The sequence below is a fragment of the Salicola sp. AFF1 genome (assembly GCF_056783195.1).
In genome coordinates this window covers 1-57,671 of sequence record NZ_JBXAYL010000006.1, presented here as the reverse complement: position 1 = coordinate 57,671, position 57,671 = coordinate 1, and the positions used below count along the sequence as shown (strand labels likewise).

Sequence of the window (57,671 nt, the reverse complement as noted above, 5' to 3'; positions counted from 1 at the left end):
GATCCGGCAGCGCCCGTTGCCCGGCATGTGCTTTTCAGTGGCGATCTTCAGGGGCATGGCTTCCGCGAGTGGCTCCGGCATGAACTGCACACGCATAACCTGAAGGGATGGCTGCGGAACCTGTCCGACGGCCGGGTAGAAGCGGTCCTGGCTGGCAGTGACAAGGCGTTGGCGCATTTTCTGTCCGATCCCAAGGGGCCGGAAGAAGCCTCCATCGACCAGGTGGCGGTCGCGGACTGGACCGGAACAATGCCGCGACGAATCCGGGTCCTGGAAGCCGCCGGTGAACCGGCCGGAACAACCGCCGTGATGGCGGAAGCCTGAGCAAGCGCTGGTGCGGGGCCGTCATGGCGAATCTTGATCCGGACGATTTCGGAGCTCTGGCACGCTTTTTCCACGAGGCGCTGGAGGCGGGGCTGGACCATTACAAGGGGCTTGAGCAGGCGCCGGTCTGGCAACCCGCTCCGGAAACGGCGTGGCGTGCGTTTGCTGGTCCCGCGCCCCGTGGTGGGCAGCCCGTTGATCAACTTCTGGACCATTTCAGGGATTACCTGGTTCCGTATACCAACGGCAACCTCCACCCGGGCTTTTTTGGCTGGGTCCACGGTGGCGGTAATCTCTATGGCGCGCTGGGTGAACTCTGCGCGGCGCTTCTGAACAACAACCTGGGTGGCAGGAACCACATTGCACATGCGGTGGAAGGGCAGGTGGTGCAGTGGAGTCGTGACCTTTTTGATTTTCCTTCCGGGAGCTCCGGCCTGCTGGTCAGTGGTACCTCCATGGCCTCGGTTATTGCCCTGGCCGTTGCCCGGCAATGGGCGCTGGGCGAGGATGTGAAGCGCCAGGGCGTTCAGGGGAAAGGGCCGGTCCTGGTTGGTTACTGTTCAACCCAGACGCATGGCGCCCTGGTCAAGGCGTTTCAGCTCCTGGGCCTGGGCAGTGATGCCTTACGGCGCATCCCGGTCCGTGCTGACCACTCGCTGGACACCGAAGCCCTTCAGGCGTGCATCGAGCAGGATCGTCGGGCTGGCCTGAAACCCTTCGCCGTTGTGGGGACGGTCTGTACCGTGAATACGGGCGCCATCGACGACCTGTGGGCGATCGCTGACCTCTGCGAGCGGGAACAGCTCTGGTTCCATGTGGACGCCGCGTTTGGGGCCGCCCTGGCGTTGCTGGAGGAATATGCGGGGGAGCTGGCGGGGGCCAGTCGCGCGGACTCAGTGGGTTTTGATTTCCACAAGTGGTTTCAGGTCCCCTACGCCGTTGGCGGGGTGCTGGTGCGTGATGCGGAGACGCACCGGCGAACCTTTTCCGAACCGGTCGAGTACCTTGAAACCCAGCCATTGGGTCTCGAAGCCGGGGCCCCCTGGCCCTGCGACCTGGGCCCGGAACTGTCACGCGGGTTCCTGGCGCTGAAGGTCTGGTTCACGTTCCAGGGGGCCGGACTGGACACCATAGCGGCCAGCGTCAGGAAGCATTGCCATTTGGCGCGCCAGCTGGCGGCCGCTGTCCAGGCCGCGGCGGATATGGAGTGCCTGGCGCCGGTCGGCAGCAATATTGTCTGCCTGCGTTACCGGCCGGTGCGCAGCGGCAACCGCGCCGAGGATTCGGAGCACTACCTGAATGCCCTGAACAGGGCCGTGGTGACGCAACTCCAGCTCCAGGGGGTATCCGCACCCTCCACAACCACGCTGGAGGGCACTCTGGCCATACGCGTGGCCATTGTGAACCACCGGACCGAGTGGGAGCACCTTGAGCAACTGCTCCATCATACCCGCCGTATTGGCGAATGCCTGGATACGCATTACCCGTCGCTGCTGAACCCGACGCACTGGCATTTCATGCAGGGGGGCGACGGACGGCTCGTTGTTGATCCCGTCACTGGGCTCAATCGCTACGGCTGTTCGCCCGCACCCCGCGAGCACGCCTTCACGTTTGCCTCCTCGACGGCTTCTTCCGTTTCGCCCCAGGCCTATGAAGCGGCGGACCATTACCGCCAGCAGTTGTTGCATGATCTGGTGGCGGGCGAGGCAGGCGGTGTAGTCCCGGATTATTTCCGCAGTCTTGAACAGGATCTGGTCCGGATCCTGGGTCTGGCCGATCTTGATCCAGGGGTTGTTCTCCTGCCCTCCGGGACCGATGCCCAGCTGCTGTCGGTGGGGGTAACGGCTACTGAATCGGTCGGCTCCTGGGTGAGCGTTGTCTGCGGCGCCGATGAAACGGGGTCCGGAACGCCGGAGTCGGTGACCGGGCGGCATTTTGACGACACCACCTGCCTCGGGGTGCGTGTGAGCCGTGGTGAGCGACTGGCGGGCATGCCCCCCATCGGTTACAGAGCGGTGGAGGTCCATGATGACAGCGGTCGCCCGCGTTCGCCTGCTGAGATGGATGCAGCAACCGAGGCGTGTGTCGAGGCGCTGGTGAGTGAGGGCCACTCTGTCATTCTGCATGCCATGGAGCAGTCCAAGCTGGGCAGGTGGTGTCCGTCACGGGAAGTGATGGAGCGCCTCCGGCAGAGCTGTGGTGATCGGCTTCAGATTGTGATTGATGCCTGCCAGCTGCGGACGGATCGGGACGATCTGCGGCGTCACCTCGAAAAAGGGGATAGTCTGCTGTTGACCGGCTCCAAGTTCTTTACCGGGCCGCCATTCAGCGGTGCCGTGGTTTTCCCCGCCCAGCTCTGTGCCCGGCTGCCACGGGCGCCCCGCTTGCCCGAGGGATTTGCCGACTATCTGCCCTCGGATGCGCTTGGCAGCTGGCAGAGCCTGGTTCCCGGTGCCAAGCCGGTTGTGCAGACGGGCGTTCTGCTGCGGTGGCGCGCGGCGCTGGCGGAGATGGAACGCTACTACGCGGTTCCGGAATCGCTCCGGATCGACGGGCTCAACCGGTTCAGCAACCAGGTTGTGAGGCTCCTGCGTGACCATCCGTTGGTGGAGCCGCTCTTCGAGCCGGACAGCCCTTGGTGGGCCCGCAGCGACTTCAATGGGGAAGAGCTCTCCAACCGGCGTACCATCTTTCCCTTCCTGGTTCGGGGCTCAGCCGACGGTGACTGGCTTGACCCGGGGCAGGCCCGCAAACTGTATGAGCTGCTGAATCAGGAGCTGGATACGGATACGCTGGAACCGCTGAGCCGGGAGAGGCAGCAGGTTGCCGGCCAATGCTGCCACATTGGGCAACCAGTCCCCCTTAAAGGCTCGGAAACGGCGGCTCTGCGAATCAGTATTGGGGCACGGGTCCTGTCCGCTGGGTATCACTCGGGCCAGGGGCTGGCAGCCCATCTGGAGGAGGAGCTGGAACAGGTGGACATCATCCTGCGTAAGATCCGCCTCTGCATTGAGCACTGTTTAACCTGAGAACGCGCTGGCGTGAACAGTGGTCAACCACCCCCTTAGTCAAGCCTCTGTGAGTCAGTCCTCATTTCTGAAACACAATGACAGCGGGTTAATGTTGCGGGGTTTTTATAAAAGCTTGAATATCAATTACCTAGGTATGATTTTGACGTAAATGGCCATTGTTCCCGTCAGGGGAGCCATTCGTTCATTTTGCTAAACAGTCCATTTTTTAACCTCACGTGGTCAGTATCATGATGACCATGGTGCCAGCCACAACAAGAACAATTGGTGCCTGATCCGAGCGCAGCTCTGTACTGCCCAATAACAAAGAAATATGAGGAGCAACCTTATGAAAGGCCTGAATAAAATCACACTCGCTGCGGCCATTGCCGCTGCCCCCTTCGCCTCCCAGGCGATGGAGCCCATGTCCGATAAGGCCATGGGCAACACCACCGGCCAGGCGGGCGTCACCATGGAACTGGAGACCAAGATTGGTATTGACCAGGTCGCCTATAGCCAGGGTGAGAACACCGGTTCGGTGCTGGTCAATGATATCAATATTGGTGGTGGTGCCTTCGGGGATTCGCTGGATATCGCGATCAACGTGGATCTGGTCAAGGATGGTCAAACACCGGATGATGTGAAATCCGGTGTTAGCCCTCGCGCCATTCAGCGTGGTCCACTTAATGACGGCGATGCCCTGATTTCTCTGAAAAACATTGAGAATGATGGCTCCGTACCGGTTGATGCGGGCATCACCATCGGGTCCATGGGACTGCAGAGTTCGGACGGTTCCGATTCGGCAACGCTGGTTTCTGACCTGAACGCATCGCTGTTCCTTTCCCAGCTGGACATCATCGCCAGGACTCAGGATCTCGATGGCAATACCGGAACCACTGGCTCGCTGGGCGTGGATGTGGCGTTCGGTATCGATAACCTGGATGTCAAGTTTGATGTCGCGGCTGTCAGCCTGCGGGGTATGCGCATGGCAGGTGAAGGGTCTCTTGGTGACCTCAAGAAGGACGGCAACAGGGGCACTGGCTCCATTGCTGCCAATCCGGCGCTTGTGAGCATGAATATTGGGCCAGGCGGCGCCGTCAATTCTGAGGTGGACGAAGCGCTGCGGGTCGAACTGGACACCTTCCAGGCCGATATCTGGATGCCTGAAATCGGCATCGGCAATGCGGACAGCAATGGTGACTTTGCCAGCATCGGTTCGGTCGGTATCCGTAATCTCAAGGTGACGGATACGACCATGGCAATCTACGGGCGCGAATAACGCCAACAGGCGTCCTGGAAGTCGCAGCAAGGCCGCCCGAGGGCGGCCTTGCTGTTTCAGGATAAACCGGGTTGTAAACCCTGTTTCGCCGCAATCAGGAGTGAGTGATGAAGATGCGTCGAATCTCGATACTGTCGATTCTGGCCGCTGCCCTGCTGGTGAGCGTCAGTGCCCATGGTTCGGATGTTACCGCAGACACCAAGGTGGCTTTTGATCCCAGGAATCAGGTGATTCCGTTCCCCTATGACATTCTGTTTGAGGCAGGCGTGGAGTCTGCCGACGATCTGGATGGCACCCTTAATGTGCCGGTGGCGGACCCTGACAGCAGCAGTGCCAGCGTACCCCTGGCGCTGAACCAGCTGGATGGCTTCTCGACTGTGGCCTCCTGGCGGGTGGGTTTTGATGGCGACATCAAGCCCGAAACCCTGGTTGGGGGGTGAGACCGTCCGCGTATTTGAAATGGCCGGCGGGGGTGAGGGATACCCGGAGCGTGCCCGACCCACCGATGTGGAAAGAGAGCTGGTTGAGGGCGAGGATTACACCCTTCACTACGATGACCAGCAGAATGCCCTCCAGATCCGGCCGGTGAAGCCGCTTGACTACAATACCACCTATACGGTGGCCCTGATGGCGGGCATCGAGGATACGGATGGTGAAAAAGTGGGCTACCCCGTGTCATGGTTGGGTGCGTTGAACACGGACCGGCTGGATCAGTTTGACGAGCCGGTCAAGGAAGGCCAGACCCTTCTGCAGTGTGTGACCAATCGCGCTATAGCGCCAATCGAGGACGATCCGGATTATCAGGTCAGCCGCTTTGACATGCTGCTGGCTTGGGGCGTCACCACGCAGCGTGTGGATGCCACCTTCGCGTCCGCGGCAACGTTCATCGAAAACGACGGCCTCAAAACCCTTTTCAATGAAACCGAAGCTGAGTGCACCTCGGTGATCTGCCTGGTGAATCTTGACGAGGCAACAGGCGAAGAAGCGCCGTCCACACCAGGCGGAAAAGCACACATCCTGCCTGGCAGCATCCGGCTTCCCTACGGCATTGGTGAGGCGTCCGACCTCTCGCCCGGTTCGCCAGCCAATGATTTCGAACCGTCGCCTGCCGAGGATGATGCGGCGCTCAGCGAGAGCTGGGAATGCGGGGACGGACCCTGTAATGCCGATGCGGTCCGCGGTAGCGCCTCAGGTGAGTCGATTATCCGTACGGTCCAGACCGCTCCATTGGTGATGGCCGTTCCGGATCCCAGTGCCGGTGGCGTCCCGGAGCCTTCAGGGGACGGTTATCCGGTCGTGATTTTCCAGCACGCAATCCAGCAGAATCGCTCCAATGCACTGGCCGTTGCGGATCGTCTGGCCCAGGAAGGGTTTGCTGTGGTCGGCATTGATATGCCCCTGCATGGCCTTGTTGAGCGCAATATTGATAATCCCGACCTGACAGACCTTTACGCGCCCAACTTCAACGCCCGCCTGTACAATTCCGCAGTTACAAGCGCCTGCTGGATTTTTTGCGACGGCGAGATCGAGTGGGCCCAGGGGATGCGGGGCGCGTTGCCCGTGGTTTATGAGCGGACCCAGTATCTGGATCTCGTGGGCAATGGCAGCGACCAGAGCGATGGTGCGATCGACGGTTCCGGGTCGCATTTCCTGAACCCGTCCCAGCCGCTGACTCAAAGGGATAACCTGCGCCAGGGCGCTCTGGATCTGGTGGCACTGGCCCATCATCTGCGCAACGCGGATATGTCGGAATGTGGTACCAAGCTGTTCAGTGATGGCTTCGCCGGTCCGGATTGTGACAAGAACGCAGCGTTGGCGAAGATCAACACCAATGAGCTGCACTTTGTCGGGCATTCGGTGGGCAATGTTGTGGCCGCGCCCTTCCTTTCCTGGAATGCGGGTATCGAATCGGTATCCATGCTGACCCCTGTTGGTGGGCTGATGCGGGCCCTTGAGGGCAGTGCCACCATAGGCCCCAAGCTTCGAGCTGGCCTCGCCGACAGTGGTGTTGAACCGGGCACGGAGGATTACTATCGGTTCTTTGCATCCGTTCAGGCCGTGATCGACAGCGCCGAGCCATTGAACCATGCGGCAGCCATCGGTAAGGGCGTTGACGGCGGGATGCGCCCGGTTTACCTGTCCCAGATTCTGGGTAACGATGGGTCAACCGGTGCTGGCGAAACGCCGTCAGACCTGGTGCTCCCGCCGTCCGTTGAAGGGCGTCCACTGGCTGGTAGCACGCCGCTGCTGGAGGCGGTTGGCCTGAACAAGGCGCCCACCGTGGCTGATGACCCTGGTTCCGGCTCGCTGACGCTGGCTGGTGACTACCATAATGGTGGTGTTCTCCAGGCGGCGCTTGGCTTCCGTTTCGGGACGCACGCATCGCCGCTGAAGCCGGTGACCGAGGACAGCGACCCGCGCAAGGGAGACGGGGCAACATTCCCGGTTTACCGTGGCGAAGCCGTGCATAACGAAATGCAGAACCAGCTCGCTGAATTTCTGGGCCGTGACGGACAGAACGTTACTATCGGGGATGTCACCCTGGTGGAGGCGCGTGACTGACGCTGACTGCCTATTCAGCCGGCAGTCATGCAACAAAAAGGGGGCCACAATCGTGGCCCCCTTCTTTTGAAAACTCCTGAGGATGGCGCTCTGGGACGAGCCTGGCTCAGACGCTATTGCTGTGGCACATCAATAGCCAGGTCGAACCCACCTCCGGCCTTGGGTGTCAGCTTAACCGGCCCCTCATCAATTCCTTTGGGCAGGTCGATGGTGTCTACACCGGGCAGATTGTTGCCCATGGAGAAGTTCACTGTTTCACCGTCGAAGGCGAGACCAAGCTGGCCATTCTGGTAGCTGCGCGTGAATGGCCCCTCTGGAATTTCCGGTACGCCATAACCGGGAATGGAAGGTTGGGGGAGCCCGGTATCGAACTGGGGTTGCAGCGTATCAAGGCGGTTGGCGGGCGAAGCCAGTGCCTGGCGAATGAACGCCTGTTCGGCGAAACGCTGGGCTTCGTCAAGACTTTCCCACCGGTGCTGCTGGAACGACATGACCTTCTGCGTCTCATCCGCTTCCGTCCGGATGGGTTCGCCGGGGCGTATCAGTGCCCGGACGGCTTTCGTCCGATTCGGTTCACTGTTCCGGGTCTGGCTATTGCTGCTGGGAGAGACCACAATGGCGGAGTCCTGAATATAGGTGTCCACCATCTCATCCTGTGAAAGGCTCTGGACGCCTTCGCCAAGTGCGTTGCCAGCAATGAGGCTGGCGCCCAATGCGGTCAGGGTCAGAATCGGTCTGGTAGCCATGGTCGTATGTCCAAGTCGTATGCTGATCATTCACCAAACAGTATTTGATGTTTGACAGCGTATTGCAATAGTGATTAGTGCCTAAGCGTGAGCCTTCGTAAACAGGCGTGACAGGGGTCAAATGGCCGGCTCGATTGTAACAATACCCTGGCGCCGGTGGGTGAACCGGCGCATCCCACGCGCGGATGACTATCGGCCCGGGCGGCGTAACATTTTTGTCCTCCCAACAAGGGAGGGCCTGATGTTCGTTGGGGTTCTGGGGATCGCCCTGCTGACGGGCATCAATTACCAGAACAGTCTGATCTATCTGTTCACTTTTATCCTGGGAGCGCTGCTCTACGGCACGATCTTCCAGACCTATCGCAATCTGGAAGGGCTGCACCTGAGCCTGGTGCGTGCTGGCGAATGCGTGGCCGGGGACAGCCTGCCCATGGCGGTGCGCATTACGGATCAAGAGCATCGCCCAAGGGCAGCACTGCAGCTCCGGGTTGATGGCGGGGAGCCGGTCACGGTCAGCCTGGAAACCGGGGAAGGGCGTGTGGTGGTGCTCCCCGTTGGCACGCACCAGCGGGGCCCCCAGAAGCTGCCTTCCGTCCGGGTGGAGACGGATTTTCCCTTCGGGCTGATCCGGGCCTGGACCTGGTTCCGCCCGGCAACCCCGGGGCTGGCAAGCCCCCGACCGGTGACTCCGCCACCGTTCGAGGCCTCTGGCGATGCCGAGGCGGCGGAAGGTGAGACCACCTTGAATGCCGCCAAGGGCGATACGGATATCTGGCTCAGACCCTATCGCCAGGGGGACTCACTCAGGCGCATCAGCTGGAAGCGCTTCGCCCGCAGCGGCCAACTGGTGGTAATGGACTGGGATACACCCCCTGCGGATCCGCGCTGGCTGGACTGGGAGCAGTTCCCCGGGGCGGACAGGGAACTGCGGCTGAGCTATCTGGCCTGGTACGTTGGGCGATTGAGTGAGCAAGGGCAACCTTATGGTCTGAGGTTACCCGGGAGCACAATCGAACCGGATACCGGGGAGCGTCATGATCAGGCGTGCCGGAACCGTCTGGCTGGCTTCGGCTATCAGGAGGTTCAGGCATGACACGCCATCACCTGGATCCATGGATGGCCGCTTTTGGCCTGATTCTGTTGGCGCAGGTGCAACGACTGCCCTTGTGGTTGTCACTGGGCGCCTTGGCGGCGGCTGTTACGGGCTGGCTCCTGCAGCGCCGCGGTAACCGTGGGGCGCGCCCATTCTGGCTGGGCGTTCTGGCGGTGGCCAGTGTCTCCGCATTCTGGTTGTATTACCAGGGACAGTACACGGTGGATACCGCCGCCTCCTTTCTTGTGCTCACAGCGGCCCTGAAATGGCTGGAACTGGGGCGCCGCCGGGACCTGTTCATTCTGTTCTTCACCCAGTGCTATCTGGCCGTGGTCACGCTGCTCTTCCATCAGTCCATGCTTTGGGCCGGGGCCCTGCTGGCCAGCCTGTTCCTGCTGTTTACCGGACTGCAGATGGCGCTGGGCGGTCGTGTCCAGGGCTTGGGCCGGGAGGCCATGAAGCGTTCGGCTCTGGTCTTCGTGAAGATGCTTCCGGTCGTGGTCGTGCTCTTTATCTTCTTTCCCCGCATTGGTCCCCTGTGGAGCGTGCCATTGGTCTCGGAGCAGGGGATGACCGGCTTGAGCGACAGCCTCGAGCCCGGTGGCATGAGCCGTCTGGTGCAGAACGATGACCCGGCGTTCCGGGTGACCTTCGGGGGAGAAACGCCGGCGCCGGGTGAGCGCTACTGGCAGGCGCTGGTGCTTGACCGGTTTGATGGTCAGCGCTGGGACAGGCGCGAGAAGAAACAGCAGCGTGGCATTTCGAAGGTGCCGGCGGACGCCTCGGCCGGTGAGCTGGGGGCGGATGCGTATGAGGTGATGCTGGAACCCCATGGCCGGCGTTGGGGATTTGCGCTGGCGGATTCGGTGCCGGCGTCCGCCAACGTCACGCTGAACGGGAACGGCATGGTCCGGTTCCAGCGCAGCGTGGATACCCGCAGGCGTTACCGCATGAGGCTCGATGGGGAAGAGCCGACGCCACCCCTCTCCAAATCCGAGCGCCAGTTCTACACCCGGCTTCCCGGGAGTACTAATGAACGTACCCGGCAATGGGTCCTGCAACAGCGCCGCAGGGCTGATGACCGGGAGCAGCTGGTTCGACGGTTGATGCAGCACTTCAACCAGCAACCATTCCATTATACGTTACAGCCGGAGGACCTGGGTGACTCGGACACCGTGGATGCGCTGATGTTCGAGACCCGGGAAGGCTTCTGTGAGCATTACGCCAGCGCTCTGGCCTTTATGCTCAGGACAGCGGACATTCCGGCACGGATTGTTACCGGCTATCTCGGCGGCGAATCGGGCGTTGACAATGAATACCTGATCGTTCGCCAGTATGATGCCCATGCCTGGGTACAGGCCTGGCTGCCAGGGCGTGGCTGGGTGCGCCTTGATCCCACGGCCATGATTGCGCCCGAGCGGATCGAAAACGGGCTGCGTGAGGCCATGGGCGGCGAGGATGACTTTCTGGCGGAAAATCCTTTTTCCATGAACCGCTATGCGGATGTGGACTGGATCAACTGGGTGCGCCTGCGCCTGGATGCGGCCAGCTATTATTGGCAGCGCTGGGTGGTTGGCTATGAAGGGCAGACGCAGCTCTCGCTTCTGGGAAAGCTGCCGGGTGATATCGACCGGCGAATGCTGGGCGTGATAACCGCCGTACTGGTCGCCGTTCTGATTATGGCGGGTGTCGGGTTCTCGCTGCTGCGCGCCCGCCGCCGTCACTTCCGCGACCCCTGGTACCAGCTGTATGATCGGTGGTGTCGCTGGCTTGAATCCCGCAATGCGGGAGCGGGCCGGAACCAGACCCTGGCCGCGCAGGTGACAGCGGCGGAACGGGCTTGCCCGGGGCGGGAAGCGGATATCCGGGCCCTGGGCGCATTACTGCAACGCGCTTTCTACGCACCTGAACAGCTCGCGAACCGGGATCTCATCCGGGCGCGCCGTCTTATGAACGCAATCCGAAAACGGAAACCCCATGGCCGAACCGGAAACACTGCCGCTGCAGAGTGATGCCTTTGCTCCCTGGCCCTGGCAATCGGATGCCTATGCCCAGCTGGCCCAGCGCTTCCAGGAGGGGCGATTCCCCCATGCGCTCATGCTGTTGGGACCTGCCGGCGTGGGCAAGCGCCAGCTGACGGTGTCACTGGCTTCCCTGCTTTTGTGTGAAGCGCCGGTGGCGCACAGCGGATACGCCAGGGCCTGTGGTGAGTGCAAGCAATGCCTTCTCATGGCGGGCGAGGGCCATCTTGATGCGCGTCGGCTGCTGCCCACGGATCAGTCGCGCTACATCCGCATTCATCAGGTTCGGGCACTTGGTCGTTTCGTCATGGAGAGCCCTCAGGTGGCGCGCCGTAAGGTCGCGGTGATTGAGCGTGCGGACCAGTTGAACCTGAATGCCGCGAACGCGCTGCTCAAAACGCTCGAGGAGCCACCTGCCGATACCTTTGTCCTGGTACTGCAGCGCGAAGGGCAGCCGGTGCTGCCCACTATCCGTTCCCGCTGCCAGGTGCTTCGGGTGGAGGCGCCAACGACCGCCGAAGCAAGGCAGTGGTTGGCACAGCATCGCTCAGACGATACCCCGGCTCTGGACCAGGCACTGCGCTGGGCTGGTGGTGCCCCCTTGGAGGCAGTGCGCCTTCTTGAGGCAAACCGGCCCGAGCAGCGGGCCCAGTGTCTGAAGGCCCTGCAACAAGCCCTCAAGGCCGAGATTACGCGGTCAGAGGCGGTGAAACCCTTCCTGGCCATGCCGCTGATGGAAGCGCTTGATCTGCTTCAGGGGTGGGCGCTTGACCTGGCGCGGGCCGGGGCGGATCCAGAGGCCGTTGCCGATGGGGAGGCGGCGCCGATGCTCCGGTTCCTGGCTGGGCGGCGGCACCCGTCGGAGCTGACCGCCATCCATGAGGCCATCATGGACGTCCGCCGTGGCCTGGACTACAACGTGAATCCCGAGCTGGAACTGATTGGCGTCCTGGAACTCTGGTGCCAGCTGATGCGTCGCTCGGGGGATGCCAAATCCGCTATGAGCCGCTAGACTGGCGAAACAACGCAACCGGCAAGTTAACGGGAGAAACATGGGTCCTGGAATCGGCGCACGCAGCGGTATCATGACGCTGACCATCAAGGATAAGGCGGTGCTGTATGCCGCCTACATGCCCTTTGTTCGCAATGGTGGCCTGTTCATTCCGACCCAGAAGAACTATCGCATGGGCGATGAGGTATTCCTGCTGCTTAACCTCATGGATGAACCCGAGAAGATTCCCGTTGCCGGCAAGGTCGTCTGGGTCACTCCCAAGGGGGCGCAGGGCAACCGCGCCGCTGGTGTGGGCGTCCAGTTCAACGGTGACGACGAGACCGCGCGCACCAAGATTGAAACCTACCTGGCTGGTTCCCTGGATTCAGACCGCCCGACCCATACCATGTAATCAATGGCCACACAGGCAGCCGAGACACTGACACTGGACGTTCCTGCCGGCTCCCTGGGAGCACTGGGCTGGGGGGAGCCGTCCTCGCCATTGATCATCGCTTTTCACGGCTGGCTGGACAATGCTGCCAGCTTCAGTCGGCTGGGCCCGGCCCTTGCGGCCGATTACCGCGTATTGGCCGTGGATCTGCCTGGTCATGGCCACTCCTTCCACAGACCGCCCGGCGCCAGTTATGAGTTGCTCGACTATGTGCGCGATCTGGCACCGCTGTTCGATGGTGTGGGGGCTGAAGAAGACGTGATCCTCCTGGGTCACTCGCTGGGCGGCATTGTTGCCAGCCTTCTCGCGGTAGCCGTGCCGGACCGGGTCGGATCCCTGATCCTTGTGGACAGTATGGGGCCGGTCACGGGTGATGCGGCGTCTTTCCCGGCTCAGCTCAACAAGGCCGTGGAACGCGTACGCCAGGGCAGCCGTGGCGAGCCCCCCCGGTATGCAAGCCTTGATGAGGCGATTCAGGCCCGCATGAAAGGCCGCCTCCCGCTTTCGCGCGCAGCAGCTGAATGCATCGTTCCCAGAGGTTTGGAACCGGATCAGGAGGGCTGGCGGTGGAATACGGATGCACGCTTGCGCTATCCCTCCATGCACCGTCTGGATGAGGACGAGGTTCAGGCCTATCTGGCAGCGATTGCGGCTCCCACGCTGTTGATAAGGGCCAGTCACGGTATGGCGACCTTCAAGCCGGAATGGTCAGAGCAGCGTCTTTCAAAGATCAGCGCTCTGGATGTGATGGATGTGGAAGGAAGCCATCACTGCCATCTGGATGCCGATGTGGAAGCGCTTGCCAGCCGGTGCCTTGGGTGGCTGCAAGGTCGCTTCCCTTGTAATGAACGCTGACCGTATCCATTGTCCCTTTATGGATGAATGGCTGAGGGGAACCGGCAATGAATGAATCACAGACTGTGGCCCTGGTGCTCGGAAGTGGGGGTGCCAGGGGGTACGCGCACATCGGTGTGATCGAAGTACTGAGGGAGCAGGGCTACAATATTGTTGCCATCTCGGGCGCCAGCATGGGCGCGCTCATTGGCGGTATGTACGCCGCTGGCAAGCTGCATGCGTACAAGGACTGGGTGACGGGGCTGGATCAGCTTCAACTGTTGCGCCTTCTGGACTTTTCACTGGGCTCGCCCGGCGCGATCCGCGGGGAGAAGGTCTTTGGTGTGGTCCAGGAGATGCTTGGCGACACCCGCATCGAGGATCTGCCCATTCCGTACACCGCGGTCACCACGGACCTGTTGGCGCACCAGGAGGTCTGGTTCCAGGAGGGCCCTTTGCATCAGGCCGTGCGCGCATCCACAGCGATCCCGAGTGTGATTACGCCGGTAATGCTGCAGGGACGTGTGCTGGTGGATGGCGGTTTGCTCAACCCCTTGCCGATTATCCCCACCGTGGCGGTTAATGCGGATCTCGTCATGGCAGTGAACCTCAGCGGCAATGATAAACGCTACGCCAATCTGCCGCCCGTCGATGAATGGGGAGCCCGTGAGCGTGAGCAGGAGCAGGCGGCGGCCGAGGCCGCGGCAGAGGTGGCGGCTGAAGCAGGCGTGGATCCCGCGGAAGAGGCCGAGGCCTCACCGGATGAGTGGCTTGATAAACTCAAGCAACGGGCTGCTCGCTGGTTTGACTGGGACAATCAGGAGGGCGGGCCACGGCGGCGTGGTCGCGCCAGCAGTGAGGAGCAGGCCCTGGCCGAGGTCCAGAAGCGGCATGCCCAGCAAACCGGGGATGCCGATAATGGCGATGATGATGCGCGCTCGGTGAGCCTCCAGGAGCTGGGGCTCGGCAAGTTTGATGTGATGAACCTGGCCATCGAGACCATGCAGGACTCGCTGACCCGCTACAAGATCGCCGGCTACCCGCCGGATATCCTGATCAACTTTCCCAAGCACGTGTGCCGCTCGTTTGATTACCACCGTGCGCCTGAGTTGATCCAGTTGGGCCGCATGCTGGCGGAGGATGCCCTGGCGGATCACCGCAACGCGGGCAAGGGGGAGCCGCGGATCCCGGGATCCAGCCGCCAATAACTGGTATACTGTCGCGTTTAACAGGCCAATCGCCGGGAGAATTGGGTGAGCACCGAGGTTATTGAACAACTGGAAACCGTGCGCGACTGGTTGCGCTATGCGGTGTCTCGGTTCGCCGAGGCGGATGTATGGTGTGGCCACGGCACCGACAGCCATTGGGATGATTCGGTCCAGCTGCTGATGCAGACCCTGAACCTGCCGATGACTGATAATGTCCAGTTCCTGGACGCGCGGCTGACAACCTCCGAACGCGAGCGGCTGCTGGAACGCATCGAGCGCCGTGTCCGCGACCGGGTGCCGGTGCCTTATCTGACCGGCGAAGCGTTTTTCATGGGCTTGCCCTTCCATGTGGATGAACGGGTCCTGATCCCGCGCTCGCCCATCGGCGAGTTCTTGGCATCCGAAGGTGAGCCCTGGCTGGCCGGCCGCCCTGTTGAGCGCATTCTGGACCTGTGTGCCGGCAGTGGTTGCATTGGCGTTGCGGCCGCCCATGTGTTTCCGGGGGCGCGCGTGGAGCTGGGCGAGGTCTCAGCGGGCGCTATTGAAGTAGCCGAACGCAATATCAAGCGCTATGGCCTGGAGGACCAGGTGCAGGCTGTTGCCTCGGATCTGTTCGCAGGGCTCGAAGGCCCCTATGATCTGATCCTGGCGAATCCGCCATACGTGGATGCTGGCGATATGGCCTCGCTGCCGCCGGAATACCGGCACGAACCGGAACTGGGGCTGGCGGCCGGGGATGACGGCCTGGCTCTGATGCGCCGGATCCTGCGCGAGGCACCGGGGTACCTTTCGGAGGATGGGGTTCTTGTGGGCGAAGTGGGCAACAGTCAACCCGCCCTGGGGGCAGCTTTCCCGGGTCTGCCCTTCACCTGGATCGAGATGGAAAACGGCGGTCACGGGGTCTTCGTGGTCGACGCGCAAACACTGGCGCAGGCGGCGCCCCTGCTGAACGGATAGCTCCCATGTCTGGCAACTCCTTTGGAACACTCTTCAGCGTTTCCACCTTTGGCGAAAGTCATGGGCCGGCCCTGGGCTGCATTGTGGACGGCTGCCCGCCAGGCGTGCCGGTGTCCGCGGAGATGATCCAGGCGGATCTGGACCGCCGGCGCCCTGGTACGTCCCGCCATACCACCCAACGGCGTGAGCCGGATGAGGTACGGGTGTTGTCCGGGGTATTCGAGGGCGTCAGCACCGGTGCTCCTATTGGCTTGTTGATCGAGAACACGGATCAGCGCTCTAAGGACTACTCTCAGATCAAGGACCAGTTCCGCCCGGCCCACGCGGACTACAGCTACTGGCACAAGTACGGCATTCGGGATTATCGTGGCGGCGGCCGTTCCTCGGCCCGTGAGACCGCCATGCGCGTGGCGGCCGGCGCCATTGCCCGTGCCTTTCTGGAGCAGAAGGGCATTCGTATCCGGGGCTGCATGACCCAGCTTGGCCCTATGCAACTGGGCGTGAGCGACTGGTCCGCAGTGCATGAGAATGCCTTTTTCTGTGCCGAGCCCGAAAAAGTGCCGGAACTGGAAGCCTATATGGATCAACTCCGCAAGGAAGGGGATTCCGTTGGGGCCCGGATCCGCGTGGAAGCAGATGGGCTTATCCCGGGGCTGGGCGAACCGGTGTTCGATCGCCTGGACGCGGATCTGGCCAAGGGGCTGATGAGCATCAACGCCGTTAAGGGTGTGGAGATTGGCGCTGGGTTTGACAGTGTCAGCCAGAAGGGGACCGAGCACCGGGATGAGATGACGCCCGATGGCTTTCTTTCCAACAACGCGGGGGGCGTGCTGGGCGGCATTTCCTCCGGGCAGCCCCTGGTGGCGAGCCTGGCGCTCAAGCCCACGTCCAGCCTCCGGTTGCCGGGGCAGGGGATTGATGTGGAAGGCAATCCCGTTGAGGTCGTGACCACCGGGCGCCACGATCCCTGCGTTGGCATCCGGGCTACGCCCATTGCCGAAGCCATGATGGCCATCGTGGTCATGGACCACTACCTGCGTCACCGGGGCCAGAACGCGGACGTGCGGGTGGATACGCCGGACATCGAGAAGGTACGCCGTCAGCAGGGGGGCTGATATGGCGGCGTCCGAGGCGGGTGCTTACTGGCGCCTTTCCAACCTCTACCTCTGGTTCTTCGCGGCCCTGGGCGTTTTCATGCCCTATTGGGCGCTGTACCTGGAAGATCAGGGCTTCGCCTACATCGAGATCGCCCTGCTCATGGCGACCCTGCAGGGCACCAAGATCGTTGCGCCCAACCTCTGGGGATGGCTGGGGGACCGAACCGGCCGGCGATTGCGCCTGATCCGCTTCGGTGCCCTGATGGCGCTGGTGTGTTTCAGCTTTGCACTGCTGCGGCCGGCCTTCTGGGGCCTGATGGTGGTGATGCTGTCCTTCAGCTTCTTCTGGAACGCGGTATTGCCGCTGTTCGAGGTCATCACCCTTCACAATCTGGGTACCAGCTCCCGGCGCTATGGTCGGGTCCGGCTCTGGGGGTCGGTGGGGTTCATCCTGTCGGTCGCTGGTTTTGGCGCAGCGCTGGATCACATGCCGGTCCGTGTTATGCCCTGGCTTGTAGTGCCGCTTTTTGCGGGGCTCTTCATAGCCTCACTGCTGGTGCATGACGAGCCCAGTGCCCGGAGGCGTCCCCATCATGGCTCGGTCACGGCCATCCTGAAGCGGCCCGAGGTCTGGTCCTTCTTCATCCTGAACTTCATGCTCCAGGCCAGTCACGGTCCTTACTACACCTTTTTCTCCATCCATCTCGAACAGCTGGGCTATGCCAAGATCAGCACCGGGGCACTCTGGGCACTGGGTGTGTTGGCGGAGGTGGGGCTGTTTCTGGTGATGCACCGGGTGCTGGCCGCCTATCCGATGCGGGCCATCATGCTCTGTGCGGCGGCCCTGACGGCCCTGCGCTGGCTGGTGATCGCCGAATTCTCGCAGTTCCTCTGGATCCTTCTCGGAGCCCAGTTGTTGCATGCGGCCTCCTACGCCGCCCTGCACGCCGCATCCGTGCACTACATCCGGCTGCAGTTCGGAGAAGGACACCAGGGGCAGGGCCAGGCCCTTTACAGCGGACTGACGTATGGTGCGGGAGGGGCCACCGGCGCCTGGCTTTCCGGCCTGCTCGTGGAGTGGGAAAGCACAGTGAGCGCCTTTTACGGTGGCGCTATTGCCATGCTCATAGGGCTGGCGGCCGCCTGGCTGTGGATGCGGCCAGCGCCGCAACGGGCGTACGCCGGCCAGTAACCAGGGGCCGCCTTTGGCATTTCAGAGGTTGTCGAAATCGCTGGCGTCGTGGCGCTCGGGGAGCCTGGCGTCGTCTTCGCCCCAGGTCTTGTTAACGATACGACCCCGTTTCACCGCTGGTCGCTCCGCAACCTCGTCGGCCCAGCGGACCACATTGGTGTAGCTGTGCGCCTCAAGGAATTCGGCGGCATCATACACCTTGTTCTTCACCAGCGCGCCGTACCAGGGCCAGATCGCCATGTCCGCGATGGTGTACGCATCACCCGCGATGTAGCGGTTGTCCGCCAGCTGCCTGTTGAGGACATCAAGCTGGCGCTTTACTTCCAGGGTGAAGCGGTTGATCGGGTATTCATAGTATTCCGGCGCATAGGCATAGAAGTGACCGAAACCACCACCAAGCAGCGGCGCCATGCCCATCTGCCAGAACAGCCATGACAGCGTTTCCGTTCGGCCATGGACATCGCCTGGAAGAAAGGCGCCGAATTTTTCGGCCAGGTAAAGAAGGATGTTGCCGGATTCGAACACGCGCAGCGGCGGGTCCTGGTCATGATCCATCATGGCCGGGATCTTGGAGTTGGGGTTCAGGGCGACGAAACCGCTGCTGAACTGCTCGCCTTCCAGGATGCTGATGGGCCAGGCATCGTAATCCGCACCGGTGTGCCCGGCTTCCAGCAGCTCCTCCAGCATGACCGTTACCTTGACACCGTTGGGCGTGGCCAGCGAATAGAGCTGGATCGGATGTTGGCCCACAGGCAGTTCCCTGTCATGGGTGGGGCCGGCAGTCGGGCGGTTGATGCTGGCGAAGCGCCCCCCGTTGGCGTCTTCCCATTTCCAGACTCTGGGTGGTGTATAGCCGTTGTCGCTCATGATCGGGACCCTTTGCAGCCTTGTTGGAGCCAGCGTTGCGTGAAACGCTGACGGTGCGGTGGCAGTATGCCACGCATCGGTGTCGGCGATCAGGGGGCGCAGCGGACGGAACCGTTTGCTCCCGGCGGGGCCGGAAGCGCTATTAGTAGGCGTTGCAGATCAGGTCAATCCCCGGCTTCAGGACACGGCGCCATTGCGCCTCCAGCTCCGGGGTGTACTCCGGATCGTGCTTTTTGACCGCCTGCATAAGGGCATCAAGCCATATTGAATACCATTCGGGCGCAATGGCGTAACCGTTCCTGGAGTGGCTCCTGCCCAGCTGTTGCAGCTTGGTATCCGGCATGCCGCGCGCATAGAGAATCAATTGCATGATCCCGTTCCGCAGCAGGTGGCGCTGCTGCTTCATATCCGTTTCAAGGAACTGGTCCTTGATGGTCTGGGAGCTGTTCATGAAGAAGTCGTAGAAATCAATAAAGAACTGTTCGTCCCTGCAGACGCGCCCATAACTCTGGAATACCGCTTCGACTTCAGAGCTGTCCATACAATCCTCTGACTATTATACCGTGCATAAAGTCCGGGAGTATAAACCACTCCGGTGCTCACGGAACAGCGGTTCCCCTCCTGTCGGCGCCAGAATCTTGGTTATCCAGTAACTGCCGCCTGCTGGGGATGATCCCGGACGGTTTGGATCAGTGTCCGGGCCGCCTTGCCCGGTTCCCGGCCACGGATGCCGATCGCGCCCAACATGCGTGTGATCGGCTCGGAAACATCCAGAGTGACCAGTGTATCGTCGAGCATTGTGTTCGGCAGTACGGACCAGCCCAGACCCACGCTGGTCATCATCTTGATGGTTTCCAGGTAGTTGGTTGGCATCTGGGCATCAAGCGCCATCCCTTGCTCCAGAAACCGATGTGAGACCACGCGGTAGGTCTCGGTATTGCTGGCCGGCAGGATGGCCTGGTAGTCCGCAATCTCCGCAAGCCCGGACGGCTCTTGACGCGCCAGAGGGTGATCCCGTCCGCAGACAAAACTCATGGGATCTTCCCAGGCAAACCAGACCTGAAAGCGCTCCATGATCCGGGGGTTCAGGGTGACCCAGGCCAGGGGCGCGTCATGCTGGTGGAGCTGCTGGAAAACCTGCTCGGATTCCAGGAACTGCAGATGGAAGGTCAGTTCGGGATGAAGCTGTTGCAGGGAACGCAGCCAGCCGGGGAGATGGTGCAGGCCAATGTGATGACTGGTGATCAGCGACAAGGGGCCATGCAGGCGCTTGTCGAGCTCGAGGAGTGATTCCCGTGCGTTATGCAGTTCATCCAGCACTTTACGGGCGTGCGGCAGCAAAGCGTTGCCCGCATCGGTGAGTCTCAGACTCCGGCCGTTACGTTCGATCAATGCGCGGCCACTCTGGTGTTCGAGTGTGGCGATGCGTTTACTGACCGCGGATTGGGTGAGATGGAGTGCGTCGGCGGCTTCGGAGAAAGAGCCGGTGTCGATGACGGTGGTGAAGGCGATCAGTGATTGGGTGTCCATACAGGGTCTCCAGTCTGTCACTCCTTACGCGGGACACCTTTGTTGACTGGCGCGGTGTATTGGCCATATAGAAGCCCCGCTGATGGGAGCACCAGTCATTGCGCCGCATTATCGAATTCTTATTAAGAATCCCCGAAAGGAAAAACATGAATTGAAGTGATCTGAACGGAGTCTGTACCATTATCGGTAAATCGGTCAAACGATCACCAGCCCGTATTCGGCTGGCCATGTCCGCTCGCAAGGGGAGTAACGACCATGAGTGGCAAGACATTGTACGACAAACTGTGGGACGCCCACCTGGTCAAGGAGCGTGCCGACGGCTCCTGCCTGATCTACATCGATCGCCACATGCTGCATGAGGTGACATCACCGCAGGCGTTTGAGGGGCTGCGTTTGGCTGGACGCAAGCCCTGGCGGATTGATGCCAACCTGGCAACGGTTGACCACAACGTACCCACCACAGGGCGTGAAAACGGTGTTGAAGGCATAGCCGACCCGGTTTCGCGGACGCAGGTCCAGACCCTGGATAACAACTGCAATGAGTTCGGCATTGTCGAGTACGGCATGAACGACCAGCGCCAGGGCATCGTGCATGTGATCGGGCCTGAACAGGGCGCGACCCTGCCGGGCATGACAGTGGTGTGCGGAGACTCTCACACCTCCACCCATGGCGCTTTCGGGGCCCTGGCACACGGTATCGGCACTTCCGAGGTGGAGCATGTTCTGGCGACCCAGTGCCTGGTGCAGCAGAAGTCCCGGAATATGCTGGTTCAGGTGGATGGTGAGCTGAAGCCGGGCATTACCGGTAAGGACGTGATGCTGGCGATCATCGGTAAGATCGGCACCGCAGGCGGGACCGGGTATGCCATTGAGTACGCGGGGTCGGCAATCCGGAGCCTGTCGATGGAGGCGCGCATGACCATGTGCAACATGTCCATTGAAGCAGGCGCGCGTGCCGGCATGGTGGCGGTTGATGATAAAACCATCGAGTACGTGAAGGATCGCCCCATGGCGCCCAAGGGTGAGATGTGGGATCGGGCCGTGACCGCCTGGCGGGAGCTCAAGAGCGACGAGGACGCCGAATTCGATAAAGTGGTCTATCTGGATGCGGCCGAGATTGAACCCCAGGTGAGCTGGGGAACCTCGCCGGAGATGGTGACCAATGTCGGGGATCGGGTTCCGGACCCGGCGAATGAGTCGGATCCCATCAAGCGTGAGGGCATGGAGCGTGCGCTGAAATATATGGGGCTTGAACCGAATACACCGATGACGGGGATCACCCTTGACCGAGTCTTTATCGGCTCGTGCACCAATGCCCGGATCGAGGATCTGCGCGAGGCGGCTGCCATTGTGAGGGGGCAGACGGTTGCCTCCACGCTCACGCAGGCGATGGTTGTGCCCGGCTCCCGCATGGTGAAGGCCCAGGCCGAAAAAGAGGGGCTGGACCGGATCTTCATCGAAGCCGGCTTTGAGTGGCGTGAACCGGGCTGTTCCATGTGCCTTGGCATGAACCCGGACCAGCTGGGAGAAGGCGAGCATTGTGCCTCGACCTCCAACCGCAATTTCGAGGGTCGGCAGGGTTTTGGTGGGCGTACGCACCTGGTAAGCCCCGCAATGGCGGCTGCCGCGGCCATTCACGGCCACTTCGTGGACATTTCCGAGTATTACGACAGGGCAGGGTGAGACGATGAAATCATTCACCAAACACACTGGAGTGGTGGCGCCGCTGGATCGGTCCAATGTCGACACTGACATGATCATTCCTAAGCAGTTCCTCAAATCCATCAAGCGTACCGGCTTCGGCCCCAACCTGTTCGATGAGTTGCGGTATCTGGACGAGGGGCAACCGGGTAAGGACAACAGCCAGCGGCCCCTGAATCCGGATTTTGTCCTGAATCAAACGCGTTATCAGGGGGCGAGTGTGCTGCTGACACGGGCAAATTTCGGTTGCGGCTCGAGCCGCGAGCATGCGCCCTGGGCCCTCGACGACTTTGGTTTCCGGGCGATCATAGCGCCGAGTTTTGCCGACATCTTCTACAACAACTGCTTCAAGAATGGGCTGTTACCGGTTGTTTTGAAAGAAGAAGAGGTTGACGCTTTGTTCCAGGCCGTGGAGGCAAACGAGGGCTATGCGTTGACCGTGGATCTGGAAAGCCAGACCGTTTCCACGCCGGATGGCACCACCTACAGCTTTGAGGTGGATGAGTTTCGCCGGCACTGCCTGCTCAACGGACTTGATGATATTGGCGTAACGCTGGAGGATGCGCACGCCATCAGGGCCTACGAGCAGCGGCGCAGGCAGGAAGCGCCGTGGCTTTTCCCGACCGGTTGAGCCGGCAACCCAAGATTGTATAGCCAGGATACGACGTCATGACACAGAACGTACTTTTTCTCCCGGGTGATGGTATTGGCCCTGACATTATTGAACAGGCCAGTGCCGTTCTTGCGCGCGTTAATGAACGCCTGTCCCTGGGGTTGAGTTTTGATGAGGCACCAGTGGGTGGGGCGGCCATAGATGCCACCGGCAGTCCCCTTCCGGATGAGACCATGGAAAGGGCGCGTGAGGCCGGCGGGATCCTGCTGGGGGCCGTTGGTGGTCCCAAATGGGACAACCTGGCCATGGCGCAGCGGCCCGAGAAAGGGCTCCTGGGGTTGCGCTCCGGTCTGGGTCTGTTCGCCAACCTGCGTCCCGCCTTTCTGTATCCCCAGCTGGCGGAGGCCTCCAGCCTTCGGCCGGAGGTCGTGGGTGGACTGGACATTCTGATTGTGCGTGAGCTCACGGGCGGTATCTATTTCGGCCAGCCCCGCGGCACCGAGACCCTTGAGAACGGTGAGCGCGAAGGGTTTAATACGTACCGCTACAATGAGTCGGAGATCCGCCGTATCGCCAGAGTGGCGTTCGAATCGGCGCGCCAGCGCAATAAGCGGCTGTGCTCCATCGACAAGGCGAATGTGCTCGAAGTGACTGTCCTGTGGCGCCGCATTATGGAGGAGCTGGCAGCGGAGTACCCGGATGTTGAACTGAGCCACATGTACGTGGATAACGCCGCCATGCAACTGGTTCGCGACCCGAATCAGTTCGATGTGATTGTCACCGGTAATATGTTCGGTGATATCCTGTCAGACGAGGCGGCCATGTTAACCGGTTCCATCGGGATGTTGCCGTCGGCCGCGCTGAATGCAAGCAAACAGGGGATGTACGAGCCCTGCCATGGGTCGGCACCTGATATTGCTGGTGAGGATAAGGCCAATCCCCTGGCGACCATCCTTTCCAGTGCCATGATGCTGCGTTACAGCTTTGGCATGGAGGCGGCAGCAGCGGCGATTGAGAGGGCTGTACAGGATGTGCTCGAACAAGGGCTCCGAACACCGGATATCCATTTCGAGGGGACACGGTTGGTTGGTACCCGTGCGATGGGCGAGGCGGTTCTTGCAGCCCTGGACACATACCTGTAGCAACGCACCGGGCGTCACGGGGTAGGCTCCGGGCAGAAACCCAGTACATTGAAAACAGAGGCGGCACAATGAAGCGAGTAGGTCTGGTTGGCTGGCGTGGCATGGTTGGGTCCGTGCTGATGCAGCGGATGCAGGAAGAGAATGATTTCGCCGGGATTGAGCCGGTGTTCTTCACCACATCCCAGGCTGGGCAGCCGGCGCCGGATTTTGGCAAGGAGGCGCCGCCGCTGAAGGATGCCCGGGATATTGATGAGCTGCGCGCCATGGACGTCATTGTCACCTGCCAGGGAGGCGACTACACCAATGAGGTCTATGGCCCGCTGCGCAAGGCCGGCTGGAACGGTTATTGGATTGATGCCGCTTCCGCCCTGCGGATGGAGGACGATTCCGTCATCGTCCTGGACCCCGTGAATCGCCAGGTGATTGACCGGGCCCTGGATGCCGGCCAGCTTGATTTTATTGGTGGTAACTGCACCGTCAGCCTCATGCTGATGGGAATCGGGGCTCTCTTTGAACAGGATCTGGTGGAATGGGTCAGTCCCATGACCTACCAGGCCGCGTCGGGCTCCGGTGCAAAACACATGCGTGAGCTTCTGGATCAGATGGGGGCGCTCAACGGCGCGGTTTCCGACCTGCTTGCGGATCCCTCTTCCGCAATACTGGAGATTGACCGGCAGGTGACCACAACCATGCGCAGTGGCGAGTTCCCCAAGGAGAACTTCGGCGTGCCCTTGGCCGGAAGCCTGATCCCCTGGCTCGATAAGCCCATGCCCTCGGGGCAGAGCAAGGAGGAATGGAAGGCGGGCGCCGAAAGCAACAAGATCCTGGGGCGCTCGGACAACCCCGTGCCGATTGACGGGACCTGCGTGCGCGTGGGGGCGATGCGCAGTCACAGTCAGGCGCTGACGATCAAGCTTCGCAAGGACGTTCCACTTTCGGAAATAGAGGCCATGCTGCAGGCTCACAGCCCTTGGTGCGAGGTCGTCCCCAATGAGCAGCAGCCCAGCATGGAAAAGCTCAGTCCCGCTTATGCAACGGGATCGCTGAGCGTGCCCGTGGGCCGTTTGCGCAAGCTGGCCATGGGCGGGGAATACCTTAACGCCTTCACGGTTGGCGATCAGCTGCTGTGGGGCGCGGCCGAGCCACTGCGCCGGATGCTGACCATTCTGCTTGAACGTGATGGGTGATTCCGGGACGCTGCGGCGCCCCGGGTTGGCGCGAACCGGGGCGTATTCCCGCCAACCGGGTGCTTCCTGTGCCCGGTCATTTATTGCGTAATTCGCGTTTATCAACAATACTTCCGCTTAACTTCATAATTACAGGTGGATTTCCTTAATCGACGCGGGGAACCGCGGCGAGCTGCCTGACGAGAACGGGAAAGGATACGGCATGAGAGTACGCAAACTGGCGGTGGCGCTCGCCCTGGCGGGCGGGCTTGGATCAGGTCTGGCACAGGCGCTCGGGATGGGCGAAGGTCGGATACTGACAAACCTGAACGAACCGCTTCGGGCCCAGATTGAGCTTAGCGAGCCGGGCGATCTTTCCGCGGACCAGATCCAGGTGTCCCTGGCGCCGGAGTCGGACTTTGAGCGAGCCGGACTACGCCGGATGGATGTGCTTCGGGACCTGACGTTTGAACTGGTCGAAACCGATGGCGGTTACCGAATCAACGTCACCTCTGAGGGGCCCATCCGGGAGCCGTTTCTGAGCTTCCTGGTGGAAGTAACCTGGCCGAACGGACGTCTGCTGCGCGAATACTCATTCCTGGTGGATCCGCCCTCCCGCAACGAGGGACAGCAGACGGTCGCATCGGACGCCGGTACCGGTGATGGGCGTGCCCGTGAGCGGGAGGAAACGCAGCAGACTTCAGGGGCAAGCTCAGAAACCGCAGCCCCTCGTGAATACGGCCCCACAGGCGCCGATGACACCCTTTGGGGGATTGCCGGGGAAGTCAGCTCGTCCAGTGACCTGAGTCGGCATCAGGTGATGCTGGCTATTCAGGAGGCCAACCCAGACGCCTTTGCCAACAACAACATTAACCAGTTGCGCCGTGGTCGTGTCTTACGGATCCCCTCTGAGGAGGCGATGCGTTCTCGCTCAAAGCAGGAGGCGTATCAACAGGTTAAAGCTCAGAATCAGCGCCACCAGAAGGCCAGCCAGCGTCGCGCGCAGGCGGCCCCCGCGCCTTCGGCCAGCGAGTCGGACGAAACGGCGGCCCAATCGTCGTCCTCTGAAAGGAAGGCATCGTCCGGGCCTGAATCCGGCAGCGAAGGGGGAGAGGATGAACTGCGGATTCTGACGGCAGAAGGAGAGCAGCAAAACGGGGGCGGCACCGTGGCCGGTATGGGCGACGGTGAAGGGGATGAGCGCCTGACCGCTGCCCTGGAGGAGCTGGATCGGGCGGAACGGGATCGGGAGGAACTCTCGAGCCGGTTGAAAGACCTGGAAAAGCAGCTCAAAACCATGAAAGAGCTGATCGAACTGAAGGACGATCAGCTGGCGGAGATGGAACAGAAGCTCGCCGAGGCGCGTGAAAAGGATCAAGCTTCCGGTGACACGGCGAGCACTGAAGAGACCAAGGAGCCTGATAGCAGCGACAGTGACGTCACCATGGCTGGTAGCCAGCAGTCCGGTGATACGGGGGCTGCGGGAAAGGATGAGGGCGATAGTGGTGACGGCGATGCGCCCACAACTGAGCAAGGCTCGGAGAATGCTCAGGATCAGGAGGCGTCAGAGGTAACGGATGCGGCTGGCACAGCTGCTGAATCCAAATCTGAAGAGTCCAAGCCGGAGGCAGCCGCTGAGGGCGAATCCAAACCGGATAAGTCCGCAACCAAAGCGTCTGGTGAAGACGATCATGAGGAAACAGAAACGGCAGCAGCCGCCGCGTCCGGCAATGAGCCGGATGGGGGTGATGGTGCTGCGCAGCCGGCACCTGAACCGACGACACAGGAGCAAGGTGCCCCGTCCAGCCTCAGTGGGGTTTTTCAACGGGTAATCAATGATCCCCGTTACCAGATTGGCGCCGGCGTTCTGGGTCTGGGTTTGCTGGGCCTTTTGTGGGGACTGGCGCGGCGCAATGCGGCCCGGGAACAGGCCTTCTACGAGCAGCTGCGCGATGTACAGGAAACCTCGGAGGCGCCCGTCGAAAGCAGCGAGGAGGTGCTTGATCTTGGTTCCTCCCCGGATGAAGAAGCGCCCGCCGAGAAAGAGGATGGTGAGGACGCGCTGGCGGAAGCCGACGTCTATCTTGCCTATGGACGCCAAGAGCAGGCAGCCCGCCACCTGGAGCAGGCGATTGCCACCGAGCCCGGACGCAAGGACCTGCGGCTGAAGCTGCTTGGTATCTATGCGGAGACGGGAGAGTCCGAACATTTCGAGAAACAGTACCGTGAGCTGAGCGAGCTCGGTGATGAAGCGGCCATCCAGCAGGCTGACGAGTTGCGAGGCCAGTTGGATAGTGCCGGTGAGCAGGACGTCAGTATCGAGGACCTGACCGAGCAGCTGAAGACCAGTGCCATGGAAACCGGCAACGAAGGCGAGTCGGCGAGCGAAGTGGATTCGCTTGAAGACGAGGCCTTTGATTTCAGCGCCCTTGAGGACGCTGATGACCTGTTGAGTGAATCCGGTGATTCGGAAACGGGCGAGGGCAGTTCCGGTAGCGGGGAGGAGCAAAGCCCCGACCTTGATGATTACAGCATTGACTTTGAGCTGGGCGAGGATGAAAAACCTTCGCAGTCCTCACAGGCGGAGCACACCGAGGCGGACTCTGGGAAAGCCTCGGAGACAACGCAGACGGAAGAGGATGTAGCGGATCTCGGCTTTTCGGTGGACGATCTTGAGCTGGATGAGTCAGGGGACGAAGCGGTGCCGGAACTGGATGCCGAGCTCGCGGAACAGGAACCGGAAGGCGCTGCTGCGGAAACCGGGGATGAGTCTGCAACGGAGACAGCTGATGCGGAAGGGGAAGCGGATACCGACCTGACGCTGGATGACCTGGACATCGACATGGATGTGGGCAGCGCGGAGCCCGCAAGTGAATCAACTGAAGCTCCAGAGCAGGCCTCCACAGAGGTACCATCGGATTCGGACTTTGACGACTCCTTTCTGGAAGAACTGGATGCGGAGCTGGATCGGGTTACCGGAGAAGAATCCGAGAGCGAGGAATCCGCTGAGTCAACAACAGCAGTCTCGGAAGAATCAGCAGAGTCGGCCGCCAGTGACGATGAGCTGGATGACCTGAGTCTTGACGTCTCGGATGAGGACCTGGAACTCGCCGAGGAGGTTGCCCAGGAAGGGGTGGGCGAGGAGCCCGAACAACCAGAGCAGCCCGCCGAGCAGACCGAGAAAGCGCCTGCGGATCAGCTTGAGGAAGGTCTGATGGACTCAGAGCTTGAGGATATAGGCGCCGAAGGCGAGCTGTCCGATGAGGAGCTGGCCGCACTGGAAGGGGATCAAGAGCAGGCGCCCGGGGCGCAACAGAAGGATGAAACGGACGCTATGGACGCCGGGAACGAAACCAGCTCATCGAGCTCCAGCGATGAAGAGTTTGATTTTCTGGAGGGTACCGACGAAGCCGGCACCAAGCTGGATCTGGCGAGAGCGTATGTCGAGATGGGCGATGCAGACGGTGCGCGGGACATTCTCGAAGAAGTGGCCCGTGAAGGCAGTGACGAGCAACAGCAGGAAGCCCAGCGGCTTCTCAGCGAACTCTGATCTGTTGTGCTTCAACAACCGGTTGAGCTGACCACAGCGGTGACGGCCGGGCCCGGTCGGGTCGCTCTGGTGATTGAGTACGATGGCGGTGACTTTCACGGCTGGCAGGATCAGAAGAGCAGTCTGCGGACCATAGGTGGAACCCTTGCCACTGCTGTCTCCAGGGTGGCCAATGAACCGGTTGAGCCGGTCTGTGCCGGGCGCACGGACGCCGGCGTGCACGCCTGCTATCAGGTGGTCCACTTTGACACCAGTGTCTCGCGGGCAATCCGCTCCTGGGTGCTGGGCATTAATAGCGCACTGCCCTCTGATATCCGCGTTCACTGGGGCGGAGGCGTTGCCCCGGAGTTCAGCGCGCGTTTCAGCGCCCGCTCCCGACGGTACAGGTACCTGATGCTGGATTCGCCGACGCCGCCGGCGTTGCTGCGCGAACGGGTTGCATGGACGCGAATGCCCCTTGAGGGCGACGCCATGCAGCAGGCTGCCGAACACCTCCTGGGGGAGCAGGATTTTTCTGCTTTCCGGGCTGCCGGATGCCAGGCCCATACTCCGTGGCGATGTATTGAAGCGATTTCAGTTTCCCGGGAAGGGCCATTCCTGGTGCTGGACGTTACCGCCAACGCCTTTCTTCACCACATGGTACGCAACATAGCGGGAACACTCATGGCCGTTGGGCGGGGCGAGCGCCATCCGGATTGGGTCGCGGAGGTTCTTGGTCACCGGGACCGCCGTTATGCGGGAGTCACCGCGCCGCCCCAGGGGCTCTACCTGGTGGACGTAATGTACCCCGACCCGGTGCCCGTCCCGAGGCCGCGAATTGGGCCCTGGTGGCTTTCCAGCCAGGGCTGAGATTTGGTACGGAGCGCTGCGAGCGCTATTCTTTCCCTTTTGGCGTAGGAGATGGTCTTGCCCCGTACTCGAATCAAGGTCTGCGGCATTACCCGCGAGGACGATGCCGTGGTGGCGGCTGAAGCGGGTGTGGACGCTATCGGACTGGTATTCCACCCGGAAAGCCCGCGTTGTGTTTCGGTTGAGCAGGCGCGGCGGATCCGCTGGGCATTACCCCCGTTCGTTACCACGGTGGGCCTGTTTGTGAACGCCTCCAGGGATTTTGTAGCGACGGCCCTGGAGCAGGTCCCACTGGACCTGCTCCAGTTTCACGGTGATGAATCCGCGGCATTCTGTAGCGGTTTTCAACACCCTTGGATACGCGCAGTCAGGGTTCGGGATTCCCGGGTGGTTACGGCCGCTGAGAGTACCTATGATAAGGCGTTCGGCCTGCTTGCCGACGCCTACAGTCACGAGCGTTACGGTGGTACGGGGAAAACGTTCAACTGGGATTGGTTGCCCGCTACCCCTTCCCTGCCACTGATCCTGGCCGGGGGGCTCACGGCGGCGAATGTGGGCGAGGCCGTAAAACGCGTACAACCCTGGGCTGTGGATGTCAGCGGCGGAGTTGAAACAGAGCCGGGCATCAAGTGCCCTCAGCGCATCAATGAATTCGTCCGGGAGGTTACCCTGACCCATGAAACTGACTGAGCAACAGATCAAGGATAGTCCGGACGCGCGGGGCCATTTTGGCGCCTATGGTGGCCGTTTTGTCTCCGAGACCCTGATCGATTCCCTGGAACACCTGGAGCGTGAATACCGCAGATTGCGGGAGGACCCGGAGTTTGTGGCCCGGTTCCACAAGGACCTGGCGGATTATGTGGGCAGACCCACACCGCTGTACCACGCCGATCGATTGAGCAGTGAGCTGGGCGGGGCTTCCATCTGGCTTAAGCGGGAGGATCTGTGTCACACCGGCGCCCACAAGGTGAACAACACCATTGGCCAGGCGCTTCTGGCGAAGTTTCTGGGCAAACCGCGCGTCATTGCGGAAACCGGAGCCGGTCAGCATGGAGTGGCCACCGCGACGGTGGCGGCCCGACTGGGGCTCAAGTGCAAGATTTATATGGGGGCCGAGGATGTTCGTCGGCAGGCCATCAACGTCTACCGCATGAAACTTCTGGGTGCCGAGGTCGAGGCGGTTGAGGGCGGAACCCGCACGCTCAAGGACGCCATGAACGAGGCGCTCCGGGACTGGGTGACCAATGTTGACGATACGTTTTACATCATCGGCACTGTTGCGGGCCCCCACCCGTATCCGATGCTGGTGCGGGATCTCCAGTCCGTGATCGGTCGCGAAACGCGCCAGCAGAGCCTGGAAAAAAACGGTGCGCTGCCTGATGCCCTGGTCGCCTGTGTTGGCGGTGGCTCCAATGCCATCGGGCTGTTCCATCCCTTCCTGGGGGACGAATCGGTAACAATGTACGGTGTTGAAGCGGGAGGTCATGGGGTTGAAACCGGCCAGCACGCCGCGCCGTTGAGTGCCGGCAGGCCAGGTGTGCTGCATGGCAACCGGACCTACCTGATGGAGGATGACTACGGCCAGATCGCCGGTACCCATTCGGTTTCCGCCGGGCTGGACTATCCCGGGGTAGGCCCTGAACACTCCTGGCTCAAGGATACCGGCCGCGTGAACTACGTATCGGTAACCGACGACGAGGCGATGGACGGTTTCCGGCGCCTTACGGCTCTGGAGGGCATTATGCCGGCCCTGGAAACAGCCCATGCCATCGGCTGGGCAATCAAGCTGGCGCCCACCATGCGCCCGGACCAGTCCATCGTCATCAATCTTTCCGGCCGGGGTGACAAGGACATCGACACCGTCGCCCGTATGGATAACATCGAAGTGGAGCGGCGCTAACCCATGAGCCGAATCGAACAGCGACTCAATGCCCTGGGTAACCAGGGCCGCAAAGGGCTTATCCCCTATATTACCGCGGGTGATCCCGATATCGGAGAAACCCTCCGGATTATGCACAGTCTGGTGGAATCCGGGGCGGATCTGATCGAGCTTGGGATGCCCTTCTCGGATCCCATGGCCGACGGGCCGGTGATCCAGCGTGCCTGTGAACGGGCGCTGGCAAAAGGTTGCACCAGTCACGACGTCCTGTCTGTGGTGAGCCGGTTCCGGGAAACGGATGACCAAACCCCCGTGGTGCTCATGGGGTACCTGAATCCGGTGGAGGCTATGGGCTATGATACCTTTGCCAGACGGGCAGCCGAGGCTGGCGTGGATGGCGTCCTTATGGTGGATCTGCCGCCAGAGGAGGCCGGGGACGTGGTGTCTTCGTTCCGCTCCCAGGGGCTGGACCTGATCTTCCTGATATCACCCACCACGTCGGATGAACGGATCCGCCGCATGGGCGAATACAGCAGTGGTTACCTGTATTACGTCTCATTGAAGGGCGTTACCGGTTCCGCGAGTATTGATTCGGGGGCCGTGGAACAAAGGGTTGCCCATATCCGGAGCCTGACAGAACTCCCGGTTGGTGTGGGCTTCGGCATTCGCGACGCGGAAACGGCGGGCGTCATAGGCCGCGTTTCGGATGCTATTATCGTGGGCAGTGTTATTGTTGACTGCATTGGCCGGCATCCCGAGGGCGGCGAATCATTGCACCAGGCCCTGAAGGACCTGGTGAAGCCCCTGCGGGACAGCCTGGATACACCCTGAGCCGGAGGACAGTTCATGAGCAGCTGGCTCGACAAGATTATGCCCGGAATGATCCGTTCGGACGCGCAGCAGCGTTCAACGGTTCCTGAAGGGCTCTGGAAGAAATGCCCCAAGTGCAACGGCTTTCTCTATCGCCCGGAGCTGGACCGCAACCTGAATGTTTGCCCCAAGTGCGAACATCACATCCGGATCAACGCGCGGCGTCGCCTGGAAATCTTTCTCGATGCGAAGGATAACCGGGAGATTGCGGCTGACCTGGAGCCCGTGGACCGGCTCAAGTTCAAGGATACCAAACGCTACAAGGACCGTCTGAGCCAGGCCCAGAAAAGCACCGGTGAAAAGGACGCCCTGGTGGCCATGGCGGGGACCGTACAGGATGTCCCCGTGGTTGCGGTGGCGTTCGAGTTCCAGTTCCTGGGCGGCTCCATGGGGCAGGTGGTCGGCGAGAAGTTCGTGCGCGCCGTGAACATCTGCCTGGAAGAAAACGTGCCCCTGGTATGTTTCGCGGCCAGTGGTGGCGCCCGTATGCAGGAAGCCATCATGTCATTGATGCAGATGGCGAAGACGGCAGCGGCACTTGAACGCATGCGTGAACAGGGCATTCCGTTCATATCCGTGCTCACCGACCCGGTATTCGGGGGCGTTTCCGCCAGTCTCGGTATGCTGGGCGACCTCAATATCGCCGAACCCTATGCATTGGTGGGCTTTGCGGGGCCACGGGTGATTGAGCAAACGGTACGCGAGAAGCTGCCGGAAGGCTTCCAGCGCAGCGAGTTCCTGATTGAGCACGGGGCGATTGACATGATTGTTGCCCGGCACGACATGCGGGAACGGGTGGCCCATGTGCTCGCTAAGCTCGGACACCATGAGCAGCCGCCGGAGGACGAGCCAGAGCCGCTCGCCGAACAGCTGCCGGAAGAAGAGGGCACCGGAGAGGCCGATGCCACAGAGTGATGCCAGCCTGCAAGACTGGCTGGCCTATCTTGAATCCCTCCATGCGAGTGAGATGGAGCTTGGCCTTGATCGGGTGATGGTTGTCTACCGTCGGCTTTTGCCGCAGGGCCTGCCTGGCAAGGTGGTGATCGTCGGGGGCACGAATGGCAAGGGCAGCACCCTGGCAGCCCTGGAGTCCCTGTTAAGCTCTGAGGGGTACAGTACCGGCGCCTATACGTCACCCCATATACGCCGTTTCAACGAACGGATCCGCATCAATGGGGTGGATGTAACGGACGCCGCCATATGCGATGCCATGGCCGCCGTGGAACAGGCCCGGCGCAATATCCCGTTGACCTATTTTGAGTTCACCACCCTGGCTGCGTTCTGGCTTTTCCGGGAGGCTGGCGTGGCGTACCCGCTTCTTGAAGTGGGGCTCGGCGGGCGTCTCGACGCCGTCAATGTGGCAGAACCGGCGCTATCGATCATCACGGGTGTGGACCTGGATCACACCCAGTGGCTTGGTACTGACCGCGAACAGATCGGCTATGAAAAAGCTGGCATCCTGCGGGCAGGGCAGCCAGCCCTTTTTGGCGAGCCGGATCCTCCCGCCTCGGTGACTGACCAGGCTGCGGCGCAAGGCATTCCCTTGCGAATCCGCGGGCGTGATTTTGGCGGATCGGATGGTGACGGCGGGTTATCCGCTTCCCAGCAAACGGCTCTAGCTGCTTTCGGGATGCTGGGGTTCCAGGTGGATGAGTACACCGTTACACATCTGCACAACGCCGCAGTCCTGCCCGGCAGGTTCCAGACGCTGGAGGGCGAGCCCCGGATCATCCTTGATGTCGGGCACAACCCACAGGCCGCCCGGTGGCTGGGGAGCCGGTTGACGCAGGTCCCGGAAACCCCAGTGCACGCGGTCTATGGCGCCATGGGCGATAAAGACGTTGAAGGGGTGGCCGCCGCCTTGGCTGACATCCTGGATGGCTGGCACCTGGCGCCTTTGCCGGGTGCCCGTGGGCTGAGCGCGGAGCAGGTTGCTGAACGGCTCGCGGGGCTGGTTCCTGAGGGGCAGCTCCAGACCACAGCAGGGGTCCGGGAGGCGCTGGCCTCAGCCCGGGAAGCCGCCGGGCAAAACGGGTGCGTTCTGGTATTCGGTTCCTTTCTGACGGTGTCTGAAGCTCTGGCCGTTCTGGAATCGTAACTGGTACTGCCATACCCCGAGCGATTACACTCCCTTACAACCATTTACAAGCAAGGCGCAGGGATTTGGACGGATTCAAACAGCGGATTATCGGGGCCCTCATCATTGTCTGCCTGGCGGTGATCTTTCTGCCGATGCTTTTCGATGAGCCGCACCAGGCCCGGAAGGAGCAGGTGCTTGAGGTACCTGCGAAGCCGGAAATGGAGCCGGTAACGATTGAGCAGCCACAGGAGCCGGACACGCCACCGGACTCCGGGGATGGCCCTGAGATCCCCATGGCGAATGATGGGCGGATAGAGCGGGATGACGGCCCCGCCACGTCCCAGGATGATTCTGAGCCAGTCCCCCAGGTCCAACAGGAAGAAGATGGCGCGCTTCGGGGAGCGTGGCTGGTTCGGCTCGGCAGTTTCAGCAAACGCAATAACGCCCTCGGCCTGAGGGATCGGGTGCGTGAGCACGGCATGGACGCGCACAGCCAAACGGTTGATACCGACAACGGTACCTATACGCGGGTATTCGCAGGCCCCTTCGTGGATAAGGAGCAAGCCCAGTCCGCGCGCAAGCAGCTTGAGGCTGAGTTCAATCTCAAGGCCATGGTGATTGAAGGAGAAGAGGACTGACGCCGGTTTGGCGGTCTCTCGATTCCTGCTAGAATGGCCGCTTCCTGTAAGCACTGGGGCCTCCGGATGGATGCGCTGATCTGGATCGACTGGGTCATCATAGCCATTGTCGCCGTTTCAACCCTGATCAGCCTGAAGCGGGGCTTCGTCAGGGAGGCAATGTCACTTGTGGTCTGGGTGGGTGCCTTTGTCATCGCCCGGACCTTTCACCCCAACATGCAGGTGTTGCTGGCGGATACGGTCAGCCATGCCACGGTTCGTCTTATTGCGGCTTTCGGCATCCTGTTTGTGGTCACCCTGATTGTAGGCGCTGTTGTCAATAACGCGCTAGGCCGTCTGGTGGAGGCCACCGGTCTCAGTGCCACGGACCGTACCCTGGGCATGTTCTTCGGGCTGGCGCGTGGCCTTGTACTGGTGTTGGTGGCCCTGGCGCTTCTGCGGATGACGCCGGTCACCGGCGACACCTGGTGGCGTGAATCAACCACGGTCCAGGAACTGGCAAAAGTTGAAGCCTGGTCAAGGGACGTGCTCGGTGACGAAATTGATTCGCTTCTGCCGGATGCTGAAGCCGCCAGTGACGCTTCCGGACAAGCCATGCAGGAAGGCGCACAACGCCTGATGGACATGCAGGACAGTGCACCGGAAACAATCTCCAGGGACGAGCGTTCCCAATCCCCAGCAACCGCGGAGTAATACAACTCGATGTGTGGAATCGTTGGCATCGTTGGCACGACCAACGTCAACCAGTCGCTTTATGACGCACTGACCGTTCTTCAGCACCGGGGCCAGGATGCCGCAGGCATCGTGACCTTTGAGGATGAGCGCTTTTTTCTGCGCAAGGACAACGGTCTGGTCAAGGATGTCTTCCGTACCCGCCATATGCGCCGGCTGGTTGGCCATGTGGGTATTGGCCATGTGCGTTATCCCACGGCCGGCACCTCCAGCTCTGCCGAGGCCCAACCGTTCTACGTGAACAGTCCCTATGGGATCACGCTGGCGCACAACGGCAACCTGACGAATACCGAGGAACTCGCCAATGATGTGTTCCGTTCGGACCTGCGCCACATCAACACCAACTCGGATTCCGAGGTTCTGCTCAATGTTTTTGCCCATGAGCTGCAAAAGAAGGGCAAGCTGAACCCGACCAGCGAGGATGTATTCGATGCGGTGCGCACGGTTCACCGTCGTGCCAGCGGCGCTTATGCCGCCATCGCCATGATCACCGGTTATGGCATCGTTGGTTTCCGCGACCCCAATGGCATTCGCCCGGCGTGTTTTGGTGTTCGTGAGACGCCCGAAGGCAAGGAATACATGATTGCCTCGGAAAGTGTCGCTCTGGCCTCGCTGGGCTTCGAGCTGGTCCGGGATATTGCACCGGGCGAAGCCGTTTATATTGAAACGGACGGCAGCCTGTATACGAAGCAGTGTGCTGAGTCACCGAAACTCAACCCCTGCCTTTTTGAGTACGTTTACTTTGCGCGGCCTGACTCCATCATCGATGACATTTCCGTCTATAAGTCGCGGTTGCGCATGGGCGAGGCGCTTGCTGGCAAGATCAAGCGCGAAATGCCCGACCATGATATTGACGTGGTGATTCCCATCCCGGATACCAGCCGGACGTCGGCGTTACCGCTGGCGTATGATCTGGGCGTCAAGTTCCGTGAGGGGCTGATCAAGAATCGCTACATCGGGCGTACGTTCATCATGCCCGGGCAGACCATGCGCAAGCGCTCCGTGCGGCAGAAGCTGAATCCCATCGAACTGGAATTCCAGGGCAAGAATGTGCTTCTGGTGGACGATTCGATCGTGCGTGGCACAACCTGCCAGGAAATCGTGCAGATGGTGCGTGACGCGGGAGCCAAGAAAGTCTACTTCGCCTCGGCGGCACCGCCGGTGCGCTACCCCAATGTGTATGGGATCGACATGCCGGCAGCCAATGAGCTGATCGCCCATGGCCGTACCGAGAAGGAAGTGGAAGAGCTCATTGGTGCGGACTGGCTGATCTATCAGGACCTCGATGACCTCGTTGAATGTGCCCGTGAGGGCAACGAGACCATCGATGAGTTCGACTGCTCTGTCTTCAACGGCCATTACCCCACCGGCGATGTGACCGCTGACTACCTGACACGGCTGGAGCAGGAGCGCTCGGAAGCGAAAAAGAACGAGCGGAACAAGGAACTGACGGCGGATAGTGACGTCATCGATATCCATAACGACGAGTGACCCATGAGCGATTCCAGTGAGCAGGTACCACACGCCAACCTGTCGGGCACCCGGGCTGAGACCCGGGCGGTTCGGGCGGGGCAGCGGCGTACCCCGGAACTTGAGCACAGCGAGGCCCTGTACCCGACCTCCAGCTTTGTCTACAACAGCGCCGCCCAGGCGGCAGCGCGATTCGCGGGGGACGAGCCGGGTAATATCTACTCACGCTTCACCAACCCCACGGTTGCCACCTTTGAGGACCGTATTGCGGCGCTGGAGGGGGGTGAGCGCGGTGTGGCCACGGCCTCGGGTATGGCCGCCATCCTGGCGACCTTCATGGGATTGCTCCAGCAAGGGGATCACATTGTGTGCTCCCGAGGCGTTTTTGGCACCACAACAGTCCTGCTCCAGAAATACATGGCCCGCTTCGGTGTTGAGACCACCTTTGTGGACCTGACCAGCCGGGCTGAGTGGGAGTCGGCCATTCGCCCCGAGACGCGGATCCTGTTCCTGGAGACCCCCTCTAATCCCTTGGGTGAAATCGCCGACCTGGAGGCACTGGCAACGCTGGCTCACCGCAACGAGGCGCTACTGGTGGTGGATAATTGCCTGTGTACGCCCGTACTGCAGCAACCCTTCCGCCACGGGGCGGATATCGTGGTCCATTCAGCCACGAAATACCTTGATGGTCAGGGGCGCTGTGTTGGGGGTGCCGTTGTGGGCAGCAACCAGCTGATGGAGGAGGTTCACGGAGTGATCCGTTCAGCTGGCCCCACGATGAGCCCCTTTAATGCCTGGGTCTTTCTGAAGGGACTCGAAACGCTGTCCCTGCGCATGAAGGCACACTCCGAGAACGCCCTGCGGGTTGCCCAGTGGTTGCGGGAACAGCCGTCGATTGAAACGGTGCTTTATGCGGGGCTCCCGGACCATCCACAGAATGAGCTGGCCAAGCGGCAGCAGAGCGGTGGTAGTGGTGTGGTCTCCTTCCGGGTGAAGGGCGGACGGGAACAGGCGTGGCGGGTGATTGATGAACTGAACCTGTTCTCGATCACAGCGAACCTGGGGGATGCGAAGAGCACGGTGACCCATCCGGCCACGACCACCCATGGTCGGCTGTCCGATGAGGAGAAGGAGCGGGGTGGGATAACCGAGAACCTGGTGCGGCTGTCCATTGGCCTGGAATCGGTTGAGGATCTGATCGAGGATCTTGAGCGGGCGCTTTCCGGCGGGTAAACGCCCCGTTTCCGGTTGGACATGTTCTGGCGAATCAAGCCATTACATGTTTAACTTGGGGCAAAGGATGAAGTGAACGCTATGGCACAGGTCAAATCGGGACAGGCGCAGCAGGAGACAGAGCATCGGGGGCGGACGCGCTTCCGGGAGCTTCTTGCCCAGGGTGGGCGCGAAGGGGCGCTGATTGCTCTGATCGTGCTCTGTGTCTATCTGGTGATGGCTCTGGTGTCCCACAATCCGGCCGACCCCGGCTGGGCGAGCATTGGTCATGAACTGGAAGCCAGCAACTACGCAGGGCGTAGCGGGGCCTGGCTGTCCAGTCTGCTAATGACCTTCTTTGGCCAGCTTTCCTGGCTTTTCCCGCTTTTGGCTGGCTGGTGTGCCATCACCCTCTATCGGAACCGGGGGACCTATCCGGACTTCCACTGGCCCCTGTTCTTCCTGCGTACCGGTGGTTTCGTCCTGTTCCTTGCCGCCAGTTGTGGACTTTTCGGCCTGTATTCGTTTTTCGGGCTGGGCCCGGATTCCGGTGGCGTATTGGGCAGTGAGATTGCCGCAACATTTGTGGCCCAGCTGAACCGGCCCGCCACTACTCTGGTTCTGGGCGCCATCGCTCTCTTCGGGTTGACGCTGGTGACCGGGCTTTCCTGGATTGCGCTGATTGACCGGGTTGGGCAGGGCGCACTGGTGCTGGTTCGCAGCGTGACATGGGTGCTCCGGGCCATGACGGGGTCTGTAGCAAGCCTGCGGCGCAGGGTGGCAGAGAAGCGTCAGGCGCGTTTAGCGACTCCCAGGAAAACCGAACCCCCAGTGGTAAACCGCCGTGTTGATGAGCCCTCCCCAGGGATTCTCAAGCGCCTGGGACAACGCTTGAAGCGTCGCCGCTCCGCGATGCAGCAAAACACCCCCAACCGGCAAGAGCCTGTCTTCAGTGACGAACCTGAGCCGGAGCAGCCCTCACTGCCTTTGGTCGTGGATGCGGTTGATGAGCAGGCTGATGCTTCTGCCGGGGAAGAGGAGCAGCAAGCGGTGAACATCACGCCTTTCCAGGGACGGGGAGCGGGTAGTGCCAAGCCGGAGGCCGATGATCATAAAGGGAGCAAGAAAAAGAAGCGCGGGCGCCGGTCTAGTGGCAAGCCGGTTGATCAAGGAAAGACGCCTCTGCCACCGGTGAGTATTCTGGATGAGCCGGCCTCGCACAAGAAGCAGGGATACTCGACGGACTCATTGCAGTACATGTCTCGCCTTCTAGAGGAGAAGCTGGCTGACTTTGGCGTGGCCGTGGAGGTTGTGGAGGTTAATCCGGGCCCCGTGATCACCCGTTTTGAGATCAAACCAGCCGCTGGCGTGAAGGTCAGCCGTATTTCCAACCTGGCCAAGGACCTGGCGAGGGCGCTGGCGGTGTACAGCGTGCGCGTGGTTGAGGTGATCCCGGGCAAGTCAGTGGTTGGCATCGAAATCCCGAACGAAGAACGGGAGATGGTCAAGCTCTCCGAGATCCTGTCCTCGCCCAGCTATACAAAATCCGGTTCCGCCTTGACCCTGGCGGTGGGCAATGACATCGGTGGCGAACCAGTGGTTGCCGACCTGGGCAAGATGCCCCACCTTCTGGTGGCCGGGACTACCGGCTCAGGCAAGTCCGTTGGGGTGAACGCCATGATCCTCAGTATGCTCCTCAATGCCTCGCCCGAGGAGGTGCGCCTGATCATGATTGATCCCAAGATGCTGGAACTGTCCATCTACGAGGGGATACCGCATCTGCTGGCGCCAGTGGTGACGGACATGAAAGAGGCAGCCAATGCGTTGCGCTGGTGCGTTGCGGAGATGGAGCGGCGCTATCAACTGATGTCCTCACAGGGCGTGCGCAATCTGGCGGGTTACAACCGTAAGGTTCGCGAGGCCCGTGACCGAGGGGAACCCATAAAGGACCCCCTTTGGAACCCGGAGAACGCTATGGACCCCAGCGAGGACGCGCGACCGGAACTCGAGCCATTACCCTACATCGTTGTGGTGGTGGATGAGTTTGCCGACATGATGATGATTGTTGGCAAAAAGGTGGAGGAACTCATTGCGCGGATTGCTCAGAAGGCGAGGGCGGCAGGCATCCATCTGATCCTGGCAACGCAGCGGCCTTCGGTGGACGTGATCACGGGCCTGATCAAGGCCAACATCCCCACCCGGATGTCGTTCTCCGTGCAGTCGAAAGTGGACTCGCGCACGGTATTGGACCAGGGAGGCGCTGAGCAGCTTCTGGGCAACGGCGACATGCTTTATCTGCCACCGGGGTCAAGCAACCCCGAGCGGGTGCATGGAGCCTTCGTGGATGACGACGAGGTCCACCGCGTTGTTGAGGCCTGGAAACAGCGTGGTGAGCCGGATTATGTGGAGGATGTTCTGAGCGGCGGCGATAGTGACAGCGTGCCTGGCATTGCCGCCATGGGCGGCGACGAAGACAGCGAGCAGGACGCGCTTTTCGATGAAGCCGTAGCCTTCGTCACCGACAGTGGCAAGGTTTCCATTTCCTCCGTGCAGCGTAAATTCAAGATTGGATACAATCGGGCAGCGAATCTGGTGGAAGCCATGGAGGCGGCAGGCGTGGTCAGCGCTGCCGGCCACAATGGCGCCCGCGAGGTGCTCGCTGCCCCGCCACCAAGAGACTAGATGATGATGCGAGCGATCCAGACCCTTTTTATGGCGCTGTGCCTGTCGGCTATGCCGGCACTGGCCCAATCCGGCAGTAGCGGGGATGCGGCCGCATTGCTAAGCGAGCGGCTTTCGGGGTACCGCAGCTATCAGGCCAGCTTTGAACAGACGGTACAGAGCCCCGACGGCGAAAGGCTTCAGAAGACCACCGGCGAGCTCAGTGCCCGGCGTGGCGGGGACTTTTTCTGGCATGTTGATCCCCCCATGGAGCAGAAAATCGTCACCGCTGGCGACGAGGTCCGCGTCTACGATCCGGATCTGCGCCAGGTCACGGTCTATCCGCTTGAGGATCGTATTGCATCAACGCCTGCACTGCTGCTCTCCGGCAAGGTGGGCAATCTGGCGGAGACGTTCCGGATAGAGCACCGCGTAAACGGTGATGGCGAGCGGTTTACTCTGGAGCCGAAGGATCAGGACACGCTTTTCCTGAAGTTGAGCATGCGCTTTGATGGGGACGGAGTGCTCAGGGGCATGCAGTTGCATGACTCTCTGGACCAGCGCAGTAAGCTGCAATTCCACGAAATCGTACTCAATGAGCCTGTTCCCGATGCCCGTTTCGAACTGGAAGTGCCGGATAACGTTGACGTGATCCGGAATGAGGCCAACGGAGCCCGCTGATGCAGCAAGGGCTCTTTGGCACCGAGCAAGCGCGCCACCAACCGCTTGCAGCCCGGATGCGCCCACGCGGGCTGGCAGACTACGCGGGCCAACAGCACCTTGTGGGCGAGACCAAGCCGTTACGCCGGGCGGTCGAGGAGAACCAGCTCCACTCAATGATCCTGTGGGGACCGCCCGGTGTGGGCAAGACCACCTTTGCCCGCCTGCTCGCGGAACAGACCTCGGCCTGGTTTGAGACGCTCTCCGCTGTGGCGGCTGGGGTCAAGGATATACGCAATGCTGTCGCGGCAGCGCGGGAACGCCTGGAGACCAGCGGCCAGGAAACCCTTCTGTTCGTGGACGAGGTCCATCGGTTCAATAAATCCCAGCAGGACGCCTTCCTGCCCCATATCGAGGAGGGCACAGTCATCTTCGTCGGGGCCACCACGGAGAACCCCTCCTTCGAGCTCAACAGCGCGCTCCTGTCCCGCACCCGGGTTTATGTGCTGCGGGATCTGGAAGAGCGGGACCTTGTGGCGCTGCTGCGGCGGGCCGTCGAGGCGGAGGAGGGGCTCAACGGGAGTGTCCAGGTTGATGATGACGTTCTGGGCATGATGGCACGGGCGGCTGATGGTGATGCCCGGCGCGCGCTCAACATACTGGAGGTGGGCTCGGATCTTGCTGGTGAAGAGAAGGAGGGGGGAAAGCCGGTCATTGACGAATCCGTTCTGGGGGAGGTGCTCCAGACATCGCTGCGCCGCTTCGACAAGGGCGGGGATGTTTTCTACGACCAGATCTCCGCGTTGCACAAGTCTGTGCGCGGCTCGGATCCGGATGCGGCCCTGTACTGGATGTGCCGGATGTTGGATGGCGGCTGCGACCCGTTGTATATTGCGCGTCGTCTTGTGCGCATCGCCAGTGAGGACATCGGGAATGCCGACCCCAGGGCGCTGAGTCTGAGCATGGAAGGGTGGCAGGTCCAGGAGCGTCTGGGCAGCCCTGAAGGGGAACTGACGCTGGCCCAGGTGGTGACCTACCTGGCCATGGCACCCAAGAGTATCGGTGTTTACAGGGCCTTTAATGAGTGCATGGCCCAGGTGCGTCGGGACCAGGATCGGCCGGTTCCAGCGCATCTGCGCAATGCCCCCACGAAGCTGATGAAGGAACAGGGGTATGGCGAGGATTATCGCTATGCCCATGACGAACCGGAAGCGTTCGCGGCGGGCGAAAGCTATATGCCCCAAGCGCTGCACGGCACACGTTTCTACCAGCCAGAACCGCGTGGGCTGGAACAGAAATTCGCGGAGAAGCGTGCCTATCTGGACCGGCTGAACGCCGAAAGCCAGCGGCAGCGCTATCCCGACGGGAACAACAACTGACGACTGGAAAGAGACCATCATGCTGGATCCCAAATGGGTGCGAACCGACCCCGACGCTGCAGCCGCCCAACTGGCAAGGCGAGGCTATGAACTGGACACCGGACGGGTGCGCGAGCTCGAAAACCGTCGCCGTGAGCTCCAGAGCCGTACCGAGGAACTGCAGGCTGAACAGAAGCGCCGTTCCAAGGCCATAGGGGAAGCCAAGCGCAATGGCGAAGACGCGCAGCCGCTGATGGATGAGGTGGAATCGCTGAAACAACAGAAGGCGGACGCCGAAAACCAGCTCAGGGAACTGCAGGTCGACCTGAATGCGTTTCTGGAGGGGATTCCGAATATCCCGGATGACGCTGTTCCCGAGGGCGATTCCGACGAGGATAATGTCGAGATCCGCCGTTGGGGCGAGCCCACAGAACCGGCTTTTGAACCGGCCGACCATGTAACCCTGGGAGAGGGGGTAGGCGGTATGGACTTTGCCGCCGCGGCCACGATCGCCCGCGCCCGTTTCGCGGTGATGCAGGGCGGTGTGGCGCGGCTGCACCGGGCCCTGACCCAGTTCATGCTGGATCTGCATACGGCCGAACACGGGTACACGGAAACCTACCTGCCCTATATGGTCAACAGCGCCAGCCTTACGGGCACCGGGCAGCTTCCCAAGTTTGAAGAGGACCTGTTCCGGATTGATGGTGACCGGGATCTCTACCTGATTCCAACCGCCGAGGTGCCTGCCACCAACATGGTGCGTGACCGTATTCTGGGAGCAGAGGAGCTGCCGAAGCGAATGGTGTGTCATACCCCCTGCTTCCGCAGCGAGGCCGGCGCCTATGGTAAGGACACCAGAGGTATGATTCGCCAGCACCAGTTCGAGAAGGTGGAGCTGATCCATATCGTGCGCCCCGGTGACTCGGATGCGGCACTGGAGGCTCTGACCGGCCATGCTGAGACCATCCTGCAGCGTCTGGAACTGCCATACCGAGTCGTGACACTGTGCGGTGGTGACATGGGCTTTGCGGCCGCCCGGACCTACGACATTGAAGTCTGGCTGCCGGGCCAGTCCGCCTATCGCGAGATTTCGTCCTGCAGTAATACCCGTGATTTCCAGGCCCGGCGGATGCAGGCACGCTGGCGCAATCCGGAGACCGGAAAACCGGAGCTGGTGCATACACTCAACGGCTCCGGCCTTGCTGTGGGGCGTGCCCTGGTGGCGGTACTGGAGAACTATCAGGAAGCGGATGGCCGGGTTCGTGTTCCGTCGGCGCTGCAGTCCTACATGGGTGGACTGACCGAACTTGTACCAGAGGGGGCCTGAAGTCGATGGTTACGCAATGGGTGAAGGACCGCGTGAAGACCCTTCTGCTGCCTGGCAGGACAACCGCCGCGGAGCCGCGGGCGGAAGGCGAGGTCTATTTGGTAGGCGCGGGCCCGGGTGATCCCGACCTGCTCACAGTCAAAGCCCTGCGGTTGCTGCGCGAGGCGGATGTGGTTCTGCACGATCGACTGGTCTCACAGCCCATTATGGACCTGATCAACGAGCACGCGGCCATCATCCATGTTGGCAAGGCGCGCTCCAATCACAGCGTTCCCCAGGACCAGATCAATGACATGCTGGTGGAATACGCTCGGGCAGGGAAACGGGTCGTCCGGCTCAAGGGCGGAGACCCGTTCATTTTCGGCCGTGGCGGCGAAGAGATTGAGCGCCTCGCGGAATACGGCATCCCCTTCCAGGTGATTCCTGGCATAACCGCTGCCCAGGGATGTTCCAGCTATGCGGGTATACCCTTGACCCATCGTGACCATGCGCAATCCGTGCGCTTCATCACCGGTCATCTCAAGAACGACACCACGGATCTGCCCTGGCAGGACTTTGTCCAGAACCGGCAGACGCTGGTGTTCTACATGGGACTCATGGGCTTGCCCGTGATTGCTCGGGAGCTCATCGCCCACGGCATGGCGCCGGAAACCCCCTGTGCCCTGGTTTCAAAGGGAACCATGCCGGAACAGGCGGTGGTCAGTGCGACACTGGCGTCGATTGTGGAGGCAGTGGAAGAGGCCGGCGTAAGGGCTCCGACCATTATCATCGTGGGCGATGTAGTGAATCTGAGAGGTCAGCTCGGCTGGCTTGAACAGGTGCCAGCCGAGCCGGAGGCGTTCAGCCCCGGTGACGGTGGGGGATAACGTCCCGGAGGTCGTCACGCATCTGGCGGACGGCCTTCTCGGTGGTCTCCCAGTCGATGCAGGCATCGGTCACGGAGACGCCATATTCCATTTCATCCATCGCCGCCAGCTTCTGCTTGCCCCAATTGATGTTGCTCTCAACCATCAGGCCGATGATGGACAGGTTGCCTTCCTTGATCTGATGGCTTACGTCCTGCATGACCAGAGGCTGCACGGCCGGGTCCTTATTGGAATTGGCGTGGCTGCAGTCGACCATAATGGCGTTGCGTACCCCAGCTGATTGAAGCTCCCGCTCGCAGAGCGCCACATTCACGGAGTCGTAATTCGGCTTGCCACCGCCACCGCGCAAAACCACATGGCTGTAAGGGTTGCCCCGGGTGCGGGTGATGGCTACCTGCCCATTCTGGTCAATCCCCAGGAAGCTGTGCGGATTGGATGTGGAGTTCATGGCGTTGATCGCCACATCCAGGCTGCCGTCAGTCCCGTTCTTGAACCCAACGGCCATGGAAAGACCACTGCTCATTTCGCGGTGCGTTTGGGATTCCGTGGTGCGGGCGCCGATCGCTGACCAGGCGATGGTATCCTGGAGATACTGCGGTGCGGTGGGATCCAGTGCTTCGGTGGCCGTGGGCAGCCCCAGCTCAGCAATGTCCAGCAGCAGCTTGCGACCAACGTAGAGGCCCCGTTCGATATCGAAGCTGTCGTCCAGGTGAGGGTCATTGATCAGCCCTTTCCAGCCCGTGGTTGTGCGGGGCTTCTCGAAATAGACGCGCATCACCAGGAAAAGCGTATCACTGACTTCGTCCGCCAGTGCCTTCAGGCGGCGGGCGTAGTCCAGAGCGGCATCGGGGTCGTGGATTGAGCAGGGACCGACCACCAGGAACAGGCGCGGATCCTTGCCATCCAGGATGTTATTAATGGTCTGACGGCCTTCCAGCACGGTTCGCCGGGCTGCATCGGTTAGCGGCAGCTGTTCCTTGAGCGCTGCCGGCGTGGTCAGTACCTGTTGTTCCTCAATATTGACGTTCTCGATGTCGCTGCTTGCCATCACTGCCTCTTATCGCCCTTGCACGAAAACGGGCCGTCATAGTGCGTGAATTCCTTCGCGGATGCAATCCGGCCCGCCGGTCATGCTGGCGGCAGCCCGCTGGCTGGTTTAAGGTGTAAGTCAGACATCTTGGCCGGGTAGAGCAACGTTTGAGCCTGATCGAATCCATCATCTCCGAGCTGCGTGTGCCCGATCTGCCGTATCCGGTTGGGCAGTCGGCGACGGATGCCCCCCAGCTCTGGAACCGGACACTGTCCGAGGCCTGGAACGCGGGCAGCGACGAACGGGTTGTGACGCACCTCCAGCGCGTTGACGCTGTCTGGAGCATGCGCCAGGTCAATGCCGCCTACCTGGCGGACCGGGTCATGAATGTGTTTCTGCGGCGTTCCGGGCTTCATCCCTATCTGATTCATCGCGTGGCCCGTATGCGTTTCTGGCTGGCTCTGGACCTGGAAGCGAACGGTGACCAGGCCGTGGCGGAGACGCGTCCACTGCGCCGCTGGCTGGACAGCCTCCAGGCGCTGCGTGGTTGGAGCCGGACCGGGGGGCGCTCCGACAGGCCCGTGGAGAATCATCTCGAGGCGATGGAGCAGGCCGTAGGTCAAGCCCTGGCGAGTGGCGATGAGCACCCCATTGAGGTTTGCGTCAGTGATTGGACGGATCAGATCCGGCGCCAGGCGGATCAGGCCGAGCGCGTGGCATCCCGGCTGTGGCAGACGGAAGTTGGGGCGGCTGGACAAAGGGCGGCGGAACAGGCCGTCAGGGCCGCCCTTGCACGTACTTTGCGGGGGCGCCATCTGCCGTCTGGGCTCAAGGCTTTCATTGAGGCGGATTGGCGCGCCCTGATGCGGCGGGCAATCATGGATCACGGTCTGGAATCCGAAAGCTGGCGGCATGCGTGGCGTCTTTTGGAGTGGTTGGTCTGGGTCGGGGATGAAAGTCTGTGTGGACAGGACCGGAACCGGCTCTATCACGTTGGAGAGCAGCTTTCGGACAAGCTCGTGCAGGTGGTGAGCATGGTGGATGGGCGGAACCCCGATCCGCAGCGTTTCCAGGTGGTGGAGACGCTCCTTGCCCAGCGGTTGCGTGGTGAACCGGTTGACCAGGAGGCGGCGGAAACGCCGGAAGCGGACCCGCGGTGGCTTGAGAAACCGGATCCCGCCCAGGGTGACGAGGCCCGGGATTGGGTGGGCAGCTGGTACCTGTACGAGGAAGATGGTCAGCAAATCCGCCAGTTCCTCACTGGTTTTCTGGAAGAGACCGGTGAGGTGTTGTGGACCAATGCGCGGGGCGCCAAGCTGAGCATTGAGTCCTTCCGTTCCGTTCGGGCCCGCTACGAGGCCGGGGAGCTGACCCAGCTGCCGGAAGCCTATCCCTTTGCCGCCGTGCTGAACGATACGCTTGACAGCCTCCAGCGTGTGCTTGAATCCCAGAAGAAACAGCGCGAAGAGGCCCGGGACAAGGCGCGTCGGGAAGCGGAAGCCTTGCGCCGTGCCCAGGAAGAAGCTCGGGAAGACGAGCGTCGCCGTGAGCAGGAGCGTGAAGAACGTGAAGCCCGGGAGCGTGAAGAGGCCGCCCAGGCGGCGCGGGATGAGGCCGAGGCTCAGCAGGTTAGTGAGGCGGCGGAGCTTTGGGAGAAAGTTCTGGCGGAAGTGGATTGTCTGGAGGCCGGAAGCTGGATCCAGCTGGGCAGCAGCGATGAAGCCGTGCGGTTGAAACTGGCATTGCGAATAAGAGCATCCGGGAAGCTTGTGTTCGTGGACCGGCATGGCCTCAACCGCCAGGAAGTCCTCCGTGAGGACCTGGCAGCCCGCGTTCGCGACGGGGAGGCCCAGCTTCTCAGCCAGGGCGCCGAGTTTGCGGATACGCTGTCACGGGTTGTGGGACGGCTTCGGGTAGGGCGCTCATGAGTGACTTCTGGATTCCGGAGAGCTACGAGCAGCGCAATGAATACCGGCTGGCCGGGCGTGTGGTCGCGGACCTGCAGGTGGCAGACGGTGTGGGTGATGAGCCACCGCGCTGGTTACGTTGCTGCACTCGGGATATTTCCGCCAGTGGCATCAGTCTCACGGCGGACGAACCAGTGGTGGCAAACGCATTGCTGAACCTGCGGGTAACCATCGATGAGGGCGCCACTTACGCCCTGTTGGCAGAGGTACGGTCATGCCGGGAATGGGCGGATGGCTTCTGGCGGGTCGGTCTGGCGGTATTGGATGCGGGTGACAACAGCCTGGCTGACTGGAAGGAGGCTGTCGCCACCCTGCTGGATGACTGCTGAGGCGAGGGCTCAGGTCTCCATCGGATTCATGGCCATATTGCGGAACCCGGCATCCACGTAGATAACCTCTCCGGTAATACCACTGGCCATGTCGGAAGTCAGGAAGGCCGCCGTATTGCCTACTTCCGCGGTGGTTACATTGCGCTGCAGTGGCGTGCGCTTCTCGTTTTCAGAAAGCATGCGCCGGAAGCTCTTGATACCCGAAGCGGCCAGCGTCTTGATGGGGCCTGCTGAGATAGCGTTGACCCGGGTGCCCTCGGGGCCCAGCGAAGCGGCCAGGTAGCGCACGCTGGCTTCCAGGCTGGCCTTGGCGAGACCCATAACGTTGTAATTGGGCAATACCATCTGTGAGCCGAGGTAGGTCATCGTCAGGATCGAGCCATTGCGCCCTTCCATCAGCGGCCGGGCTTCACGGGCAAGTGCCGTGAGACTGTAGGCGCTGATGTCATGCGCACTCTTAAAGCCTTCGCGACTGGTCACTTCGGTGAAATCGCCATCAAGCTCCTCGCCCGGCGCGAATCCAACTGAATGCACCAGAATGTCGAGACCTCCCCAGTGCTCGTTGAGTGACTCAAACAGCTCGGCAATCTGCTGATCGTCGGTTACATCGCAGGGCAGGACGAGGTTGCTGTTCCAGTTCTCGGCAAACCCTTCCACCCGGGACTTGAGCTTGTCATTCTGATAGGTAAGTGCGAGCTCCGCGCCCTGATCATGCAGTGCCTGGGCGATGCCCGTGGCAATGGAGTGCTTGCTGGCGATGCCCACGACCAGCGCTTTCTTTCCGTCCAGTATTCCCATGCTGACCTCAGTGTGTGTTACGTATGTCGACGTACAGCTTAAGTTGCTGTCCGGGCTGAAGATAGTCCTTGGTATTGATGTTGTTCCACTGCGCGATTTCCGAAACACCGACATTGAACCGGTTGGCGATCCGGCGGAGTGAGTCGCCAGAACGCACTGTGTAACCCACACGCCGGACCATCTCACCCCTTTTGTCGCGCGGTTGCTGTTCATCCGTCCAGATGGCCAGGGTGTCGCCGGGCTGAAGCGTATCGCCGGGCGCCAGGTTGTTCCAGCTTGCCAGCTTGCTCACGGACACATCATGGGCGCTGGCAATATCCCAGAGGGTGTCACCACGGCTAACGCGGTAGTCGGTGCGGCTCTGGCCCTTGTTGCCGGCAGCGGCCTGGCGGGCTGCGCGGCGGTTGGATTCACTCAGGGCATAGGTATTACTGGCATTGCCGGCAGCCGGAATGAGCAGACGCTCGCCCTTGCGGATGGTGTGCCCCGAGATGTCGTTATGCTGGCGGATGACATCCGGCGTGGTATTGAAAGAGCGCGCGATGCTGATCAGCGTGTCGCCCCCCTGAACGGTGTAATTGCGCCAGCTGACCCGCTGATCATCGGGCAGGGTGTTGAGCGCTTCCCGGAACTGGTCCGCTGACGCCGCGGGCACGAGTAACCGGTGAGGGCCTTCCGGGGCCGTTGCCCAACGGTTGAAGCCGGGGTTGAGACGATAGATCTCATCCACGCCAACGCCGGCCATATTGGCAGCCTGGGCGAGATCAATCTGGCCCCCGATGTCCACAATTTCAAAATAGGGGTCATCGGTGATGGAGGGGAGCTGAATGCCGTGGGCTTCGGGGTTTGCCACGATCCGGGCCAGGGCGATCAGCTTGGGTATGTAATGCCGGGTCTCCGAGGGCAGATCCAAGCTCCAGTAGTCCGTGGGTTGTCCCCGGCGCTCATTACGCCGGATGGCCCGGAGCACGCGGCCGGCACCGGCGTTGTAGGAGGCGAGGGCGAGCTCGAAATCACCATCGAACCGGCCTGCCAGCTGTTCCAGATAATCCAGCGCCCCCTGGGTGGAGCTGATGATGTCGCGCCGCCCGTCGTACCACCAGTTCTGCTTCATACCAAAAGCACGGCCGGTGGCCGGAATAAACTGCCAGATCCCGGATGCGCGCCCGTGGGAGTAGGCGAAAGGATCATAGGCGCTTTCAACCAGGGGCAACAGCGCCAGTTCCCCGGGCATGTCACGCTTCTCGATCTCGCGAATGATGTAGGGCAGGTAGCGCCGCGCTCTTTCGGCGGTTCGCTTCATGTAGGATGGGTTCCGGCTGAACCAGGCCATCTGGCTGTCTATTCGCGGGTCGTCGATGTCATGTTCAAACTGGAACTGGTCCCGCAGGCGTTGCCAGACATTGCTGTAGCCGTGGCTGTCGTTGTCTGTGCTGGTTTCCCGAGAGGTGTCCGGTTGGAGGGCCCCCTGTGGCCGCACGACCTTGGCATCCATCCTGGCAGCCCGCACAATCGACGGTGGATTGTTGTCATGGTTGGTGCCCTTTGAGTGGAGGCTTTCACAGCCTGACAGCAACGGCAGACTCATGACTGAGAGCAGGCAGAAAAGCGGAACGTAATGCATAGAGACAGCCGGTTGGTTGAGGCCCGTGACAAACCGCGTTCACACGGCGTATCGAGATTCTAGGAAGGGCCCCGAGAACCGTCAATTACACCGCGTAAGATTTAATGTGTCTGTTGTAGCCGGGCTTCAACCGCGGAACCCGTCTTTCCACTGTCGGATCACGCCAAAAACCCGGTCGGCACTCAGGCCCTGTTCGCCCGCCTTGCGCTCGGCCGCGTTTATCACGTCGGGGTCATCCCAACGCAGGAAGGGGTTGAAGCGGCGTTCATGCCCCAGGGTTGTCGGCACGGTGGGTTGCCCGCTGTCCCGGAGCTGCTCAACCTGCCTCTGGTAGGTTTGGAGCGCCCCATCCTCCGGGGTCACTGCCCGGGTAAAGGCGACGTTGGCACGGGTGTATTCATGGCCACAGCACACCAGGGTGTTATCCGGCCACTCACGGAGCTTGGCCAGCGAGGCGCGCATCTGGGCGGGCTCTCCCTCGAAAATCCGGCCACAGCCACAGGCAAAAAGCGCGTCACCGCAGAATGTCACCGGCTGGGGCAGGTGAGGGCTGTCGCTATTGAACGCGATGTGATCAAGGGTGTGGCCGGGAACCGCCAGGATGTGGAACGACAGGTCCCGCCAGGCCAGTGTATCGCCCTCGCTCAGAGGGTGTGTGATGCCCTTGTACGGGGAGTCCGCAGGCCCATGAACCGGGATGTCGCCATCGCCAATCAACTTGCCCACCCCATGGGAGTGATCCGGGTGGTGATGGGTCAGCAGCACTGCTTCCAGCGTTAGGCCGTTACGCTCAAGAAAGTCACTGGCGGCTTGTGCTTCGCCGGGATCGACGATCATGGCACCATTGCTGTGTGTATCGTGGATGCACCAGATGTAGTTGTCATTCAGTGCGGGGATGGCATCGACCTGATAACCCATGGCGACCTCCGTTGCTGGGGATTGCGGACCCCCATTATAGGGAATGCTGCGGTTGTGACGAGAGCGGACTTGCCAGTTGCTGTGCTGGGCTCGACAATTGGCGGTACAAACAGGGGGAATCACCATGAACGCAGAGGCATTCGCACACTGGCTTGGGACGGGTCTGGGATCGGCGTTGCTCAATCAGGAGCAGGCCTGTGTGGCGACCGCGATGACCCGCGTTTTCGGTACCCGCCACCTGGAGGTAGGACTGAGCACCGACGTGGCGGTAACGCCACATCTACCGCAAGGGCAACAGCCGTTGGTGGTGCCCGGCGTAAAGGGAGATACTGACCGTGGGCCCGTTATTGCGCGCCCGGAGGAGCTGCCTTTCCACGATGATTGGATGGATTCCGTGGTCCTGCACCATACGCTGGACCTGGCGGAGGACCCCCGCCAGGCGTTGCGGGAGGCAGTCAGGGTCGTGCGTTCCAGCGGGCAGGTGATCGTGCTCGGGTTCAATCCGGTGGGCCTTTGGGGCTTACACCGGTTGTTCAGAGCGCGGCGTGGCATTCCCTGGAACAGCCGCTTTCTGCTGGCACGCCGCGTGCAGGATTGGGCTCAGGTGCTTGGCTGCTGTGTGGCACCACCGCGTTACGGCTTTTTCCGTCCTCCGTGGGGAGGCCGGCGCATGCTGGATCGACTCGCTTTTCTCGAGCCTTTCTATGAAAGAGGGCTTCAGGTGCCTTTGGGAGGATTCTATTGTCTAGTGGCTGAGAAACGGGATCTCGCCAAAATTCCTTTCAAGCCGGCGATCCCTGACCCCAAGGTGGTGGCCATGCCGGTTGCCAACCGGAGCGCATCCCCTGGGCTTAGACGGGCCGGTCTGAAATTGGTGCATTCCCGTGATGCCAGTAGCAGGGGAGATCAAGGGTGAGCCAGGTAACCTTGTACACAGACGGGGCCTGCAAAGGCAATCCAGGCCCCGGCGGCTGGGGCGCAGTGTTGCGTTACGGCGACCATGAGAAGCACCTGTGGGGTGGTGAACCCGGAACCACCAACAACCGGATGGAGCTGAGGGCTGCGATTGAGGGGCTGGCCGCGCTCAAACGGCGTTGTGATGTGGATCTGTACACCGATTCGCAGTACGTGAAAAACGGGATCAACCAGTGGATGGCCAACTGGAAGAAGAACGGCTGGCGGACCTCGGCCCGCAAGCCGGTCAAGAACGCGGAACTGTGGCAACGGCTGGACGAGCTGGTGCAATCCCATCGGATCAATTGGCACTGGGTCCGGGGTCACAGTGGTAATGACGGCAACGAGCAGGCCGACGCCCTCGCCAACAGGGGCGCGGCCGAAGTGATGGAAAGCGGAAACTGACTATGCGGCAGATTGTCCTGGACACCGAAACAACGGGCCTGGAACCCGAGCAGGGCCATCGCATTATCGAGATTGGTTGTGTTGAGGTAGCTGACCGCGAATTGACCGGTCGCCACTACCACGTCTACATCAACCCCGAACGCGAGGTGGAAGACAGCGCCATTGAGGTGCACGGCATCACCAATGAATTCCTGGCGGACAAGCCGACCTTCCAGGAGATTGCGGATGAGTTCCTGGCGTTCATCCGCGGCGCTGAGCTGATCATCCATAATGCGCCCTTCGACGTGGGCTTCATGGACCACGAATTCGGCATGCTGGAAGGCGACTACCCGCGAACCTCGGACGTTTGCGGGATCCAGGACTCCCTGGTGATGGCGCGCAACAAGCATCCCGGGCAGAAGAACAATCTGGATGTCCTGTGCCGGCGCTACGGCATCGATAACAGTAACCGGGAGCTGCACGGCGCATTGCTGGACGCGGAGATTCTAGCACTGGTTTATCTCGCGATGACTGGCGGGCAGACCGCGCTGTCGCTGGGAGAAGCCGAGCAAGGGGAGGAGGCCGGCACGGAGATCCGCCGTCTGGACCCGGACCGTTCGCCTCTGCCCGTTCCGCAAGCGGATGGGCAAGAACTGGAGGCGCACCGGGCCTTTCTGGATGGCATGGCCGAAAACACAAGCGTACTCTGGCACGAACGTGAAATTTCTTGAGAAAACTGAGAAACCTGCTACAGGTTATTGAAACTCTGACTCTATAGTGGAACCCCCTTTTATGGTGCAGGCGTCACTGGCAAGTAAAACACAGTCCTTTGGGCTGGTTCGCGAGGAAATCGAGGAAACGATTGGCCAGGCGGAGCAGAGCCTTGAGCAATTCCAGGAAAACCGTGAAAGTGAAGAAGATCTGCAGAACTGCGTGGACTACCTCAATCAGCTGCGCGGTATCTTTGCTCTGGTGGAACTCAAGGGAGGCGCGCTGCTTTGCCAGGAGGCCGTGGTCCTGGCGAACGAGGTGCCTGTGGGCGCCACCGATGATAAGAACAACCTCCTCACGGCGCTGAGCAACGCGCTCTTTACGCTGCGGCGGTATATTGAATATTACGAGCGCCAGCAGGTGGATCGCCCCGAGCTTCTGCTACCCGTCGTCAACGAGATCCGTGAGGCCCGCCGGGATAGCCCCTATCCGGACTCCTGGTTCTTCAGCGCCAATCTTGGGGTGCTCCCGGACTTCTGCAGCCAGCGCTCGATTACACCGCTGGAAACCTCGGATGAGTCCGAGTATGAGGTGCACGCCCGGCGCTTCCGTCTGATGTATCAAGTGGGGTTGCTCGGGGTGCTGCGCAATCAGGATCAGGGAACAAGCCGCCGGCTGATTTCGCGCGCGGCGGAGGGCCTGGCAAGGTTGTGCGGCAGCGGGCCAATGCGGTCGTTCTGGTGTCTGGTAAGCATCACCGCTGATGTATTACAGGACCAGAGCCTGCCGATAGAGCGTAACCGCAAGCGGCTTTTCATGCGCATCGAGAAGCAGGCGCGGGAGCTGATCTACAATCGCAACTCGGTTGCCGAGCAATCCCCCACAGACGCGCTGGTACGGGAGCTGATCTACATCCTTTATCGGAGTGGGTCTGCCAACCCCGAGGTGCTCAGCATTCTGGATGCGTGTGAGCTGGGGCAGCCCGACATAACCGAAGCGGAGCTCATTGAACACCAGCGCCATCTTTACGGCCCCGGTGCCGATGTCCTGCGCTCCTTCGCGGATGCGATCAACGAAGAGCTCAGTGAACTCAAGGACCGCCTGGATATCGTCGAGCGCGGGATTGATCCGGATACCACTGAACTGGCCACCATTGCTGCCGCCCTGGAACGGGTGGGCAATTCACTGCTGATTCTGGATCTGCACCAGTTGAGCTCACTGGCACGCCAGGAAGCCGGACGGCTCAGGGACTGGGAGGAAAAGGGCACACTGCCTTCGGAGTCGGAACTCTATGCCGTCGCGGATGCCGTTCTGAACATCGAGGAAGCGGCCCAGAACCTGGCCAGTCACGGTATTACGGCCGAGACCGACCGCCTTGCGAACAAGGTGCGGCAAGAAGAGAGCTCGGTCTATGTGCAGGAAGCGCTGATCGTGCTCAGTGATGAGGCCAGTTCCGCGCTCACCCTTGCAAAACAGGCCATTACCGCCTTCCTTGAATCCGATTTCGACAAGTTCCATCTCGCCAATGTGCCAGCAACGCTGCGCAGCATTGAAGGCGGAATGCGGCTTCTCAGAAATGATGAAGCAGAGCGGGTAGTGGCCCGTGTAACGGATGCGATTGAATCCCAGTTGCTGAACACCCAGCAGCCACCCGAATCACGGATTCTGGAGGCACTTGCCGACGCGATCACCTCACTGGAATATTACATTGAGGAATTGGGTGTGAATGCTTTGCCGAATCCCGAACTGCTGCGCCTGGCAGACAGCTCCCTGCAGGATGTGGGCCTGTAACGGTGTGGAGTCGGGGAGCGTAACCACGTGGGTGGCGCTCCCCACAAGTGGCATCAGCCGATGTTGAACAGCTCACTGAGCTTGGTTGCCAGCATCATGTCGCCTTCAGCGCGCAGCTGACCGGCCATGAATGCCTGCATGCCATCGGTCTCGCCGCTGACAATGCCCTGAAGGGTCTCCGAGTTCATGATCAGGGTCACAGACGGATCGTCGTGCTTGCCGTCTTTCAGCTCGCAGGTGCCGTCCTTGATGATCAGGTGGTGAGAGTCATCATCTTCAATATCGAACTGGAATACCAGGTCCAGGCCGGCAGCAGCGTCCGCGTTGAAGTTTTTCTCGAGTTTTTCGAATACGGATTGTACAGACATGCTCGAAGTCCTTGGTTGCCATTGTTGTATCGCCATGGGCATGGCTTCCGGCTGACTGTAGGGAGGGGCGTCACTGCTGTCAAGATTGATCGAACGCTTGTTTGAACTTCGTGACGCAAGCCGTTAAGCGGGTTGGCTCGGCTGCGTCTTATCCTGAGCTGGCGTAATGCGTAGAATGCAGTCGATCGATTCGATCTACTGAGCGAAAAGGAGAGATTGGTTGGAGATTCTGGCGGAATACGGGCTTTTCCTGGCCAAGGTCGTGACCTTTGTGGTGGCTGCCCTGATTGTGGTTGCCATGGTCATGTCCGCGGCCCAAAGCGCACGCGGTCAAGAGGATGAAGGTGAGCTTCAGGTGGTCCGGGTTAACGACCAGCTCCGGGACAACCGGGAGACCCTTGAGTCGCATCTCCATGACGGCGCCGGACGCAAACGATGGTTAAAGGATCTCAGGCGCAACCGCAAGAAAGAGAAGAAGGCGGCTCGCAAAAGCAGCGACGACGGTTCACGGCGCCGTGGGCGGCTCTATGTGGTCGATTTCCAGGGCGATATGAAGGCCAGTCAGACGGGTAGCCTCCGGCGCTGCATTACGGCCATTCTTGGTGTGGCGGAACCGGAGCATGACGAGGTCATGGTCCGCCTTGAAAGTGCGGGCGGGATGGTCCACTCCTACGGCTATGCCGCTGCCCAGCTGGACCGGATCCGCCGCGCCGGCCTCCCCTTGACCGCCTGCGTGGACAAGGTCGCCGCTAGTGGCGGCTACATGATGGCGTGTGTCGCGGACCGGATCATCGCCTCACCGTTCGCGATGCTGGGCTCTATCGGGGTCGTGGCACAGCTGCCCAATGTGCACCGGCTTCTCAAGCGCCATGACGTGGATTTCGAGGTCCTGACAGCGGGTGAGTACAAGCGCACCATGACGGTGTTCGGTGAGAACACCGATAAAGGGCGGCAGAAGTTCACAGAGGATCTGGAACAGACTCACCAGCTGTTCAAGGATTATGTCAGCGAGCACCGGCCAGCGGTCGATATCGACAGCGTCGCCACCGGCGAGGTCTGGTTCGGCCGCCAGGCATTGGAGGTGAATCTGGCGGACGAACTCAAGACCTCCGATCAGGTGATGAGCGAAGCCTGTGACCAGCGCGATGTCCTGCTGGTGCGCTATGAACGCCGCCGAACGCTGCCTGAGAAACTGGGGCTGAGTGCGGCGAGTGCCGTAGAGTCCGGGGTCATGAAAGGGGTGGAATGGATCCGTGCAGGGCGTTTCCAGTGATGGCCGCGTAAGCTGGCAAGGGGGCTCAAGGCGGGTTATCATGGGCCCTGTCGCCGATTCACCACAAGCGTTTGATGGGAGAAAGCAATGAGTTACGGCAACCAGAATGAAGAAAGCCGCAACGACGCGGTACCCAATGAGAAGGATGAGCGTGCCGATGCGTTTGCGGCTGTGGGGCTGATCCTGCTCTTCGTGGCACTTGCGACGACCTTTGTTGCCACGCAATAACCACAGGGCTTGATGCCGGGGCGCTCAGCCCGCCCCGGTACCCTCCAGAACCAGCATCACAACAAGCGCGACCCCCACCACGAACGCCACACCAAAGATGATCCCGCCCACAATGAAGGGCCAGGGTGACGATGCGTTGAAATCGCGCTCACGATTGCGCTCTGAATTCACGCCCAGAGCGGCGGCCAGAACGCTGAGCACCACCTGCCAGAATCCGGGTTTCTTCTCATCCGTATCGTTCACAAAACCTCCTGTGGGCTGACTGGGCTCCTTATTATAAAGCAATATCGAGTAGGGTGAGGCGTCTCCGCCTCATCCCTCTCACAGAACCGTACATACGGACCACGTATACGGCTCATGCC

Annotated in this window: 51 protein-coding genes and 2 pseudogenes (1 of these 53 running past the window's edge); 43 read left to right on the top strand and 10 right to left on the bottom strand. The window is 61.1% G+C overall.

Going from position 1 to position 57,671, the window contains the following annotated elements:
• From AC1RQI_RS05540 to AC1RQI_RS05520, 5 genes are all read left to right on the top strand, one after another.
• Positions 1-324, top strand: the final stretch of a protein-coding gene (locus tag AC1RQI_RS05540) for an acylphosphatase (RefSeq protein WP_481903989.1). It extends 1,557 nt beyond the left edge of the window; the window shows 324 of its 1,881 coding nt (coding positions 1,558-1,881); the start codon falls outside the window, past its left edge; it ends in the stop codon at positions 322-324.
• A gap of 23 nt (positions 325-347) precedes the next feature.
• Positions 348-3,353, top strand: coding sequence for a pyridoxal phosphate-dependent decarboxylase family protein (locus AC1RQI_RS05535; protein ID WP_481903988.1), 3,006 nt, complete (start codon positions 348-350; stop codon positions 3,351-3,353).
• A 328-nt stretch (positions 3,354-3,681) separates the two neighbouring features.
• The gene (locus AC1RQI_RS05530) at positions 3,682-4,611 is read left to right on the top strand and encodes a DUF6160 family protein (RefSeq protein WP_481903987.1); all 930 of its coding nucleotides are present in this window, start codon (positions 3,682-3,684) and stop codon (positions 4,609-4,611) included.
• Positions 4,612-4,718: 107 nt separating this feature from the next.
• Positions 4,719-5,051, top strand: coding sequence for a hypothetical protein (locus AC1RQI_RS05525; protein WP_481903986.1), 333 nt, complete (start codon positions 4,719-4,721; stop codon positions 5,049-5,051).
• Positions 5,014-7,173, top strand: coding sequence for an Ig-like domain-containing protein (locus AC1RQI_RS05520; protein ID WP_481903985.1), 2,160 nt, complete (start codon positions 5,014-5,016; stop codon positions 7,171-7,173). Before AC1RQI_RS05525 ends, AC1RQI_RS05520 begins: the two co-directional genes overlap by 38 nt.
• A 113-nt stretch (positions 7,174-7,286) precedes the next feature.
• Here the strand turns inward: AC1RQI_RS05520 and AC1RQI_RS05515 are convergent, their stop codons facing one another.
• Positions 7,287-7,919: a hypothetical protein gene (locus AC1RQI_RS05515; protein WP_481903984.1), complete on the bottom strand. Its 633-nt coding sequence runs from the start codon at positions 7,917-7,919 to the stop codon at positions 7,287-7,289.
• Between the two features lie 241 nt (positions 7,920-8,160).
• On the opposite strand from AC1RQI_RS05515, the gene AC1RQI_RS05510 reads away from it, so the two are divergent.
• From AC1RQI_RS05510 to AC1RQI_RS05470, 9 genes are read left to right on the top strand one after another with little or no spacing between them, the layout of a single operon-like run.
• Positions 8,161-9,012, top strand: a complete 852-nt coding sequence (locus AC1RQI_RS05510) for a DUF58 domain-containing protein (protein ID WP_481903983.1) — start codon at positions 8,161-8,163, stop codon at positions 9,010-9,012.
• Positions 9,009-11,024 (top strand): transglutaminase TgpA family protein, encoded by a 2,016-nt coding sequence (locus AC1RQI_RS05505; protein WP_481903982.1) that lies wholly within the window; start codon positions 9,009-9,011, stop codon positions 11,022-11,024. The genes AC1RQI_RS05510 and AC1RQI_RS05505 overlap by 4 nt, the downstream gene beginning before the upstream one ends.
• Positions 10,990-12,045, top strand: coding sequence for a DNA polymerase III subunit delta' (holB, locus tag AC1RQI_RS05500; RefSeq protein WP_481903981.1), 1,056 nt, complete (start codon positions 10,990-10,992; stop codon positions 12,043-12,045). Before AC1RQI_RS05505 ends, holB begins: the two co-directional genes overlap by 35 nt.
• Before the next feature lie 40 nt (positions 12,046-12,085).
• On the top strand, positions 12,086-12,436 hold the full coding sequence (locus AC1RQI_RS05495) for a PilZ domain-containing protein (RefSeq protein WP_416634606.1): 351 nt from the start codon (positions 12,086-12,088) through the stop codon (positions 12,434-12,436).
• Positions 12,437-12,439: 3 nt separating this feature from the next.
• On the top strand, positions 12,440-13,330 hold the full coding sequence (locus AC1RQI_RS05490) for an alpha/beta fold hydrolase (protein ID WP_481903980.1): 891 nt from the start codon (positions 12,440-12,442) through the stop codon (positions 13,328-13,330).
• Positions 13,331-13,377: 47 nt separating this feature from the next.
• Positions 13,378-14,517: a patatin-like phospholipase family protein gene (locus AC1RQI_RS05485; protein WP_416634604.1), complete on the top strand. Its 1,140-nt coding sequence runs from the start codon at positions 13,378-13,380 to the stop codon at positions 14,515-14,517.
• A gap of 45 nt (positions 14,518-14,562) precedes the next feature.
• Entirely contained in the window at positions 14,563-15,474 is a 912-nt protein-coding gene (gene prmB / locus AC1RQI_RS05480; RefSeq protein ID WP_481903979.1) for a 50S ribosomal protein L3 N(5)-glutamine methyltransferase, read from the top strand.
• A 5-nt stretch (positions 15,475-15,479) separates the two neighbouring features.
• Entirely contained in the window at positions 15,480-16,589 is a 1,110-nt protein-coding gene (gene aroC, locus AC1RQI_RS05475) for a chorismate synthase (RefSeq protein ID WP_481903978.1), read from the top strand.
• Between the two features lies 1 nt (position 16,590).
• The gene (locus AC1RQI_RS05470; RefSeq protein WP_481903977.1) at positions 16,591-17,763 is read left to right on the top strand and encodes an MFS transporter; all 1,173 of its coding nucleotides are present in this window, start codon (positions 16,591-16,593) and stop codon (positions 17,761-17,763) included.
• Between the two features lie 21 nt (positions 17,764-17,784).
• Here AC1RQI_RS05470 and yghU read toward each other — a convergent pair whose 3' ends face one another.
• From yghU to AC1RQI_RS05455, 3 genes are all read right to left on the bottom strand, one after another.
• On the bottom strand, positions 17,785-18,630 hold the full coding sequence (gene yghU / locus AC1RQI_RS05465) for a glutathione-dependent disulfide-bond oxidoreductase (protein ID WP_481903976.1): 846 nt from the start codon (positions 18,628-18,630) through the stop codon (positions 17,785-17,787).
• A 142-nt stretch (positions 18,631-18,772) separates the two neighbouring features.
• Positions 18,773-19,171: a globin gene (locus tag AC1RQI_RS05460; RefSeq protein ID WP_416634599.1), complete on the bottom strand. Its 399-nt coding sequence runs from the start codon at positions 19,169-19,171 to the stop codon at positions 18,773-18,775.
• Positions 19,172-19,272: 101 nt separating this feature from the next.
• Positions 19,273-20,160: a LysR family transcriptional regulator gene (locus AC1RQI_RS05455; RefSeq protein ID WP_481903975.1), complete on the bottom strand. Its 888-nt coding sequence runs from the start codon at positions 20,158-20,160 to the stop codon at positions 19,273-19,275.
• A gap of 255 nt (positions 20,161-20,415) precedes the next feature.
• On the opposite strand from AC1RQI_RS05455, the gene leuC reads away from it, so the two are divergent.
• The 21 genes and pseudogenes from leuC to cobA all read left to right on the top strand — a co-directional run bounded on the left by leuC (position 20,416) and on the right by cobA (position 44,934).
• Positions 20,416-21,843, top strand: a complete 1,428-nt coding sequence (leuC, locus tag AC1RQI_RS05450) for a 3-isopropylmalate dehydratase large subunit (RefSeq protein WP_481903974.1) — start codon at positions 20,416-20,418, stop codon at positions 21,841-21,843.
• 4 nt (positions 21,844-21,847) lie between these two features.
• Positions 21,848-22,492 (top strand): 3-isopropylmalate dehydratase small subunit, encoded by a 645-nt coding sequence (gene leuD, locus AC1RQI_RS05445; RefSeq protein ID WP_481903973.1) that lies wholly within the window; start codon positions 21,848-21,850, stop codon positions 22,490-22,492.
• 38 nt (positions 22,493-22,530) lie between these two features.
• Positions 22,531-23,616 carry a 3-isopropylmalate dehydrogenase gene (gene leuB / locus AC1RQI_RS05440; protein ID WP_481903972.1) on the top strand — a complete coding sequence of 362 codons (1,086 nt, stop codon included), beginning with the start codon at positions 22,531-22,533 and terminating at the stop codon, positions 23,614-23,616.
• Between the two features lie 68 nt (positions 23,617-23,684).
• Entirely contained in the window at positions 23,685-24,803 is a 1,119-nt protein-coding gene (gene asd, locus AC1RQI_RS05435; protein WP_416634594.1) for an aspartate-semialdehyde dehydrogenase, read from the top strand.
• Between the two features lie 202 nt (positions 24,804-25,005).
• Positions 25,006-28,332 carry a FimV/HubP family polar landmark protein gene (locus AC1RQI_RS05430; RefSeq protein WP_481903971.1) on the top strand — a complete coding sequence of 1,109 codons (3,327 nt, stop codon included), beginning with the start codon at positions 25,006-25,008 and terminating at the stop codon, positions 28,330-28,332.
• A gap of 6 nt (positions 28,333-28,338) precedes the next feature.
• A complete protein-coding gene (truA, locus tag AC1RQI_RS05425; RefSeq protein ID WP_481903970.1) occupies positions 28,339-29,181 on the top strand; it encodes a tRNA pseudouridine(38-40) synthase TruA in 843 nt (280 codons plus the stop codon).
• Positions 29,182-29,232: 51 nt separating this feature from the next.
• Positions 29,233-29,871, top strand: a complete 639-nt coding sequence (locus AC1RQI_RS05420) for a phosphoribosylanthranilate isomerase (protein WP_416634591.1) — start codon at positions 29,233-29,235, stop codon at positions 29,869-29,871.
• Entirely contained in the window at positions 29,858-31,081 is a 1,224-nt protein-coding gene (gene trpB / locus AC1RQI_RS05415) for a tryptophan synthase subunit beta (RefSeq protein ID WP_481903969.1), read from the top strand. Before AC1RQI_RS05420 ends, trpB begins: the two co-directional genes overlap by 14 nt.
• A gap of 3 nt (positions 31,082-31,084) precedes the next feature.
• On the top strand, positions 31,085-31,891 hold the full coding sequence (gene trpA / locus AC1RQI_RS05410) for a tryptophan synthase subunit alpha (protein WP_481903968.1): 807 nt from the start codon (positions 31,085-31,087) through the stop codon (positions 31,889-31,891).
• 15 nt (positions 31,892-31,906) lie between these two features.
• Positions 31,907-32,845, top strand: coding sequence for an acetyl-CoA carboxylase, carboxyltransferase subunit beta (gene accD / locus AC1RQI_RS05405; protein ID WP_416634588.1), 939 nt, complete (start codon positions 31,907-31,909; stop codon positions 32,843-32,845).
• Positions 32,832-34,028, top strand: coding sequence for a bifunctional folylpolyglutamate synthase/dihydrofolate synthase (locus AC1RQI_RS05400; RefSeq protein WP_481903967.1), 1,197 nt, complete (start codon positions 32,832-32,834; stop codon positions 34,026-34,028). Before accD ends, AC1RQI_RS05400 begins: the two co-directional genes overlap by 14 nt.
• A gap of 65 nt (positions 34,029-34,093) precedes the next feature.
• Positions 34,094-34,648 (top strand): SPOR domain-containing protein, encoded by a 555-nt coding sequence (locus tag AC1RQI_RS05395; RefSeq protein WP_481903966.1) that lies wholly within the window; start codon positions 34,094-34,096, stop codon positions 34,646-34,648.
• A 66-nt stretch (positions 34,649-34,714) separates the two neighbouring features.
• The gene (locus AC1RQI_RS05390; RefSeq protein WP_416634585.1) at positions 34,715-35,341 is read left to right on the top strand and encodes a CvpA family protein; all 627 of its coding nucleotides are present in this window, start codon (positions 34,715-34,717) and stop codon (positions 35,339-35,341) included.
• A 9-nt stretch (positions 35,342-35,350) separates the two neighbouring features.
• Complete coding sequence (gene purF, locus AC1RQI_RS05385) at positions 35,351-36,871, top strand: amidophosphoribosyltransferase (protein ID WP_416634584.1); 1,521 nt, start codon at positions 35,351-35,353, stop codon at positions 36,869-36,871.
• A 3-nt stretch (positions 36,872-36,874) separates the two neighbouring features.
• Positions 36,875-38,083, top strand: a complete 1,209-nt coding sequence (locus AC1RQI_RS05380; RefSeq protein ID WP_481903965.1) for an O-succinylhomoserine sulfhydrylase — start codon at positions 36,875-36,877, stop codon at positions 38,081-38,083.
• Positions 38,084-38,164: 81 nt separating this feature from the next.
• Positions 38,165-38,746 (top strand): annotated as a pseudogene (locus AC1RQI_RS05375) (DNA translocase FtsK 4TM domain-containing protein); the annotation flags it as partial.
• A gap of 498 nt (positions 38,747-39,244) precedes the next feature.
• A pseudogene (locus AC1RQI_RS05370) lies at positions 39,245-40,744 on the top strand (DNA translocase FtsK); the annotation flags it as partial.
• Positions 40,745-41,404, top strand: coding sequence for an outer membrane lipoprotein periplasmic chaperone LolA (gene lolA, locus AC1RQI_RS05365; protein WP_481903964.1), 660 nt, complete (start codon positions 40,745-40,747; stop codon positions 41,402-41,404).
• Positions 41,404-42,762 (top strand): replication-associated recombination protein A, encoded by a 1,359-nt coding sequence (locus AC1RQI_RS05360; RefSeq protein WP_481903963.1) that lies wholly within the window; start codon positions 41,404-41,406, stop codon positions 42,760-42,762. Before lolA ends, AC1RQI_RS05360 begins: the two co-directional genes overlap by 1 nt.
• A 19-nt stretch (positions 42,763-42,781) precedes the next feature.
• The gene (serS, locus tag AC1RQI_RS05355) at positions 42,782-44,068 is read left to right on the top strand and encodes a serine--tRNA ligase (protein WP_481903962.1); all 1,287 of its coding nucleotides are present in this window, start codon (positions 42,782-42,784) and stop codon (positions 44,066-44,068) included.
• A gap of 32 nt (positions 44,069-44,100) precedes the next feature.
• Positions 44,101-44,934 carry a uroporphyrinogen-III C-methyltransferase gene (gene cobA, locus AC1RQI_RS05350; RefSeq protein WP_416634579.1) on the top strand — a complete coding sequence of 278 codons (834 nt, stop codon included), beginning with the start codon at positions 44,101-44,103 and terminating at the stop codon, positions 44,932-44,934.
• On the opposite strand, the gene AC1RQI_RS05345 is transcribed toward cobA, so the two are convergent.
• Positions 44,909-45,982 carry a 3-deoxy-7-phosphoheptulonate synthase gene (locus AC1RQI_RS05345; RefSeq protein WP_416634578.1) on the bottom strand — a complete coding sequence of 358 codons (1,074 nt, stop codon included), beginning with the start codon at positions 45,980-45,982 and terminating at the stop codon, positions 44,909-44,911. The two genes, cobA and AC1RQI_RS05345, sit on opposite strands and share 26 nt — an antisense overlap.
• A 149-nt stretch (positions 45,983-46,131) precedes the next feature.
• Between AC1RQI_RS05345 and AC1RQI_RS05340 the strand changes: the two genes are divergently transcribed.
• Both AC1RQI_RS05340 and AC1RQI_RS05335 read left to right on the top strand, forming a co-directional pair.
• On the top strand, positions 46,132-47,892 hold the full coding sequence (locus tag AC1RQI_RS05340) for a DUF1631 family protein (protein ID WP_481903961.1): 1,761 nt from the start codon (positions 46,132-46,134) through the stop codon (positions 47,890-47,892).
• Positions 47,889-48,260 (top strand): PilZ domain-containing protein, encoded by a 372-nt coding sequence (locus AC1RQI_RS05335; protein WP_416634576.1) that lies wholly within the window; start codon positions 47,889-47,891, stop codon positions 48,258-48,260. The genes AC1RQI_RS05340 and AC1RQI_RS05335 overlap by 4 nt, the downstream gene beginning before the upstream one ends.
• Positions 48,261-48,269: 9 nt before the next feature.
• Here the strand turns inward: AC1RQI_RS05335 and AC1RQI_RS05330 are convergent, their stop codons facing one another.
• From AC1RQI_RS05330 to gloB, 3 genes are all read right to left on the bottom strand, one after another.
• Complete coding sequence (locus tag AC1RQI_RS05330) at positions 48,270-49,058, bottom strand: enoyl-ACP reductase FabI (protein WP_416634575.1); 789 nt, start codon at positions 49,056-49,058, stop codon at positions 48,270-48,272.
• Between the two features lie 7 nt (positions 49,059-49,065).
• A complete protein-coding gene (locus AC1RQI_RS05325) occupies positions 49,066-50,682 on the bottom strand; it encodes a lytic transglycosylase (RefSeq protein ID WP_481903960.1) in 1,617 nt (538 codons plus the stop codon).
• Between the two features lie 126 nt (positions 50,683-50,808).
• Positions 50,809-51,600 (bottom strand): hydroxyacylglutathione hydrolase, encoded by a 792-nt coding sequence (gene gloB, locus AC1RQI_RS05320; RefSeq protein WP_481903959.1) that lies wholly within the window; start codon positions 51,598-51,600, stop codon positions 50,809-50,811.
• A 124-nt stretch (positions 51,601-51,724) separates the two neighbouring features.
• On the opposite strand from gloB, the gene AC1RQI_RS05315 reads away from it, so the two are divergent.
• From AC1RQI_RS05315 to AC1RQI_RS05300, 4 genes are all read left to right on the top strand, one after another.
• On the top strand, positions 51,725-52,516 hold the full coding sequence (locus tag AC1RQI_RS05315) for a class I SAM-dependent methyltransferase (RefSeq protein WP_481903958.1): 792 nt from the start codon (positions 51,725-51,727) through the stop codon (positions 52,514-52,516).
• Positions 52,513-52,959 carry a ribonuclease HI gene (rnhA, locus tag AC1RQI_RS05310; protein ID WP_481903957.1) on the top strand — a complete coding sequence of 149 codons (447 nt, stop codon included), beginning with the start codon at positions 52,513-52,515 and terminating at the stop codon, positions 52,957-52,959. The genes AC1RQI_RS05315 and rnhA overlap by 4 nt, the downstream gene beginning before the upstream one ends.
• Positions 52,960-52,961: 2 nt before the next feature.
• On the top strand, positions 52,962-53,669 hold the full coding sequence (gene dnaQ / locus AC1RQI_RS05305) for a DNA polymerase III subunit epsilon (protein ID WP_416634570.1): 708 nt from the start codon (positions 52,962-52,964) through the stop codon (positions 53,667-53,669).
• 61 nt (positions 53,670-53,730) lie between these two features.
• Positions 53,731-55,440 (top strand): FimL-related protein, encoded by a 1,710-nt coding sequence (locus AC1RQI_RS05300; protein WP_481903956.1) that lies wholly within the window; start codon positions 53,731-53,733, stop codon positions 55,438-55,440.
• Positions 55,441-55,493: 53 nt separating this feature from the next.
• Here AC1RQI_RS05300 and AC1RQI_RS05295 read toward each other — a convergent pair whose 3' ends face one another.
• Positions 55,494-55,808, bottom strand: coding sequence for an SCP2 sterol-binding domain-containing protein (locus AC1RQI_RS05295; RefSeq protein ID WP_481903955.1), 315 nt, complete (start codon positions 55,806-55,808; stop codon positions 55,494-55,496).
• 220 nt (positions 55,809-56,028) lie between these two features.
• On the opposite strand from AC1RQI_RS05295, the gene sohB reads away from it, so the two are divergent.
• Positions 56,029-57,081, top strand: a complete 1,053-nt coding sequence (sohB, locus tag AC1RQI_RS05290) for a protease SohB (protein ID WP_481903954.1) — start codon at positions 56,029-56,031, stop codon at positions 57,079-57,081.
• Between the two features lie 87 nt (positions 57,082-57,168).
• Entirely contained in the window at positions 57,169-57,309 is a 141-nt protein-coding gene (locus tag AC1RQI_RS05285; protein WP_416634567.1) for a hypothetical protein, read from the top strand.
• A 24-nt stretch (positions 57,310-57,333) separates the two neighbouring features.
• Here AC1RQI_RS05285 and AC1RQI_RS05280 read toward each other — a convergent pair whose 3' ends face one another.
• On the bottom strand, positions 57,334-57,552 hold the full coding sequence (locus AC1RQI_RS05280) for a DUF2970 domain-containing protein (RefSeq protein WP_481903953.1): 219 nt from the start codon (positions 57,550-57,552) through the stop codon (positions 57,334-57,336).
• Positions 57,553-57,671 lie beyond the last annotated feature (119 nt).

Coding starts and splice junctions, on each gene's coding strand:
- AC1RQI_RS05535 (WP_481903988.1), top strand. CDS start 348: ATGGCGAATCTTGATCCGGACGATTTCGGAGCTCTGGCACGCTTTTTC.
- AC1RQI_RS05530 (WP_481903987.1), top strand. CDS start 3,682: ATGAAAGGCCTGAATAAAATCACACTCGCTGCGGCCATTGCCGCTGCC.
- AC1RQI_RS05525 (WP_481903986.1), top strand. CDS start 4,719: ATGAAGATGCGTCGAATCTCGATACTGTCGATTCTGGCCGCTGCCCTG.
- AC1RQI_RS05520 (WP_481903985.1), top strand. CDS start 5,014: ATGGCGACATCAAGCCCGAAACCCTGGTTGGGGGGTGAGACCGTCCGC.
- AC1RQI_RS05515 (WP_481903984.1), bottom strand. CDS start 7,919: ATGGCTACCAGACCGATTCTGACCCTGACCGCATTGGGCGCCAGCCTC.
- AC1RQI_RS05510 (WP_481903983.1), top strand. CDS start 8,161: ATGTTCGTTGGGGTTCTGGGGATCGCCCTGCTGACGGGCATCAATTAC.
- AC1RQI_RS05505 (WP_481903982.1), top strand. CDS start 9,009: ATGACACGCCATCACCTGGATCCATGGATGGCCGCTTTTGGCCTGATT.
- holB (WP_481903981.1), top strand. CDS start 10,990: ATGGCCGAACCGGAAACACTGCCGCTGCAGAGTGATGCCTTTGCTCCC.
- AC1RQI_RS05495 (WP_416634606.1), top strand. CDS start 12,086: ATGGGTCCTGGAATCGGCGCACGCAGCGGTATCATGACGCTGACCATC.
- AC1RQI_RS05490 (WP_481903980.1), top strand. CDS start 12,440: ATGGCCACACAGGCAGCCGAGACACTGACACTGGACGTTCCTGCCGGC.
- AC1RQI_RS05485 (WP_416634604.1), top strand. CDS start 13,378: ATGAATGAATCACAGACTGTGGCCCTGGTGCTCGGAAGTGGGGGTGCC.
- aroC (WP_481903978.1), top strand. CDS start 15,480: ATGTCTGGCAACTCCTTTGGAACACTCTTCAGCGTTTCCACCTTTGGC.
- AC1RQI_RS05470 (WP_481903977.1), top strand. CDS start 16,591: ATGGCGGCGTCCGAGGCGGGTGCTTACTGGCGCCTTTCCAACCTCTAC.
- yghU (WP_481903976.1), bottom strand. CDS start 18,630: ATGAGCGACAACGGCTATACACCACCCAGAGTCTGGAAATGGGAAGAC.
- AC1RQI_RS05460 (WP_416634599.1), bottom strand. CDS start 19,171: ATGGACAGCTCTGAAGTCGAAGCGGTATTCCAGAGTTATGGGCGCGTC.
- AC1RQI_RS05455 (WP_481903975.1), bottom strand. CDS start 20,160: ATGGACACCCAATCACTGATCGCCTTCACCACCGTCATCGACACCGGC.
- leuC (WP_481903974.1), top strand. CDS start 20,416: ATGAGTGGCAAGACATTGTACGACAAACTGTGGGACGCCCACCTGGTC.
- leuD (WP_481903973.1), top strand. CDS start 21,848: ATGAAATCATTCACCAAACACACTGGAGTGGTGGCGCCGCTGGATCGG.
- leuB (WP_481903972.1), top strand. CDS start 22,531: ATGACACAGAACGTACTTTTTCTCCCGGGTGATGGTATTGGCCCTGAC.
- asd (WP_416634594.1), top strand. CDS start 23,685: ATGAAGCGAGTAGGTCTGGTTGGCTGGCGTGGCATGGTTGGGTCCGTG.
- AC1RQI_RS05430 (WP_481903971.1), top strand. CDS start 25,006: ATGAGAGTACGCAAACTGGCGGTGGCGCTCGCCCTGGCGGGCGGGCTT.
- AC1RQI_RS05420 (WP_416634591.1), top strand. CDS start 29,233: ATGGTCTTGCCCCGTACTCGAATCAAGGTCTGCGGCATTACCCGCGAG.
- trpB (WP_481903969.1), top strand. CDS start 29,858: ATGAAACTGACTGAGCAACAGATCAAGGATAGTCCGGACGCGCGGGGC.
- trpA (WP_481903968.1), top strand. CDS start 31,085: ATGAGCCGAATCGAACAGCGACTCAATGCCCTGGGTAACCAGGGCCGC.
- accD (WP_416634588.1), top strand. CDS start 31,907: ATGAGCAGCTGGCTCGACAAGATTATGCCCGGAATGATCCGTTCGGAC.
- AC1RQI_RS05400 (WP_481903967.1), top strand. CDS start 32,832: ATGCCACAGAGTGATGCCAGCCTGCAAGACTGGCTGGCCTATCTTGAA.
- AC1RQI_RS05390 (WP_416634585.1), top strand. CDS start 34,715: ATGGATGCGCTGATCTGGATCGACTGGGTCATCATAGCCATTGTCGCC.
- purF (WP_416634584.1), top strand. CDS start 35,351: ATGTGTGGAATCGTTGGCATCGTTGGCACGACCAACGTCAACCAGTCG.
- AC1RQI_RS05380 (WP_481903965.1), top strand. CDS start 36,875: ATGAGCGATTCCAGTGAGCAGGTACCACACGCCAACCTGTCGGGCACC.
- lolA (WP_481903964.1), top strand. CDS start 40,745: ATGATGATGCGAGCGATCCAGACCCTTTTTATGGCGCTGTGCCTGTCG.
- AC1RQI_RS05360 (WP_481903963.1), top strand. CDS start 41,404: ATGCAGCAAGGGCTCTTTGGCACCGAGCAAGCGCGCCACCAACCGCTT.
- serS (WP_481903962.1), top strand. CDS start 42,782: ATGCTGGATCCCAAATGGGTGCGAACCGACCCCGACGCTGCAGCCGCC.
- AC1RQI_RS05345 (WP_416634578.1), bottom strand. CDS start 45,982: ATGGCAAGCAGCGACATCGAGAACGTCAATATTGAGGAACAACAGGTA.
- AC1RQI_RS05335 (WP_416634576.1), top strand. CDS start 47,889: ATGAGTGACTTCTGGATTCCGGAGAGCTACGAGCAGCGCAATGAATAC.
- AC1RQI_RS05330 (WP_416634575.1), bottom strand. CDS start 49,058: ATGGGAATACTGGACGGAAAGAAAGCGCTGGTCGTGGGCATCGCCAGC.
- AC1RQI_RS05325 (WP_481903960.1), bottom strand. CDS start 50,682: ATGCATTACGTTCCGCTTTTCTGCCTGCTCTCAGTCATGAGTCTGCCG.
- gloB (WP_481903959.1), bottom strand. CDS start 51,600: ATGGGTTATCAGGTCGATGCCATCCCCGCACTGAATGACAACTACATC.
- AC1RQI_RS05315 (WP_481903958.1), top strand. CDS start 51,725: ATGAACGCAGAGGCATTCGCACACTGGCTTGGGACGGGTCTGGGATCG.
- dnaQ (WP_416634570.1), top strand. CDS start 52,962: ATGCGGCAGATTGTCCTGGACACCGAAACAACGGGCCTGGAACCCGAG.
- AC1RQI_RS05300 (WP_481903956.1), top strand. CDS start 53,731: ATGGTGCAGGCGTCACTGGCAAGTAAAACACAGTCCTTTGGGCTGGTT.
- AC1RQI_RS05295 (WP_481903955.1), bottom strand. CDS start 55,808: ATGTCTGTACAATCCGTATTCGAAAAACTCGAGAAAAACTTCAACGCG.
- AC1RQI_RS05285 (WP_416634567.1), top strand. CDS start 57,169: ATGAGTTACGGCAACCAGAATGAAGAAAGCCGCAACGACGCGGTACCC.